We start from the raw sequence: 57,671 nt of genomic DNA on the forward strand, positions 1-57,671 counted from the left end.
CTGGCACAAGTTCCTCTACGACATCGGCGTGGTGCCTACCAAGGAGCCCTATCAGAAGCGCACCTCCCACGGCATGATCCTGGGCGAGGGCGGCGAGAAGATGAGCAAGAGCCGCGGCAACGTCATCAACCCCAACGACGTGGTGGCCCAGTACGGCGCGGACACCATGCGCACCTATATCATGTTCATCGGCGATTTTGAGAAGGCCGCCTCCTGGAGCGACAACGCCGTCAAGGGTTGCAAGCGCTTTTTGGACCGGGTGTGGAACCTGTCGGAGAACCTGACCGACAGCGTGGACTACACCGCCGCCAACGAGAGTGCCATCCACAAGACCATCAAGAAGGTCTCTGACGATATCGAGGCCATGAAGTTCAACACTGCCATCGCCGCTCTCATGGCCCTGGTCAACGACTTCTACCAGAACGGCTGCTCCAAGGGTGACTACAAGACGCTGCTGCTGCTGCTGTCCCCCTTTGCGCCCCATATGGTGGAGGAGCTGTGGGAAAACCTGGGCTTCAACACCAACGGCATGGCCTGCCAGCAGTCCTGGCCGGAGTACGACGCGAGCAAGACCGTGGCTGCCGAAGTACAGATGGCCGTGCAGGTGTGCGGCAAGCTCCGCTCCACCGTCACCGTCCCTGTGGACAGCGACGAGGCCACCGTGGTGGCCGCTGCCCTGGCGGATCCCAAGGTACAGAAGTTTACCGAGGGCAAGAACCTGGTCAAGACCATTCTGGTGCCCAACAAGCTGGTTAACCTCATCGCCAAGTAAGTCAGACGTGGAAAAGAAAATCCACTCTTGACATTTGCGGTATTATCGAATACAATGATTCTGTTAAAGCCATATCTATGTGGCCCTTTGGCGGTGGAATCCCGCCGCTTCGGAGGGAGGGGAAGTCAATGTCGGAAGTCCATGTGAAGGACGGCGAGTCCTTGGAGAACGCGCTCAAGCGCTTTAAGCGCAGCTGCGCCAAGTCGGGCGTTCTGGCCGAGGTTCGGAAGCGCGAGCATTATGAGAGCCCGAGCGTCAAGCGCCGCAAGAAGTCTGAGGCCGCCCGCAAGAATCGCAAGAAGTATTACTAAGACTTACAGGACCCCACGCCGTTTGGCGTGGGGTCCTGTTGCATTCACTCTCTTAGGATATCCTCCAGCAGGTCATCCACCTGGGGATAGGCCAATACGGCCTGGACGATCCCAAGCCGGCGGGCCAGCTGGATCTTTTTGCGGATGGAGCCGGCATCATCGAAGAGGACAAAATGGGCTCCGTTCTGCCGGGACATATAAGTAAAGTAGTGGGCGCACAGCTCACTGGAGAAAAACACAGAAGGAGTGCGTTCCTCCAGGCGGTGGGCCAGTTCCTCACGGCTGAGCGGGATCCCTTGACCCGTAGGAGAGGGCAGGAAAAAATCCACCGCCACCCGCTCCACAGCCAATGCCACTCGTTCTGTGCCATACTGTTCCACCGCTTCTTGAAGCCGCTGCTGAAGGGAGCCGCCTGAGAGAGCCGATGAGATGAGTACCCGGGCAGAGTCGGAAGCGCTGCCATAGGACTCTGTCACATAGAGAGGCCAGTTCCGTTTCCGGGCCGCGGCGCCCAATTCCCGGACGATTTGGAGCAGCAGAGGTGTGGGACGGCCCTCAAAGTCGCAGATGATGCCGTCAAAGCCGCGGGCCATGCACTCCCTCAGTACCTCCTGGCAGAAGGGGGCACACTCGCCCCGGCCGTCAAAGCCGGTATTGTCCATGACCATCAGCCCGCCCCGGACCGATACAGGCATGTTGGCGCGGAAGAGATGAGGCCCGCCGCCCACGCGGTAGGCCACGTGGGCTACGGGAAGACCGAAACGCAGCGCGGCCCGGCTGTCGGCGGGCGGCGCGGTGAGGATGAGATCGGATTTTGATTGCATAGCAGAAGCTACCCCCTTGTCCATGGTGTCAGAAGCGTGTATAATTCTATGCGGACAAGACTGAAAATAGACGAGGTGCAGTTATGGCAGTTTCCGTGCTGGCCCATTGGGCGGGCGGGAGTATTTTTGACATTGAGCCCGCCGCTCTGGCCGGACGAGGGATCCGTCTGCTGCTGGCTGATCTGGATAATACACTGGTACCCTATGGCGTGCCAGAGCCCACTGACGCGGTGCGGGACTGGAGCGCAGCGCTGGCAGAGCACGGGGTGACCCTGTTCGTGCTCTCCAACAACCGCCATCCCGCCAGGCCGGAGCGCTTTGCCCGGGCCTTGGGGGTGCCCTTCATCGGTCACGCGGGCAAGCCAAAGCCGGGGAGTTTTTTCCGGGCTATGGAGCAGATGGGGTGCAAGCCGGATGAGACCGCTATTGTGGGCGACCAGATCTTTACGGATATTTTGGGTGGGCGGAACGCGGGGATATACACCCTGCTGGTGGAGCCAATCCGCCTGGCGGGCAACCCGGGGCGCTACCTGCGCTATGCGGTGGAGTGGCCCTTCCGCGCCCTGACGAAAAGGAGAACACAGACCTTATGAGCGCTATCTTTGGCCCGGCGGGCAACGCCGAGTCCTTTCCCTATAAATCCTCCGTGGACGCCCCCCGCTGGTTGGCGGAGCTGGGGCTGGACTGTTATGAGTACCAGTGCGGCAAGGGCGTCAACGTAGGGGAGCAGACCGCACGCAAGCTGGGGGCAGCTGCGGCTGCGGCAGGGATTTCCCTGTCCCTTCATGCCCCCTATTTCATCAATCTGGCCAATCCGGATCCGTCCAGCCTGCAAAAGACCATCGGCTATGTCCTTGCCGCCTGCCAGGCGGCGGACTGGATGGGGGCAGGGCGGGTGGTCATCCACTCCGGCGCGCTGATGAAGCGCACCCGCCGCCAAGCCCAGGATATCGCCCTTAGCTCCCTGAAAGAAGTGGTGGCCGCCTGCGATGATGCCGGCTTCGGTCATATCGCCCTTTGTCCCGAGACCATGGGCAAAATCAATCAGTTGGGAGATCTGGATGAGGTGCTGGAGCTGTGCACCCTGGATGAACGCCTGACGCCTTGCGTAGACTTTGGTCACCTGTATGCCCGTTCCCTGGGGGAACTGGAGGGGCACGAGGCCTGCGTACGGATGTTGGACCGCATCCGGGAAGTGTTGGGGGAAGAGCGGGCCAGCCGCTTCCATAGTCATTTTTCCAAGATCCAATTCACGCCCAATGGGGGCGAGAAAATGCACTTGACCTTTGACCAGGCCGATTTTGGTCCGGATCCCGCTCCGCTGCTGGCGGAGGTGGCCCGCCGGGGCTGGAGCCCCACTTTCATCTGCGAGAGCGCGGGAACCCAGGCAGAGGACGCACGGGTTATGAAACAGCTTTATCAAAATTCTCTGTAAAGGAAGTAGATTACCATGAATCACCTGAAACAGATCGCGGCCAAGCTGGACGAATACGGCATCGATGCCATGCTGGTCACCAGTGAGCCAGGCGAATTTTACGCTGTTGGCTTCCACGGTGAGGGCATGGTCATTGTGACCAGAAATGAGAGCCGTTATTTTACCGACTCCCGGTACATTGAGGCCGCTGGCAACACGGTTACCGGTGCTCACATCACCATGACCGACCGGACGAAAAACTTCATGGTCCTGGCCGAACAGGCGGTGAAGGAGCTGAACATTGGCAAGCTGGGTATTGAGGATGGGTATATGACAGTAGCCTCTTATAACCAGTATACCAAGCTGCCCTGTGAGCTGGTGCCTGCCCAGAAGCTGCTGAACGATCTGCGCGCCTGCAAGGATGAGGAAGAGATCGCCCTGATGGTGAAGGCCCAGGAGATCACCGACCAGGCCTTTGACGCTATTCTGAAATTTATCAAGCCCGGTATGACCGAGCGGGAGATTGCCGCCAAGCTCCAGTACGAGATGCTGTGCCGCGGTGCAGACAAGATGAGCTTTGATCCCATTGTTGTCTCCGGTCCCAACGGCAGTCTGCCCCACGGCGTACCCGGCGACCGCCGGGTGCAGGAAGGGGAGTTCATTACCATGGACTTCGGCTGCAAGTACGGTGGCTATTGTTCCGACATGACCCGTACCATCGCCGTGGGTGAGCCTACCGAGGAGATGAAGAAGGTTTACCACATCGTACTGGAGGCCCAGCTGGCCGGTATTGCTGCGGCCAAGGCCGGGGTACCCGGGAAAGCCATCGACGCCGCCGCCCGTAAGGTCATTGAGGATGCAGGTTATGGTGCATATTTCGGCCATGGTTATGGACACAGTGTTGGCATCGAGATCCACGAGTCCCCCAATGCCAACCTGCGGGATGAGACCCCCATGCCTGTGGGTGCCGCTGTATCTGCTGAGCCTGGTATTTATTTGCCTGGGAAGTTCGGTGTGCGCATCGAGGATGTGACCATTTTTACCGCTGACGGCTGCATCGACATCACCAAATCCCCCAAAGAGCTCATTATTCTGTAAAAGCCGTGAAAAACCCTTGCAAATGGGGGAATAATGGGGTAAAATAGCTTAGCTAAATTTATTGAATTGAAAAACCTTATTTGGAGGATGAATACCAATGCCTACGATTTCTGCCAGTGATTTCCGCAACGGCGTGACCTTCGAGATGGATGGTCAGGTCATGCAGGTGGTGGAGTTCCAGCACGTGAAGCCCGGCAAGGGCGCCGCATTCGTGCGCACCAAGATGAAGAACGTCATCACCGGCGGCGTGACTGAGACCTCCTTCAACCCCACCGCCAAGTTCGAGCAGGCCTATGTGGAGCGCAAGGACATGGAGTACAGCTACAACGACGGCGATCTGTACTACTTCATGGATCCCGAGACCTATGATCTGGTGCCCATCGGCGCTGAGATGCTGGGTGACAATTTCCGCTTTGTGAAGGAGAACATGGTCTGTAAGATCAACTCCTACAAGGGCAAGATCTTTGCTGTGGAGCCCCCCACCTTTGTGGAGCTGGAGATCACCGAGACGGATCCCGGCTTCCGCGGCGACACCGCCACCAATGTGACCAAGCCCGCCACTCTGGAGACCGGCGCCGAGATCAAGGTGCCCCTGTTCATCAACCCCGGCGACAAGATCAAGATCGACACCCGTACCGGCGAGTATCTGGAGCGCTGCAAGGCCTAAGCGTCTGAGCGCCTGAGCGCAGGTGCACAGCAAACCGCGCAGGTGAAAAATAAGGTATTTTTTGCAGAGCGATAGCAGTGTACCGTGGCGAAGGGTACGAGGATGTATCATGTGATTGGCCCTTCGAGGCCGCCTGTAACGAAAAGGAGAGCGTATTATGACGATTTCTGAGAAAGTCGCGTATTTGAAGGGCCTGGCTGAGGGTCTAGATCTGGATACCCAGAAGTCCAAAGAGGGTAAGCTCATCTCCGTGATGATCGGCATCCTGGAGGAGATCGGCATGTCCATTGAGGATCTGGAGGAGAACACTTCCGCCCTGGGTGAGGAGATCGACGCCATTTCCGACGACCTTTCCGATGTGGAAAAGGCCGTGTTTGAGGATGAGGACGACGATGACGATGACTGCTGCTGCGAGGATGAGGACGACGATTTTTTTGAGATCGATTGCCCCAACTGCGGCGAGACTCTGGTGATTGATGAGTCCATCCTGGAGGAGGGCGTGATTCAGTGCCCCAGCTGCAAGCAGAAGTTTGCGCTGGATCTGTCCGATGACTGCTGCTGCGGTGACGAAGATGAGGATGGCTGCGGCTGCGGCTGTGACTGTGAGGATCACGAGCACTAAGAACAGCTTTGGATGAAACGGGCGCCCGCCGGGCGCCCGTTTTTTGTTTGAAATGACCGGGCACGTCCCTTGCGTGCGCTATCGTGCCGTAGTATAATAAGCTGATTTGATAAGACAAACTTTACTTTTGAAGTTGGATGGGATGTTATGACGACGCAAGTGCAGCAGAAACAGCGCACGCTGGAGGATGTACAGCCGGGTGAGAGCGGCGTTATCCTTCGGGTGGGCAATGAAAACGGACCGGTCAAACGCCGGTTGGTGGATATGGGACTGACCCCCGGTACCGAGGTCACCGTACGAAAAATCGCACCGTTTGGTGACCCGCTGGAGCTAAATTTACGGGGCTATGAGCTCTCTCTGCGCCGGGCGGACGCGGCCCAGATCCAGGTGGCCACTGGAGAGGAAGGCCGCCAGCGCGCCCAGACCCGAAAGCGGCGCATTGGCATGGTGCAGCATCTGCCGGATGAGGAGACCCTGCGGCGGATGGATGCCGACCACGCCCATGAGCAGCAGGTCCACGGTGGTGTGCCTGACTACGCCAGCCACGACACTCGTGAAATGAAGCTAGCCCTGGTGGGCAACCCCAACTGCGGCAAGACGACCCTTTTCAACGCGCTCACCGGTTCCAACCAGTATGTGGGCAACTGGCCCGGCGTGACGGTAGAGAAAAAAGAGGGGCGGGCAGAGGTGGATGGCAAACCGGTGACGGTGGTGGATCTGCCGGGTGTTTACTCGCTGTCCCCTTATTCCATGGAGGAGATCGTAGCCCGGGACTTCATTGTAGGGGAACGGCCCGACGCAATCATCGATATCATTGATGCTACCAACCTGGAGCGCAATCTCTATCTGACCGCTCAGCTTCTGGAGCTGGAGCGGCCCATGGTTATCGCCCTGAATTTTATGGACGAGGTGGAAAAACGGGGGGACAAAATCGACGTGGAGCGTCTGTCTGAGGCGCTGGGTGTACCGGTTATCCCCATTACGGCCCGTTCTGGGGAAAACATTCAAACTCTGCTGGAGGCGGCCCACCGACAGATGCACGTGGGGGTCACGCTGGAGCCGGATGATTTGTACGATGATTTTACCCACCAGATCCACCACAAGGTGGGCGAGCTGATCCATGATCGGGCTTATGAGGCCCATATCCCGGCCCACTGGGCCTCCATCAAGCTCATCGAAGGGGATCAGTTGGTGGAGAAGGCCCTGGGCCTGGACCAGTCGACCCGGGACCGACTGGAGGAGATCTGCCGGGAGTACGAGGGAGCCTATGAATTGGGCGACCGGGAGACTCTTATCGCCGATGCACGCTATCAGTTTATTCAGGGCGTGGTCTCCGCCTGCCTCAAGCGGGGCAAGCCGCTGGGCACGCCCACCCTGTCCGACCGGATTGATGCCATCGTTACCCATAAATTCCTGGCCATCCCCGTGTTCCTGGTGATGATGCTGGCTATGTTTGCCCTTACCTTTGGACCGGGCCAGGTGCTGGCCGACGGGGTGGATTTCCTTATCGGCAGCTGCTTTGCCGAATGGGTCCGGGCAGGACTGGCCGCGGCGGGCACTGCCCCCTGGGTGGAGGCCCTGCTGGTGGACGGCGTAATCGCAGGTGTAGGCGGTGTGCTTACCTTCCTGCCCCAGATTGCGATTTTGTTCCTTTTCCTCTCCTTCCTGGAGGATTCCGGCTACATGGCCCGGGCGGCCTTTATCATGGACCGGCTGCTGCGGCGGTTTGGCTTGAGCGGCAAGGCGTTCATCCCTATGCTGATGGGCTTTGGCTGCACTGTGCCCGCGGTCATGGGTGCCCGTACCATGGAGAATGAGAAGGACCGGCGCATGACTATCATGCTGGTACCCTTCATGTCCTGCTCGGCCCGGCTGCCGGTATATGGCCTACTTACTGCCGCATTTTTCCCCAAATACGGCGGCGTGGTGGTGTTTTCCCTCTATATGTTGGGATTGCTGTTTGCCATCGGCTCCGGCATTCTGCTCAAAAAGCTGGTGTTCAAAGGGGAGCCTGCTGCCTTTGTGCTGGAGCTGCCCCCCTACCGGCTGCCCACACTCAAGAACATGGCTCTGCATGTGTGGGAGAAGGTAAAAGGGTTCCTCGTTAAGGCGGGTACCCTGATCCTGGCCATGAGTGTACTGCTCTGGTTCCTTCAGAGCTTCGGGGTGGAAAACGGTACCTTTGGTATGGTGTCCAATGCGGAGGCGTCTATCCTGGGCGCCATCGGTTCCTTCCTGGCTCCTGTCTTTCTTCCCCTGGGCTTTGGCACCTGGCAGGCGGCGGTGGCTCTGCTGTCCGGCCTCATTGCCAAGGAGATGGTGGTTTCTTCCATGAGCATGTTCTACGGCTTCTCCGTCACTGCCAGCGGCGCGGCCATCGCAGCTGCCCTGGGCGGTACGTTCCAGAGCCCTCTGGCAGCCTACTCCTTCCTGGTGTTCGTACTGCTGTATGTACCCTGTGTAGCGGCGGTTTCCACCATCCGCAAGGAGATGAACTCGGTCAAGTGGACCCTGGCCTCCATCGGCTGGCAGCTGTGCGCGGCATGGCTGGGTTCCTTCCTGGTTTACCAGATCGGCTCGCTGCTGTTGAGGGTGTTTGGAGCATGATAAAATATCTTATTTACATCGGTGTGGCCGCCCTTATCATTTGGGCGATCGTTTACCTCATCTACCGGTTCCACCAGAGCCTGAAGGGCAAGCGGGGCTGCGGCTGCGGCGGCTGCTCCAGCTGCCCTCACACCTGGTGCCGCCACCGGGAGAAGTGATCCTATGACGGGGGAGGGGTTTATATGGAAGAAAAACGTGCAAAATTGCAGCAGTGGATCTCGGAGAGTAAAAACATCGTCTTTTTCGGCGGGGCCGGGGTGTCTACTGAGAGCGGTATCCCCGATTTCCGCAGTGTGGACGGGCTGTACAACCAGCAGTACAAATACCCGCCGGAAACGATCCTAAGTCACAGTTTCTTTGAGCGGGACCCGGAGGAGTTTTACCGGTTCTACCACAATAAGATGCTCTTTCCCGACGCAAAACCCAATGCGGCCCACCGGAAACTGGCAGAGCTGGAGCAGGCGGGCAAACTGAAGGCTGTGGTGACCCAGAATATCGACGGGCTTCATCAGGCGGCGGGCAGCGTTGCCGTCTATGAACTCCACGGTTCGGTCCACCGCAACTACTGCATGAAGTGCCACCAGTTCTATGACCTGGACTTTATGATGAAGAGCGAGGGTGTGCCCCATTGTCCGGTGTGCGGCGGAATGATCAAGCCCGACGTGGTGCTCTATGAGGAGTCTTTGGATCAGCAGACCATTGAAGCTGCCGTGCTGGCCATTTCCCGGGCGGATATGCTCATCATCGGGGGGACCTCCCTGGCGGTCTATCCGGCGGCGGGACTCATCCGCTATTACCAGGGGAATAAGCTGACCCTCATCAACAAAAGTCCAACCCCCTATGACAGCCATGCTGATCTGGTCATCAGCGGTCCCATAGGAGAAGTGCTGGGAGCCGTCCAGATATAACAGAAGGGCGTCCGCGGGACGCCCTTCATATTTTTATTGAAAAACAATAAAAAGTGTGGTATGATGCTCCCAAAGGAGGTGCCGCCATGGAACGGACGGGTGTGCAGAAGCTGGCTGCGGTGCTGAGGGTGCTGGTGAGCATTACATTTGTATGTAATCTGGTGGTATTGCCGCTGGTGCCCCATCTAGTGCGGCCCTATTATGTGGAGGACTGGCTGTATCAGGAACTGCTCTGGGATCTTTCCCTGGTCTGGCAGGATATCCGGGCAGTGGTTCTGATGCTGTTTTTGTGGTTTTGCGGAGTGTGTACCGCAGTCGTTTTGTGGCAGGCCCGGAGGGTGCTGAGTACCATTCTGGAGGGGAAGCCGTTCCAGAAAGCCAACAGCACAAGCCTCCGCCGCTCAGCAGTGTGCAGCTTCCTGATTGCTGCTGCTGCGCTGGTGCGGCTGGTTTGGGGGTTGGCCTACTACGGTACCATCGAGCCGCTGCTGTCCTATAACGCACTGTTTGTGCCGGTCTTTTTTATGGGCGGACTACTCTGTCTGGTTATGTCCGCTCTGTTCCGCCAGGCGGCGGAGCTGAAGGCGGAAAACGATCTCACCATTTAAGGGGGGAGAGACATGCCCATCATCGTAAATCTGGACGTGATGATGGCCAAGCGGAAAATGAGCCTCAATGAGCTTTCCGCCAAGGTGGACATCACTCTGGCCAATCTGTCTATTTTAAAAAATAACCACGCCAAGGCAGTACGCTTCACCACCCTGGAGGCTATCTGCAAGGCTCTGGACTGTCAGCCCGGTGATTTGCTGGAGTATGTTCCGGACAAAGAAGAATGAAAAGTGCGGAGGTCTGATGTCAGGCCTCCGCACTTTTATCAATATAACTTTATTGTAAAACAATAAAAAATAATTGACATTCGATGCCGCCTGTGCTATCTTCAAGAGGAAATGAGAGGAGGCCGGATGGAAATGATAAGTTTCATCCTGTGGCTGGCACTGGGACTTGGACTGTTGTCCTGGGGCTTGGGGGCAGCTGCATTGGGAATGAGGGCACACCGTGTGCATCTGTGCCCGGCCAGCCTAACCTGTTGTTCCGTGACGCTGTGGCTGGCAGTGGTATATGTCTGGTGCCTTACTGCGGCAGGGGACAGCTCCGCGCTGGAGGACACGATGGGAGGCCTGCGTCTGGCGGCGACAACGCTGCTGGTGGTGACCCTGCTGCTCAATGGAGCTGCGCTGCTGCGCGGCAGCAGGAAAGAAAGGAGCTGACAGAGCGTGGAGAAAAAACAGAGCCTGTCGGGGACGGACGGCATGGTCACACCACCGATTTCCGCGGCCCGCCGCAGCTATGAGGTAGACGCAAAGGACCGCCGCCTGTTGCTGGCGGCGGTCCTGCTGGGAATTTTGTGTACCGATGTGCTCTATTACGGCACATTGGGGCTGGGAGTCACGGTGGCTGCCGCAGGCTGGTATGGTCTGCTGTTCTGGTACGGCGGGATGGAGCCGCTGGCCTGCCTTGAACACCGTCTGCTGCTGGCAGCGGCGGGATTGTTGGCGTTGAGTTTTACACTCTTCAGCAATGACTGGCTGCGGCTGTGGAACCTGGTGGCCCTGACCTGTGTGATGGCCCTGCAGACCGCAGGGTGGACACGGCCAAGTAAGCCGGTACACACTCCGCTGGGATTTCTGGAGCGGCTGGAGCAGTTGGGAGATGGCCTGTTCATGCGCTTGGGCGCGGCAGCGCAGACCGCAGCCAGTGTGCGCTGTCTTTCCGGAAAAAAGACATTATGGGCGATTCTCCTGGGGCTGGTGGTGTGCGTGCCGTTGCTGGCGGTGGTTTTTCCGCTGCTGACTGCGGCGGATGCGCTGTTTTCCCACCTGACGGAGGAGATGGTGCGCTGGATCTATCTGCATCTTTCCGGCTGGATGGCGCGGATCCTGTTGGGACTGTGCCTGGCTCCGTTTTTCTTCAGTCTTCTTTATGCCCAGCGCCGGCCAGAACCCCGAAGGGGCAGAACAGAGCAATGCCCTTTTCCCAAAGTAAACAGTGCGCTGCCCATTACCGTTTTGGTGGTGATGGACCTGCTGTATGCCTGCTTCCTGGCAGTACAGTTTGCCGCTCTGTTCGGCGGGGAGGCCTATCTGACCCGCATGGGGATCTGTTATGCCGAGTATGCCCGCAGCGGCTTTTTTCAGTTGGTTTTTGTGGCGCTGCTGAATCTGGCCCTGGTGCTGCTGGCGCTGGGGTGCTGCGGGCGGGAGAACGCAGGATTCCGGGCTGTGCAGATACTGTCCAGTGTACTGGTGGCGGCCAGCGGTGTACTGCTGGTCTCCGCTGTGGGGCGCATGACATTGTATGTACAGGCCTATGGATTGTCGTTCAAACGGGCTCTCACCTATTGGGGAATGGCTATGCTGGCCATTTTTCTGCTGGCGGCCCTGTGGAAGATATGGTGCAGCCGGGCGGTCTTTTTTAAAGTATTGTTTACGGTGAGCCTGGCGGGATGGATCGTCCTTAATTTTGCCAATGTAGATGGGCTGGTAGCCCAATATAATGTGGTACGCGGCCTGGAACCACAGGCGGTACTTTCGGTTTCGGGCGAAACGCTGGCGGCACTGCCTGCGTTGGAGAAACTGGCTGTGAGTTATCCTCAGGATACGGAGCTGGAGCAGGCAATCGAGGGACTGCGCCGGCAGGCGGAGTGGGAGACGTCCCGCTGGGAGACCTGGTCGGTCATGGCCCAGTTAAACAGGTAAAAACAAGCATCGGTCCCCGGCCAATGCCGGGGACCGATGCTTTAAAAGGTTCCTTTGCAGAAATAAGTAAAGTCGCCGCAGGCCAGCAAAGTATCTTCTGCATCCACGACTTCTACATGAACCAGACAGGTGGTACGTCCACGATGGCGTACCTCTGCGCAGGCCGTTACAGTACCGCTTTTCGCTGAGTGGATAAAATTCAAGCCGCCCTGTAGGGTAACGTATCGCCGTCCGTCCGTTCGGCAGGCACAGCCGCCGGCGCAGTCCGCCAATGTGTAGTAGGCGCCTCCATGAAGGGCCCCGTATGGATTGAGGCTGTTTGGGCCCATCTCCAACACAGCTTCACCCAAATCTGGGCCCGGCTGACGAATGGTAATCCCATTATAGCGGGCAAAGGCATTTGCCTTTGCAATGCGTTCAAATTCAGCGTCGTCCAACACAAAAATAGCCCCCTGTCACTGCAGAATGATCTGCTGGCCTTCGATGCGTTCTACTGTGGCCAGCGCTTCAACTCGAATACCCATGCGCCGCAGGACCTTTCCTCCATCCCGCATGGCTTTTTCAATGGCGACACCGACTCCGATCACTTCGCCGCCTGCTTTTGAGACCAACTCCAGCAGACTGAGAATAGCCTGTCCATTGGACAAAATATCGTCTACAATCAGGACTTGATCATCCTCGGTTAAATATTTTTTGGATACGCGCAGTGTGTACGATTTCTCCATGGAAAAGGAATGGGTCTCGGCGGTATAGACCTCTGGATCGATATAGCCAGTCTGAAATTTCTTGGCGTAGATCACAGGTACATCCAATGCTCTGGCCACAAAACAGGCAAGAGCAATACCGGAACTCTCCGCCGTGAGTACCTTAGTAATCCGGCAGCCCTTAAAGCGCTTGGCCAGGGTGTTCCCCATTTTTTCCATCAGGGACATGTCCATGCAGTGGTTGAGAAACATATCCACGTGAATAATATCACCTTCGCCAACCACTGCATCACTGAGGATCCGCCGTTTTAATTCTTCCATGTTGCGTTCCTTTCCTGCCGGCTCTGCCGCCGGGCCATATTCCACCAGAATAAAATTATTATATCTTATTTTGTCTTCCCTCGCAATATTGACAACAGTCCAAAAATAAGGTATTCTAATCAAAGCGGTAATCCAGACGGAGGTTCTGTCTTGATTTGCCCTTCAGTTGCAGCGGTATCGAAGTGGTCATAACGGGGCTGACTCGAAATCAGTTTGCAGGAAACTGCACGAGGGTTCGAATCCCTCCCGCTGCGCCAAGGCTCCAGAAGCAGATGCTTCTGGAGCCTTTTTGTTTACACGTAGAAGATTGGATACATTGAAACGGACTCTGGTGGTGGCGTTAGGGCCAAGCCGGTGCAAAAAAGCTCCAGACATAGGTCTGGAGCTTTTTTCTGCGGACTTCCCAAAAAGATCTGTGTGTTCTGTGCCCCGTGAGAAAGTGCAGAAAGAAAGGAGGGAATGACTGTGTTTCAAACAGCAGCGTTGGAAGCGGGGGCAAGGTCCTGAGTATGCCCCTCCTCCTGTACGACGGTCAGGGTATTTTCCCAGTTGTCAGAGAGTTTGTAGCCGATTTTCAATGTGGAGGAGTAGCCGCTGGCCGTTTCATGCAGAATCAAATCATCGTCGGCCATGCACTGCCGCATGGCGTTGCATACCATGGGCAACCGACTTTTCAGCTTGAGGCTTTTATGAATATCGTTGGCTTTTAGTACAAGAATATCCTCGCCCTTTTCTCTGGCACTGGATTTCAGTTCCTCGATATAATTCCGGATGTCTGCTGTAGTGACCTTGTGAAACGGAGCTGATTTTTCTTCCGCCATACGGTAATTCTGCTTTAGAGTCTCCACTTCTTCTTCCAGAGCCTGGATTCGGGAGAGCATCTCCACGATGATCGTATCATAGTTCATGATATATCTCCTTCCATTTAAACGATGATAAACCGGTATGTAATGTGATCAAACAAAATCTTACGCTGATGCATCTGTGAAGGGAGCCTGAGGGGCTGTGTCACGCGGCATATTCTTCATCTGGCCGCCAGCCCGACCGCCGCTGCCCATACTGCCGGGATTGGATTCCGAACCGTCATTGGTGGTAATGCTGCCGCCGTTATTGCTGTAAGTGCCATCTGTATCCAGTGCGGTGTTGCCGGTACTATTACAAGTGAGGTCCAGCGTGCCTCCATTGATGGTGAGCGCACCGTTGGAGTCAATGCAGTCTCCCTGTGATACGATGGTGAAGGTACCGCCGTTGATGGTAATAAAGCTGTCAGAAGACGTGGAGAAGGAGTCATACCGACCACCACCAAAGCCGGAATTGTCCACACCACCGGCGGCATTGATTCCATCATCGTAGGAGACAATGTCAAAAATCCCATCGTCAATTGTGATGGACAGTCCTTCGATTCCCTCATAGCAGTAGGGGATGGTAAATGTACCTGCCTGGATGGTAAGGGCGTCGTCGCTGTGAATGGCATCGTCTCCACTGCTCAGTGTAAACTCGCCAGCTGTAATGAGGAGCGGTCCACCAGTATGAATCGCGTCATCCGCAGTATCCAGCGAGAAAAGGCCGCCGCTGATGGTGAGTGCGCCCTCTGCCTTGATCCCTTTTTCGCTGGTAGAAGAATCGGTTTCTTCCGTGGCGGCAGTACTTGTTGGAGTGGCGGAAGGATCTTCCATACCGCTGGCAGCCCGCGCTCCGCCTCGCTGGTTTGAAGAAAAGGTATCGCTGGTGGTCATGCTTACGCTGGCGCTGCCGCCGGCAGTGGTCAAATCGAAGCTCCCGCCGTCAATCTGCAGCGTTCCGCTGGCACTTATGGCGTCGCCCTGCGCGTCGACCGTAAAAGTGCCGTCTGCGATGTAAAGGCAGCCAAGGGTGGTATCGTCTTCATTTTCCGCATGCAGAGCATCCTTGCCGGAGGTGATATGGAATGTGCCGCAGGCGATGGCAAGGTTGTCCTTGCCTGTCATGCCGGTACTGGCCGCGGTAATGGTATAGCTGCCGCCAGTGACTACCAAATCGTCCTTAGATACAACCCCGTGCCCGATCGGAGCCTGGATGGTAAGGCTGCCGGAACCATTCAGGGTCAGGTCAGTTTTGGAAAAGATAACAGCGTCAATGTTGTTATCATCAATGGCGACATATTCCCCGCCGTTGCTCAGTGTATTTTCCGTTCCTTCTGCCAAGGTGAGAAATACCTTGTCAGCCTGCAGTGCATAGATGGCGGCGGAGGTACTGCTGGTCAGGTCCACGCCGTTCAGAACCAGCTGCACTTTGTCGGAATCGTCTGCATAAATGACGATCTGACCATCCTCCCAGCTGCCTGAGAGTAGATAGACGCCCTCATCAGAGATCATGACACGCCCATCTTCAACGGTGACCGCATCGGAAGAGCAGGAGGCGGTGTCTCCCTGAAGAACGATGGATATGGCCTGACTTTCTTCATAGCTGCCATCCAGATCCCGGTCGCTGAACCATTCGTTTGTGCTCTGCGTCTGAACGATAGAGGAAGCTGAGGACGCAGACTCTGTCGATGGGGAAGAAGTGCTTTGCTCGGGGGAGGAGGCCTGGGTGCCGCATCCGCTCAGCAGAAGAACGGCACAGAGCGGAAGGCAGAGGCCCGGCCGGCGGAAGTATTTTTTCATACTTTGCTGCAACTCCTTTACAGACCTGCAGACGCCGTCTCCTGATGGCAAAGCGAGATTTCCAGATTCCCGTTACGGCGACGCAGCTCATCGATAAAATGTTTTTCTTGAAGTGGATCCCTTAATGTCAGGTCATAAGTCAGCTTGAACAGGCTGCCCATATTCGTGCTCTTGACCTGCTTGACGGTAAAATGGGAGGCGTATTTTTCCAGCACGGGATCAAAGGCACCGGTATAGTCCAGATCTTCCGGCACCGTGATGTGCAGGGTGCGAAAGCGGGGGGCTCCGGAGTGCTCTCCCAGATGTATAGCATTGTAAAGCATAGTTGCTCCCCCCAGAATAAGGGCAAAAAGCAGCGCGTAGCCTAAATACCCCATTCCAGTGATCAGTCCGGTGCCCATGGCTACAAAAAGAGCGCCGATCTCCCGGGCAGAACCAGGAGCGGAGCGGAAACGGACCAGGCTGAATGCGCCTGCCACGGCCACACCGGTGCCTACATTTCCGTTGACCATCATAATGACCACGCATACCACGGCCGGGAGAAGCGCCAGAGTGATGGAAAAGCTCTTGCTGTAGGTGGTGTGCCACAGCGTCATGGCGCATAAAACCAATCCGATCAGCAGAGATACACCTACGCACAGCAGAAAATTCTGTACGGTGATGGTACTGGTCAGTTCGGTATCAAAGATCCCGCGAAACAACAGATCAAGCATAGTTACGTTCACCTCCGACCGTTCTTGCTTGTATAAGCTGATAAGCAGCTCCGTACTTGGAATAAGATGTCTGATAAATCTCCAGTTCTGAGAGAATATGAGTCAGCCAAAGTGGCATTCCACCGGCAATCTTCAGTTCCATCAGCACCTGGTCTGAATCCAGCAGAGAGGTACCCCATGGAGCAGAGTCCAGTGTGAGAGATTGCTGGCGAAAACGGATGTCACGGTCAAACGTTACCCGCAGATCCGGATCCTCCACTCCGTGATAGGAGTCCCGCTCGTACGAGAGAAATACAGCAGGGGACAACGGACGATAAAAATTTACGGTATAGGCCAGTTCATTTCCGATTTGAGTGTCCGGCCAGAGCGGAACGCCCAGCATGCAGGCCAGAGCCTGATGTTGTGGGAGGGGAAGACGACGCTTATACACCACGGAGCGGTACTTTTTTTTCAATTCCACAAACACCGGATCGGACAGGCTGGCGCGACCATAACTGCGGATACGGATTTTTTCCTTATAGACCGGCTTTTCCAGGCTTCGGCGGATGAGGCGGAAAGATGGGGTGTCCACGTATAGATTTCGAATGGAACTGTGCGCGTATGTATCTTCAACCACATGGGGTCCCATCGCCGTCAGGAGCGCCGCCTGCTGGCAACGTGTGATCAGATATTTCAGCTCGTAGCGCTGAAAAACCATCTGATTGCTCATAACGGTGACCTCCTTACTTGAGTTTGTAAGGTAAGTATACATGCTCAAACATAAATGAACCTAAAAGCAGCATTCTATTTTTGATAAAAGAAAACAGCAGTCGGGACAGACGGTAAGTCTGTCCCGACTGCTGTTTTAACACGAACGATGGGTTAAAGCGTGTCGTTGAATTTGTAGCCGATTCCCCAGATGGTGAGAATATAACGGGGGGCATCCGGATCGGGCTCTACTTTTTTACGGAGTTTCCGGATAAAGGCCATAATATTGCTGTCCGTGGTATAGTACGCCTCGTTCCATACGGCCTGGTAGATCTGTTCTTTGGTAAAAACGGTACCTCGATTTTCGGCCAGAAAGAAAAGGATATCAAACTCTTTGGGGGTGAGCTGAATTTCCTCCCCACCGCGCAGGACCTGGCGGCTCTTTGGGTCAATGACCAGGTCCCCGCAGACGAGTCCTGCGTCCGATGGAGAGGGTGCATCGGAGTCCTGCCGCTCCAGAAGCAGGGAGGCGGTCTGTCCGGAGATCAGCTCTTCTACCGCACGGTGGAACTCCATGGCAGGAGGTGTGGCGGGAGCCTGCTGCCGCAGGTGATCCCGCAGCCAGCAAAGAAAGGGAAGATCCAGTGAGATAAAATTGATTTTGCGCATACCGCCACCTCCTTTACAGCAATTCTCCGTAGGTACGGACATACCAACGCTTGGCCAGCGTTGTCAAAAGCAGATAACCTGCCACGACTCCCGCCAAAAATACAAAATAGACCGGCGGCAGAGGTGCCAGCCCCAGAAGGGGAGCCAGCGGAGTGTAGACCAATGCGGTCAATACCGCAAGTCCAAAAAGTGTCACCAGCCAGACTGCCCGGGCTGGGCTGCTCTGGAAAAAGGGAATATGCCGTGTACGCAGCATATGTACAATGAGGACCTGGCTCCACAGGGATTCCAGAAACCAACCCGTATGAAACAGCAGCGCAAAGTGGAGCTGATCTGCCCCGGACAGTTCCGGGTAGTATCCCCCCAACAGCCCAGGACAGAGCACGAAATACAAAAAGGCGAAGGTGACCAAGTCGAACAGAGAACTGAGTGGGGCAAAAAAACGCATGAACCGGCTCAGATGTTCGCCGGACCAAGTCAAAGGCCGCTGGCAAGTGTCCGGGTCCACCGCGTCCCATGGGAGGGTCATACACAGGGTATCATAGAGCACATTGAGCAGCAGCAGCTGCGCTGCGGTCATAGGGAGGAAGGGGAGCAGTGCGCTGGCTGCCGCGATGGAGAGAATGTTGCCCAGATTGGAGGAGGCGGTGATGCGGATATATTTGGTCATGTTGGCAAAGGCCTTTCGCCCTTCCAAAATGCCTTGCTCCAGTACATTCAGATCCTTTTTCAGCAGTACCACGTCGGCTGCCTCCCGCAGGGCCTCCGCTGCGGTGTCCACTGAGATACCTACATCGGCTGCGGACATGGCGGATAGGTCGTTCATCCCGTCCCCCAAGAAACCTACGGTGTGGCCATTGTCCTGCAGCAAACGAATGATCCTGGATTTCTGGGTAGGGGTAAGCTCGGCAAACAGGGTGCATTGCTCCGCTGCGGCGGACCATTGCTCCGGCGGCAGCTGTTCCAGCTCGGTGCCGGTAAGGGCCATGGCCACATCCAGTCCAAGCCGCCGGCAGACGGACAACGCCACGCTCTTCTGGTCGCCAGTGAGGACCTTTACGCCTACATTGAGTTGCTGCAGGCGGGCCAATGCGCCGGCGGCGGAGGGCTTGGGTGCGTCGAAAAAGACCACATAGCCCAGCAGGGTCAGTTCTGCCTCCGATTCCGGTGTCAGGCAGCTGCCGTCCGGCAGGGGCTTACAGGCAACGGCCAGTACCTTCATCCCGTCTTCCTGCATTTCATCCACAACCAGATGTACACCGCTGGCGTCGGTCGGGTCAATCTCCACCCGTTCACCCTGATGCTCCACAAAGCGGCAGCGGGAATAGACCTGCTCTACATCTCCCTTGGTCAGCAGAAACCGTCTGCCATCGGCATCCTGTATCAATACGCTGACACATTTGCGGGTGTGATCAAAGGGCAGTTCATCCAACTTGTGTACGGTCTGAGCCAGGGTGTGCAGATGTGCACCCTGATCGGGCATCGTGGCACAGGCCAGCAGGGCGCGGTCCAGAGGATTGACTACACCGGTGTGAAAGAGACTGTTGAGATAGGCCGCTTCCAGTACTTGACGGCTCTCATTGCCCAAGACGTCCAGATAATACTCCAGGACCACCTGGTCTCCCGTGAGTGTGCCCGTCTTATCCACGCACAGGACATCCATTCCTCCGAAGCCCTGCATGGCGCTGATGGTCTTGACCAGCGTCTGTTTTTGCTCCATTGCGGCGCTGCCCCGGGCCAGACAGGCGTTGATGACCATTGGGAGCATCTCGGGGGTCAGTCCTACAGCTACCGACACAGCAAAAAGAAGACTGGTCATCCACGCTCCCTTGGTGAGTGCGCACACGGCAAAGACTACCGGTACCAGCACGACCATAAAGCGGATGAGCACCCATGCAATCGAGCGGCTTCCCTGATCAAAGCGGTCTCGCGTCTGCTGGAGCTCCTGGTGGTAATTGCCATATACAGTGTCCTTGCCCACGGCCAGTACCACACCTTCACCTTGACCGCTGAGCACGCTGGTACCCATAAAAGCCAAATTGGACAGTTGATTGAGGGTTGCTGGGGTATCTGGGGGAAGAGGAAGGGCGTTTTTTTCCAGTATGGCGCTCTCACCGGTCAGCAGAGACTGGGAGAGGAACAAATCACTTGCATCGGTGATGCGCAGATCTGCCGGTACCCGGTCCCCGGCGGTAAGTACCACCCGGTCACCAACGACCAGCTCTTCCGGCGGCAGGTGGCGGAGCTGACCGTCCCGGCGCACGGTAACGGTGGCCTGAATGATGCCGGCCAGGGCATCGGAGGCCCGGCCGGCCCGGAGATCCTGCCACAGCCGGAGCAGACCGCTGAGCAGGAGCATGATCAGAATGAGCAATACGGTGCTGACGCTGCGGCCGTAATCGGCCGGCAGGTATACGTCGGTAAAAAAACTGACCAGAGCCAATACAGCCAGGATTCCGCTGAAAGGAGTGGCAAAGGCACGGCACAGACGCTGCAGAGGCGTTGGGTGTCCCGAGGGTCCCAGGTGATTGGCGCCGTAGGAGCGGCGCATCTGGCGGACCTGTCTGTCGGTGAGTCCATCGGCTGTCAAATCAAAATCCCGTTCCAAAGCAGACGGGGGGGAGAAGGCGTATGTCAGCAACCGCTGGTGAAGGGAAACGCGTGTATGCTCCATGGCGTTGACCTCCGTTACGGGGTGACTTTTCGGTCCAGCCAGTCCAGACATTCCCGGTACAGTGCCTGACTCTCTGCCAAAGCGGGGTCCCGGTCGTAGTCATGCTCCAACCCGTATACCGGCAGGAACTGATTGTCCGGGATAAAGAGGCTCATTTTCCGGGAGAAGGAGAAGGGCACGTCCTGATCGGCCGTGCTGGCGGTTAGAAAGGTAGGAGGCAGGCGGCGCAGACCGTCGTCCGAAATGGAAAAGCGCCCCCAGTCCTCCACATCGCGGGTGAGAAAACGGGGCCAGGCACCCTGCTGGCGGGCGTAGACGTAGAGAAAAAAGCGGCTCTCAATGGGGGCCGAGGACACCGGAGGGGCATTCCACAGGTCAGGGATAAGGGAACGGTCGATTTGAGGGAGCATCTGGTAGTGAGGGCTGGGGCTGGTGAAAAAGGGATGACGCAGGTCGTGATAGCCATAAAAGGCCCAAAGGGCCAGCGGCTGTTCCCCGCCGGCCAGGCCCAGACGATGGGCCAGCAGCAGCGCCAGGTAGGCTCCCGCCGACCGGCCGAAGAGCACAAAGGGGCAGTGTCCCAGGCCCAGTTCCCCCTCCCGTGCGGCCAAAAACCATTCCAGAGCCCGGTCGGCACAGGCATGGATCTGGGGAAGAGGACTCTCAGGTGCCAGCAGATAGTCCAGGCAGATCAGATGATATCCCCGTCCGGTGATGGCCTGAATGTAAGGTTGAGGCAGGTCGTCCCGGCGGCCATACAGCAGCCCGCCTCCGTGAAAATAGAGGATGGCGGCTTTTGCCGGGCCGATGGCGGGGTAGAGATCGGCGCCTACGGGCACGCCGCAGCAATCAAACGTAAAGGTGTTCATAGTCCCTCCCAAAAGCGGATTCGGGCGCTCAATGTTCCAAAATACGGTAAGCCAGCAGTCCAAGCTGGAGTTCCAGCAGTTTCCTGGAATTTTTCAAATCCGTATTCAGCAGTCCCTTGATTTTTTCCAGACGATAAATGTAGGTATTGCGGTGGATATACATGCTTTTGGCCGCATCGCTGATGCTGCCGTTATGGAGAAAATACTGCTCCAGCGTTTCTACCAGCTGAGTGCCGCTCTTGGCGTCCTGCCGCAGCAGAGGGCCAACGGCAGCCTGGGAAAAGCGGCGCAGGGCATCCCGGTTGACGTGTTCGCTGAGAAGCTGGTAGGCGGCAAAATCGTCCATAAACACGACCTGCTCCCGGATGGCGGTAGTGCGTGTCATGTGGACCCCGTTTTGGGCGTTTTGCAGGCTGCGGCTCACCTCCGAAAGGACAGGGACGGTCTTGCCTGCCACCACCAGGATCCGGGGAGCGGTGGGATCGGCGTTGAGCAGCTCTACCATCCGATGGGCCATCCGGCGCAGGGCTCGGCTGGCTTTATCTGCCTCCTGCCCCAGATCGGCCAACAGCACCAGCTGTACGCCGCGGGGAATGGGGATCAGACTGACGCCGGTCTCGGCCGCGGCCTGATCGGCGGCAGCGATGATGCGTTCGGTCTCCTGGGGGCGCCTGTCCTGCTCCCGCTGGAGCTGTTCGGGAGGCACTTCCTCCGGCCCCCAGCGTACCACCAGGCAGCGGTAGCGACTTTCAAACTGCAGCCCATGGAGCTTGGCGAGGGAACGCACGGCGTTTTGAGACTCAATATTGCCCGAGAGCAGGTCGTCCAAAAAGTCCTTGCGTACCCGCAGCTTGGTCTGCTCTACTTCTTTGGCGCGGATCCGTTCCAGCGCGGCTACCACCGCTACCTGTTCCAGAGCCACATAGTCCAGTTCCCCCAGACTGCGTACCGATTCCCACACGATAAGATAGCCGTAGATGAAGCTGTGGGCGGCGATGGGGAGAATGCGGCAGGGGACGCTGTGGTGTTCATTGATGGAAAAGATCCGGGTGACCGCTTTTTTATAGTGGCGCAGACCGTCAGGCAGCGTCTGTAAAAACGGTTCGGGGAAGGGAGGCTGCTTGCCGGCGGTGTTGAGGTGCCGGTCCAGAGGCAGCGGGTTGTCCGGCCGGTCCACACAGCACAGCAGATTCCAGCTGCTGTCGGTGACCAGTACAGGATTGCCGATGAGCCGCACCAGGGTCTCCGTCAGCTTGAACAGTCCGTTGGAGGTCAGCGCAGTGCGCATGACTTCCCGGTGAATCTCCAGCGTCTTTTCCAACTGCTGGTCGTTCTGGGCAAACAGCCGCTGGTTCAGAAGTTCGGCGGCTGCAGACAGAGAGTAGCCAAAGGGCAGCGCGATGATGGGAAAGTCCAGCCGGTCAGCCTCCCGCAGCATGCAGGATGGAATGGTATCCAGATACCGCCCCACCTTGATGCACAGCCCTGCGCAATTGATCTGGGCCAGAGCGGGGATGATGCTGCGCTGGAGCGCTTCGTTTTCCCGGAAAAGATAGCCGGTGCTCATCAGAAATTCTCCGGGCATAAGCCAGTCCAGACTGTCCGGATTGTCCATGACGTTAGTGCGGGTGATGACCCGGTCGGCCCCCTGCTGTCCGGCCACCAGCCGGACCCCCTCCAGTCCGCACAGGGACAGAAAATCGGATACTGTGACCTCCATGGTACATGCTCCTTTTATCCATTGCTTCTTTTTTAACATACCCCAACCTGGCTCAGAACACAAGCAAAAGTTTTGGGCACGCAGCCCAAAAAGATACAGCGGCTTTTGGAAGTTCCTACATTGAGCGGGAATAAGTCGAATGCTATTCTAGTGCTATCAACGAAAGACGATGCACGGGAGGGGATCTCTTGATTACCAAAAATCAGGTACGTAAACATCTTTACTTTGACTCCGTGACGCTGATGGTGGCCTCCAGCATGATGCGGGGGCTGGACGGGGTGATCAACGCCGCCGTCATGATGGGTACCGACCACAACCGCGCACTCATGACCCAGGCAGGTCTGCTGGGACCGGACATGGAGCCCTTCGGCGTCAACGACACCGTGGTGGGCATTCTGGCCGAGAGCGAGCAGGCAGCACAGGCGGCCATTGCTTTTTTTGACGACTACATCGGCGGGAAAAAGGCCGCCGCCGAGCAGACAAGCGAGCAGCGGGCCAGAACGTTGGCGGCAGCAAAAACGGCCAGCCCCGGCGTCAACTTTGCTGTGGTTTCAGTCCCCGGCCGGTATGCCCGGGCGGAGGCGGAAAAAGCCATGGAACTAGGAATGCATGTGCTGCTGTTCAGTGACAACGTCTCCCTGGAGGATGAGGTGGAGCTGAAAAAGCAGGCTGTGGAAAAGGGCCTTCTGATGATGGGACCCGACTGCGGCACCACCATCATCAACGGCACCGCACTGGGTTTTGCCAATGTGGTACGCCGGGGGAACATCGGACTGGTGGCCGCTGCGGGTACCGGACTGCAGGAGGTAACGGTGCTCATTGACCAGCTGGGCGGCGGCGTGTCCCAGGCCCTGGGCACCGGTGGCCGGGATCTGAAGGCCGAGGTGGAGGGGCGGATGATGTCCCTGTGCCTGGATGCGCTGGAGCAGGACCCGGAGACCGAGGTCATCGTTATCCTCTCCAAGCCCCCGGCCCAGTCGGTGATGCAGAAGATGCTCCGGCAGCTGGAAGGGGTGAACAAGCCGGTGATCGCTGCCTTCCTGGGAGGCGACCCGGCCCTGCTGGAGGGCAGCCGGGTGGTATGGGCCGGCGATTTGGAGCAGGCTGCCCGGCTGGCGGTGCTGGCCGCCCGGGGAGAGAAGCCCGAGCTGCCCCCGGCGGACGATGGGATGCTGCGGGCCATGGCCGAAGAGGAGTGTGCCAAACTCCGCCCGGAGCAGAAGCACCTGCGTGGGCTCTACTCCGGCGGCACCCTGTGCTATGAGACCATCCTGCTGCTGCGGGAGGCGGGATTGCCCACCTGGTCCAACATCGCGCTGGACAAGGACTATCTCCTGGACGGGGGTGCGCCCAGCCGGGAGGACACCCTGCTGGACATGGGGGACGACTTTTTCACCAACGGACTGCCCCACCCCATGATCGACTTCCGCCAGCGGGTGGAGCGAATGGAACAGGAGGCGGCCGACCCCACGGTGGGGGTGCTGCTGCTGGACTGCGTGTGCGGCTATGGCACCCATGCCGACCCGGCGGGTGAGCTGGCTCCCGCCATCCGGCGGGCCAAGGAGCGGGCGGCCAAGGACGGACGGCACCTGACGGTGATTGTTTCCGTCACGGCTACTGAGGCTGATCCTCAGGTCCGCAGCGCCCAGCTGCGGGCGCTGGAAGCGGCGGGGGCCCTGACCCTGCCCTGCAACGCCCAGGCTGCCCGCCTGGCGGCCCTCGTGCTCAAGCAACTGCGTTCGGTCTGAAAGGAGCAGCGTCATGGCAGAGAAAAAACAGCAGATCAATGAGCTTTTTGCCTCCCAACTTAACGTGGCCAACGTGGGCGTGGAGGTGTTCTATCAGGCGGTAAGAGACCAGAACGTACCCGCCGTACAAGTGGACTGGCGTCCCCCCGCGGGGGGCGATGCCCGGCTGGCCCAGGTGCTGGATCAGCTGCGCCGCCTGCCGCCGGAGCGGATCGAGGCGGCCAACGCGGAGGCCCACCGCCGTATGGACAAGGGCGACCCGGTGTGGGCGGGGATGGTCTACGCCAAGGACGTGCTGCCCGACATGGACCGCTATACCATCGGCCACGCCGGCCCTCCTCTGCGCTGGGAGGAGATGTGCGGCCCTATGAAGGGAGCGGTCATCGGCGCCATCCGCTATGAGGGACTGGCCGATACCGAGGAGGAAGCTGTAGCCCTGGTGGAGTCCGGAAAGATCCGCTTCCGCCCCAATCACTCTGTGGCCTGCGTGGGCCCCATGACGGGGATGATCACCTGGTCCATGCCCCTGTTCAAGGTAGTGAACAAGACCTTCGGCAACGTGGCCTACTGCACGGTCAACGAGGGGCTGGGCAAGGTCATGCGCTTCGGCGCTAACGACGATTCGGTGCTCCGCCGGCTCAAATGGCTGGAGCAGGTGCTGGCCCCCGCGCTGCAGAAGGCGGTGGAGTTGCACGGGCCCTTCAGCCTGAAGGTGCTTATGGCCAAGGCCCTGGCCATGGGGGACGAGATGCACCAGCGCAACATCGCCGCATCCTCTCTCTTCGCGCGGGACGTGCTGCCGGCGCTCATCCGGGCGGTGGAGGACCGGGAGCAGCTGGGGGAGATCGCCGATTTCATCTCGGGCAACGACCAGTTCTTCCTGAACCTGGCCATGGCCTCCTGCAAAGCGGTGTGTGATGCGGCCAAAGACATCCCGGACTGTACTATTGTCACCGCCATGAGCCGCAACGGCACCAATTTCGGCATCAAGGTCTCGGCTCTGGGCGAGCAGTGGTTTGAAGCGCCGGTGCTTATGCCCAAGGGGCTGTTCTTCCCCGGTTACGGCCCGGAGGACGCCAATCCGGATATGGGTGACTCGGCCATCACCGAGACCTACGGCATCGGCGGCTTCACCATGGGTTCGGCTCCGGCGGTGGTGCGCTTTGTGGGGGCCGACTCGGTCCAGGCGGCCATGAACTACACGAAGGATATGTATGAGATTACCCAGGGGGTCAACAGCCAGCTTACCATCCCCAACATGGATTTCAAGGGTGCCCCCATGGGCATTGACATCCGCAAGGTGGTGGAGACGGGCATCACCCCCGTCATCAATACGGGCATGGCCCACAAGAAACCCGGCGTGGGTCAGGTGGGCGCCGGTATCGTCCGGGCCCCTATGGAGTGCTTTACCGGGGCACTGGAGGCGTTTGCCCGGTCCCTGAACATCTGACAGACAGAAAGGAAGGCTGAGTATGGCGGATACACTGGTCATTGCCATCGGCGGCAATGCGATCTTGAAAGAAGGACAGCGGGGGACGGTGGAGGAGCAGTTTGAAAACGTGAACGCCTGCTGCGCCCCTATCGTGGACCTGTATGCCAAGGGCTACCGCATTGTGCTGGTCCACGGCAACGGCCCCCAGGTGGGCAATATCCTGCTGCAGGTGGAGGCAGCGGCCGATACGGTAGCCCCCCAGACCATCGACCTGTGCGGCGCCCAAACCCAGGGACAGCTGGGATACATGCTCCAGCGCTCGGTGCACAATATGTTCCAGCGCAAGCACATCCAGGGGAAAATCACCAGCGTGGTGACCCAGGTGATCGTGGATCCGGCCGACCCTGCTTTCCAGAATCCCACCAAGCCCATCGGACCGTTCTATACCGAGGAGCGGGCCCGGCAGATCCAGGCCGAGCACCCCGAGGCGGTACTCAAGGAGGACTCCGGCCGTGGCTGGCGCCGGGTGGTGGCCTCGCCCAAGCCCCTGCGGATCATCGAGCGGGATTCGGTCCGCTCCCTGCTGGACCAGAACCACATTGTGGTCTCCGGCGGCGGAGGAGGTATCCCTGTGGCCATTGAGGACGGCCACTATGTGGGGGTAGAGGCCGTGGTGGACAAAGACCTGGTGGCCGCCATCATCGCCCGGGATCTGAGCGCGGACAAACTGGTCATCCTTACCGGCGTGGACCAGGTATTTGTGGATTTCGGCAAGCCCACCCAGCGGCCCATTCCCCGCATGACGGTCTCCCAGGCAAAGCAGTACATGGACCAGGGACAGTTCCCGGCGGGCAGCATGAAGCCCAAGATCGAGGCAGCCCTGGGCTACCTGGCCAGCGGCGGAAAAGAAGTGCTCATTACCTCCATCGATAAGCTTTCCCAGGCGCTGGAGGGGACAAGCGGTACCGTCATTTGTAACGATAACTGAGGCGTTTACTGCGCCTGATTTTACAAAATCGGACACGCAGCACAATGAAATGGACTTGTTTTTGTAAGTCTCTACAATGACGGTGGAACGGTGAAGCTTTATAATCAAAGACACGATGACCAATACTTACCGCCGGAAAGGAGAAGCGGAGCATGATCCAGCAAGCAAACCAGGAGGCCCTGACCCGATTGAAACGCGCGTCGCCGCGTCTGGTGGATATCCGCCGGGCGGGGGACGTGTTGGAGGGATTTGACCGCTCTACCATCCTTCACGCCGGCCCACCCATCGACTATCCGCAGATGTGCGCTCCCATGCAGGAAGCGGTTCACGCGGTACTGATCTATGAGGGACTGGCAGAGAACCGGGATGCGGCGGCCAAATTGGCCGCCAGCGGGAAGATCCGCTATCTCACCTGCCACGAGCGGGGTGTGGTGGGACCCATGACCGGCGTTACCTCCTATTCCATGCCGCTGCTGGTGGTGCGCAATGAGACTTACGGTAACCTGGCCTTCAGCACCATCAACGAGGGGGCGGGGGACGTAATCCGCTTCGGCGGCTGCACCGACAACACCATCCGCCGCCTGAAATGGATTGAGACGGTGCTGGCCCCCCGGCTCAAGCAGGCCGTAGACCTGCTGGGCGGGCTGGACCTGAGTGCCATCATGTCCCAGGCCCTGTCCATGGGGGACGAGCTGCACATGCGCAACATTGCTGCCTCCATGGTTCTGCTCCACCGCCTGGCGGCCCCGCTGTCCCAGGTGTGTCCGCCGGAGGAGCTGAGGGAGATCATGACCTTCCTCACCAGCCGCAACGACCAGTTCTTCCTCAATTTCGCCATGGCGGCCAATAAGAGCGCCGCCGACGCCGCCGAGGGCGTGCCCAATTCTACCCTGGTTACCGCCATTGCCCGCAACGGCGTGGAGGTGGGCATCCGGGTCAGCGGAATGCCAGGGCGGTGGTTTACCGCCCCCGCGCCGCTGGTGAAGGGACTGTACTTCTCCGGCTACAGCGAGGAGGATGCCAACCCAGACCTGGGCGACTCGGCCATCATGGAGGTCAACGGCTTCGGTGCCTTCGCCATGGCGGCCTCGCCCGCCATTGTCCGGCTCATCGGAATCCCCGATACTGACGAGGCCAACGAGTTTACCCAGCTCATGCGCGCTATTACCGTGGGTGAGCATCAGAACTATACCATCCCCGGCCAGAACTTTGCCGGACTGCCCCTGGGCATCGACCTGATGAAAGTGGTGGATACGGGCATTGAGCCCGGACTCAATACCGCCATCGTCAGCAAGCAGCCCGGCGTGGGTATGATCGGCGCCGGCCTGTCCCGGGTACCGTTTGCGGCCTTTGCCAAGGCCCTCATCGCCTTTGATGAAATGATCCGGGAGCGGGGCGAATGAACGGCGCGGTCCAGTGGCTGTGTGCGGCGGCTCCCATCATACTGCTGTTCGTGGCCATTGGGGTGCTGCGTATGCCCACCCAGCGGGCCGCCTTTCTGGGGGCGCTGGCCGCAGCTGCGGTGGCCCTGGGTGTTCAGGGGGCATCCCCGGTCCTGCTGGGATATGAGGTGGCCAAAGGGGCGTGGAACTCCATCTCCATCCTCCTGGCCATCTGGCCGGCGGTGTTCCTCTATGAGATGATGGTTCGCTCCGGTGCCTTCCCCGCCATTCGGCGGCTGGTCCTGGACAGCACCCAGGATCAGCTGATGGCCATTCTCCTGTTCAGCTGGCTGTTTTCTAGTTTCCTGCAGGGCATCTCCGGGTTCGGCGTGCCGGTGGCAGTGTGTGCCCCCATCCTCATCTCCCTGGGGGTCAAACCCCTGTGGTCGGTGGTCATTACCCTGTGCGGTCACGCCTGGGCCAATACCTTCGGAACGCTGGGGCTGGCCTGGAACGTGCTGGCCCAGCAGGGTGAGGGAGGGATCACCGTGGGCACGGTGGTGTTCACGGGAGCGCTGCTCTGGGGCTGCGATCTGGCCGGCGGGGTGAGTATCTGCTGGTTTTACGGCGGGCGAAAGGCCCTGCGCCATATGGCCCCCATGCTGCTGCTCCTCTCCGCCATCCAGGGTGGCGGGCAGCTGCTCACCGCCCTGTTCGATCCTACGGTGGCGGCCTTTCTCCCAACCACTGCCGCCCTGCTGGCGGCGGCGGGATGCCTGAAGCTGGGGGCTTATACCAGACCCTGGCGGGTGGAGCACTCCCCCATTCTGGACGAAGAGCCGCCGGCAGCCACAGAAGAAAGCAAGACCGGGCCGGCGCTGGCCGTGCTCCCCTTTGTGATCCTGGCGGCGGCATCGGTGATTGTATTCCTGTTCCCGCCGGTGAACCACCTGCTGGGACAGGTGAGTCTCTCCTTGTCCACGCCGGAGACCGTTACCGCGCTGGGCTACCGAAATCCAGCCCAGCCGGCTTACGGCAGGCTGACCATCTTTACTCACGCTGGTGCGGTGCTGCTGGTGACCGTGGTCCTCTCCTGGTGGGTCTACCGCCGGCGGGGGCGGCTGGAGGCGGGCTCCTTCCGGCCGGTGCTGCGGGCCACAGTACATAAGATGCTCCCCGTCTCGCTGGGGATTGTATGCCTGCTGATCTGCGCCCAGGTCCTCAGGGGCAGCGGGGCTATGGAGGTGGTGGCCCGCGGTGTCACTGGCGTCTTTGGCCCACTCTACGGACTGGCGGCCCCTTTTGTGGGGATCCTGGGGGCGTTTGTTACCTCGTCCAATACCTCGTCCAACATCCTGCTGGGCAGTTTCCAGATGTCTGCCGCTCAGATGCTCTCCATCGCGCCGGGCGTGATTCTCACGGCCCAGACGGTGGGCGGGGCCATCGGTACGGTGCTTGGTCCTTCCACCATCCTTCTTGGGACCACCACCGCCGGATGCGGCGGACAGGAGGGGCGTGTACTGCGGCAGCTGCTGCCTTTCGCGCTGGTACTGGTCAGTCTGACCGGCGGGATCATATTTGCCGCGACCCTCGTGACGCGGCCATAGACGGAGGCCGGTATGTATATTCAAGCCGTCGGACTGCCCGCCCTGCCTACGTGCTGGGAGGGAACGGTCCACAGTGTATTTCAAAACAGCTGCAACATCCAAGCTGCGGACGGTCCGTTGATCACCGTTCACCGCTTTTCCTTCGGTATGCTGCCCCGCTCGCTGTTTGTGCCTGAGCTGGACACCTGGGGGTTGACTCCCGGCGATCCGGTGCAGGCCGACGGGGAAACGGTCCGTCTGGGTCGGCTGCGCCTGAGCTGGGCTGGGCGGGTAGAGACCGTATCCACTGCGGTGCCACGACTGGAAGAGCGCCCGGAGCACTGGCCTAGGGCCTGGCAGATGCTGACTCAGCGGCAGCGCCAGATGGAAGACACCGCCGTGACCCGGCTGCTCTACCGCCGTCTGCGGGAGGCGCTGACCAACCTCTGGACGGCCCTGAAGCAGAATGAAATGGAATGGATTCAGAGTGCATGCGGGTCCTGTGTGGGACTTGGCCAGGGGCTTACTCCTTCGGGAGACGACATGCTGTTGGGCACGATGGCGACTCTGCATATGTACGCCCCGGAGCTGGTTCCACGGCTGGCACAGGGCATCCGGCCCTTCCTGGGGCGGACCAACGACATCAGCCGCAGCTATCTGGAGCTGGTACTGGACGGCTACGCCGCCACGCCGGTCATCCGGGCTGCCGGAAGCCTCGTGGGTGGGGGAACTGGTGCGGTGGAACTGCTACTCAATGTGGGTCACTCCTCGGGCTGTGATATTTTGGAAGGAATACTGACTGCGGTCAGACAAATTGGTATGAGAGAGAAAGGATGGAACTAGCGTATGAAAAAGAGTTTTGCCCAGCGAATGAAGAACATGGGGCCGGCGGCCATCATCACCAGCGCCTTTATCGGTCCGGGCACCATCACCACCTGTACGGTGGCCGGCGTCAGCTTCGGATACGCCCTGTTGTGGGCGGTGGTCTTCTCCGGCATCGCCCTGGTGATCCTGATGGAAATGTCAGCCCGCACCACCCTGGCCACAGGGATGAACCTGGTGGATTCCTCTACTGCAGTGGCCCCTGAAAATCAGGTGTGGAAATGGATCGTACGGGCCGTCTTTTTCCTGACTGTATTGGCCGTTTGTTTTGCGTTCCAGGCGGGCAATGAGATCGGCGCCGCCCGCGGCCTTGCGGATATCGTGAATATGCCCATCCCTGCCGCCGCCCTTATCATCGGCGCCTGCGCCCTGGCCACTACCTGGCTGGGCTCCTATAAGACTCTGGAGACCATCATGCAGATCTTCGTCAGCCTGATGGGCGTGCTCTTCCTCATCACTGCCATCGTTATCCGTCCTGACTGGGGCGCCGTGCTGCGGGGCATCATCCCCAGCCTGCCCGAAGGCAGCACCGTCAGCGCTCTGGCTCTCATCGGCACCACCATGGTGGGCATCAACCTGATCGTACACTCCATCTCCTGCGAAGAGAAGTATCACTCCCTGGACGAGATGGGCGACGCTAAGTTTGACATTGGTGTCAACATCCTCATCGGCGTCGTCATCACCCTGTCCATGCTCATCACCAGCGCTACCGTCCTGTATCAGAGCGGCACCGAGGTGTCCAGCCCCCTGGTGTTCACCCAGTCTCTGGAGCCTGTACTGGGCAGCTGGGCCCGCATCATCGGCGACATCGGCCTGCTGGCTGCCGGCCTGTCCTCCGCCGTGGCGGTATCCTACACCATGCGTTCCATCTACAGCCGCCTGTTCAAGTGGGAGGGCGGCAGCACCAGTATGCCTGCCAAAATTCTGGGTACCATTGTCATCGCCTTCGGCACTGCGTTTGCCATGTTCAGCAAGACGCCCACCCAGATCATCGTGGTGGCTCAGGCGGTCAGCGGCTTCTCTCTGCCCTTCATCGCTATCGTGCTTATGGCAGTGGCCAATAGCAAGAAGCTGATGGGAGACTACCGCAATAAGCTGTTCTCCAACGTTGTGGGCCTGATTGCCGTGGCGGTTACCCTGTTCCTGGGCCTGCGCAACATTTATAATGTCCTGTTCTGATCCACATCCCGCGGGGACGGCAGCCGCCGTCCCCGCATGAAATTGGAGGTTCATTATGCTCAAAGCAAATAAAGTGGCGCTGGAGCGGCTCATGTCTGCCGATCCCGTCCTGGTGGACGTCAAGCCTGCCCATGAGGTGCTGGAGGGGTTGACTCCCACTACCTTCCTCCACGCCGGCCCACCCATCGCCTTCCAGGATATGTGTCCTCCCATGCAGGGGGCGGTGTACTGCGCCCTGCTGAATGAGGGAATCGCCAAGAATATCGACGAGGCCAAACGCATGGCGGCCGACGGTACCATCACCTACAAGCCCTGCCACGAGTTCGGGGCCGTAGGTCCCATGACCGGCCTGACCACCTGGTCCATGCCTCTGTGGGTGGTGGAGGACCGGGCCACCGGTCGGCGCAGTTATGCCAACATCAGTGAGGGCAGCGGTGTGGGTCTGCGCTTCGGCGAATACACCCAGCGCACCCTGGACCGTCTGAAGTGGATGCGGGAGGTGGCCGGACCGGTGTTCTCCCAGCTGCTCCACGAGATCGGCGGCATGGATCTGGCACCCATGATGGCCCAGGGCCTGGCCATGGGGGACGAGCTGCACATGCGCAACCACGCCGGCACCGCCCTGTTTGTCAAAAACTACGCCTGGCTCATTGCCCGCATCGCCGGAGCGGAGGCCGAGAACGTGCTGAAGTTCATCGGCGTGGGCAACGACCAGTTCTTCCTCAATCTGGCCATGGCGGCCAATAAGCTGGCCGCCGACCTGGCCGACGGCGTGCCCGGTTCCACACTGGTCACGGCGATTGCACGCAACGGCGTCAACTTCGGCATTCGCATCAGCGGCCTGCCCGGCCGGTGGTTTACCGCCCCGTCGCCCATGGTGAAGGGCCTGTACTTCCCCGGCTTTACTGAGGCCGACGCCAACCCAGACCTGGGTGACAGTGCCATCATGGAGGTGGGCGGTTTCGGCGGCTGCTCCATGATCACGGCCCCCGCCATCGTGAAATTCCTGGGCGCGGCCAGTGTGGATGTGGCCCGGGAGACCACCGAGGCCATGTATTCCATCACCATGGGGGAGCACCCCCGCTACCAGATCCCAGCGCTGAATTTCCGGGGCACTCCCTGCGGTATCGATATCATGAAGGTAGTGGAGACCGGCATTACTCCTATCCTGAACACCGCCATTGCCTCCAACAAGGCTGGCGTTGGTATGGTGGGAGCCGGCATGTCCACCCTGCCCATTGAGCCTTTTGTGGAAGCGCTGAAGGCGCTGGCCCAGGAACTGGGCATTTAAGAACAGGAGCGTGAAGCATGAAACTGAGGAATGTGGTCAAGAAGAACAGCTATTACGATTCCGCCACGCTGATGCTGCTCTCCAGTAAGGTGGGCGAGCACATCGGTTCCACCAAGAACGTGGCGGTGATGATGGCCAGCGATATGAATAAGGACATTATGCGTGCCTCCGGCCTGCTGGCTGAGGAGGGGGCCGCCGCCAGCCCCAACGACCTGGTCTTTGCCATCCGGGCTGAGGATGATGCGGCCATCGATGCGGCTATGGCCCTGGCCGAAGAGATCCTCAACAGCCGCAACACCAAAATGGAGCAGCGGGAGACCGACGTAGTGAAAACGGTGGAGGATGCCGTGGCCCGGGTGGACGGCGCCAAGTTGGCTGTGGTGTCCCTGCCTGGTAAGTTTGCCGCCCGCGAGGTGAAAAAGCTGCTGAAGGAGGACTGCAACGTCCTGCTGTTCAGCGACAACGTCTCCTGTGAAGAGGAAAACCAGCTCAAGGACCTGGCGCTGGAAAAGGGCCTTTTGATGATGGGCCCCGACTGTGGCACCGCTGTCATCAACGGCGTGGGCCTGGGCTTTGCCAATAAGCTGCGCCGGGGCGGCATCGGCCTGGCTGCGGCCTCGGGTACCGGCCTGCAGGAGGTCATGACTCTCATCAGCAACTTCGGCGGCGGCGTATCCCAGGCACTGGGCACCGGCGGCCGGGACCTGAAGGAGGTCATCGGCGGCAAGATGATGGGGCTGTGTGTCCAGATGCTTCAGCAGGACCCGGGTACCAGCGTGATTGTAGTGATCTCCAAACCTCCCGCACCCTCTGTCATGGACCGTATGGTGGAGCAGCTGAAGAACAGCGATAAGCCCACCGTGGTCTGTTTCCTGGGCGGCAAGGATATGGAGGATACCGGCAACCTGTACTTTGTCCATACTCTGGAGGAAGCAGCTTGTAAGGCATTGGAACTTGCAGGCGTTGGAAGACCCGATGCCCTGCGGGGCGAGCATGCCGCGCTGTCCGATCTGGCGGCGCAGCAGAAGGGCGTCCTCCAGCCCGGGCAGAAATACATCCGCGGCCTCTACTGCGGCGGAACGCTGGCTTATGAGTCCATGCTGCTCATGGGGGAGAAGCTGGGAGATGTGTACTCCAACATTGCACTGAGAAAGGATCTGCTGCTGGACGGCACCGCCCCCTCCGTAGGCCACACTGTGCTGGATCTGGGTGACGATGCCTTTACGGTTGGCAAGCCTCACCCCATGATCGAACCCGCCCTTCGGGGTGAGCGGCTGGTGCAGGAGGCTCTGGATCCGGAAACAGCAGTTATCTTGCTGGATGTGGAGATCGGTTACGGCTCCCACGCCGATCCGGCCTCCGTTGTAGCAGGCGAGATTGCCCAGGCCAAGGCCGAACTGAACTCTGCCGGCCGGAAGGTGGTGTTCCTGGCCTCCATCTGCGGCACTTATGAGGACTTCCAGGACTATGCCGCCCAGAAGGCGCAGCTGGAGGCCCTGGGTGTGGTAGTACTGGAATCCAATGCCCAGGCTGCAGAGCTGGCCATCCGCATCGTATCCTGACAGGGAGGGAATACCATGGAAAACAAGCTGTTTGAAGAAAAAATGTCTGTTATTAACCTGGGACTGCCTGGCTTTTTTGAAAGCGTGAAGGAGCAGGGGGCGGCCTGTGTCCATGTGGACTGGCGTCCCCCGGCAGGTGGAGACGTGCGGCTGATCGAGATCCTGGACCGGCTGAGAGAGCTGGGTTAAATCGTTGTATAAAATGCCCCCTCCAAACCATGATGATGGCTTGGAGGGGGCATTTTATACAAAAATCAGCCCCAAAATTTTGCTGGAATTCTAGTAGACTGGATGTAGAGAACGTGCTATGGTAGACATGTAGAATTATATTTAAAGGAAATCGGCTCTGAGGGAAAGGGCGAATGACCGTATAGGAAAACAGGAGGGATACAGGTGCACCTGCCCCAACGACGGAGTGGTGAGAGCGGACGGGAATACGCTCTGCGCGCCATCCGGGAAAGCATTGTTAATCTGGAATTTTTGCCTGGCAGCAGGATCAGTGAAAGTGCTCTGGCTGCGCAGCTGGGGGTATCCCGCACCCCGGTGGGGGAGGCACTCAACGAGCTGTCTAGGGTACGGATTGTAGAGATTTACCCTCAACGGCAGAGTATCGTCTCATACATTGACTGCGATCTGGTGGAAGAGGCGCGGTTTATCCGGGAAGTATTGGAATGTGCCATCGTGCGCCATATCTGCACACGAAAGTTAGAAAAATCTGACTTTTCCAAACTGACGGAGATTCTTAAATTGCAGCAATTCTATCTGCGCAGCAACGCCCCTCAGCGTCTGCTTGAGCTGGACAATCAGTTTCATGAAATGCTGTTTGATCTGGATCACAAGCCGCAGGCGTATTCCATGATGAAGAATACATCCATTCATTTTGAACGAGTGCGCAGTCTTTCGCTGACTACGATCCGGGACCAGAACATCGTCCAGGACCATGAAGAGATTCTGGATGCGCTCCAGCAGGGCAGGGAGGAACTGGCTGCCGCCTGTATGAAAGCGCATCTGAGACGTTACCGGGTGGATGAAAAGACCATCCAGGCCAAGTACCCGGAATATTTTCGGATGCCGGGAGACCGCCAGAGAGGGGGATAGAACGCGGCGGCATCACTCCATGAAGAAGGAAATTGATAGGAGGGAAAACAGTGGAACAGGAAGGAAAGAGACGTTTGCTGGCGCTGGTGCTGTCTGGCGCACTGCTGGTGAGCAGTACACCGTTGGCCTTGGCGGCAGATCCAACCACATATAAAGATATGCCGGATGACTGGTCGCGGCCGGCCTTGGAAGAGGCAGTGGAGAATGGGCTGCTGCAGGGGAATGGAGGATATCTGGACCCTGCGGGTGTGCTGAGCCGGGCACAGATGGCCACCATTTTGGTGCGGGCCTTTGGTGCGACCCAGAGTGCGGACCTGTCCGCCTACAGCGATGTGGAGGAGCAGGCATGGTATTATGAGGACTTTTCCCGGGCGGTAGCCATGGGGCTGTTCCAGGGCTCAAATGGCAAGCTCTCGCCCGAGGCACCGATCACCCGGCAGGAGGCCTTTGTGGTGCTGGCCCGCGCCTTTGGGCTGAAGGCGAACAGCACCGGGTCCTATTTTGTGTTTTCGGATGCAACGGAGGTTGCCGCCTGGGCAGCGGAGCCTGTGGCGGCCATGGTAGAGGCCGGCTATGTTCAGGGAACGGCCGGTAAGCTCAATCCCACCGACACCATTACCCGTGCGGAATTTGCGCAGGTGATGAGCAATCTGGTATCCGAGTACGATCAGGCGGCTGGAACGGTGGAGGGTAATGTGGTGCTGCGCAGCAGCGGCACCCTGACCGGGACAGTGATCCAGGGGGATCTGATCGTAGCCGAGGGAGCGGGCGAAGTAACCTTGGACGGTGTGCGTGTGCAGGGACGTATCCTGGTACGCGGCGGCACTGCCGTTACGCTGCAGAATGAGACGTCGGCTGCTACGATCCTCCTGAATGGCGCGGGTGCCGGACTGACGGTGGGCCGAGGCTGTACGGTTGAGACCATCACTGTGGCGAAAGAAGTTCAAAATGCTGCCATCCAGGTGGATGGCACGGTGGAGCAGATTACCACAGCGGCCTCCGGTACGGCTGTGACCGGAAACGGCAGCGTAACGTACGTACAGGTGCAGGCAGGTGCGGAGGGCGTGACGGTGTCCACAGAGGAAACCAGGATCACCGTGGCCCAGGACGCCGGCTATGTCAAGACCCCCTCCGGCACGGTGCGGCCTGGTTTTTCGGGCAACTCCACCCAGGAGGAAGAGGAGCCGGAGGAACCGACGCCGGAGGTGGCCACGGACCGGATCTACAATGGCCTGGTAACCGCTCCCATTCTGATGGACGCCTCCTATGCAGCCTCTCAGGAGGACACCTATGCCCAGCGGACCTATACCCAGATCGCCCGTGCGGTGGGGGATCTGCGGCAGGATATTGCTATGGTCACCGGCGCCATCGACGATCAACAGATCCAGCAGCTGTTTGTGGATGACGATGCTGCGCGGGACGCCCGGCTGGCAGCGGCCGAGGCCAGCAAAGTCCCGGCACTGGTTACCGATCCTGCCAAAATGCAGGCTGATTACGCCATCATCGTGGGCGCCATCGATGATAGCCCGCTCATCCAGGGGTTGATGGCCGACGGTAAGCTGGACGAGGCTCAGTCCATCCAGGGGAAATGGGAAGCCTATGTGATCAAAGAGGTGGAGCAGCCTCTGCCCGGAGTGGACAAAGGGCTGGTCATTGCCGGCAGCGATGCCCGGGGCACCATTTACGGCATTTATACCATTTCCGAAGAAATTGGTGTCTCCCCCTTCTACTGGTACAGCGATGTTCCGGTGGAGGTCCAGGAGGAAATTGATGTAGATTACACCACGGCATTGGTGGACGACGGGCCGGACGTCAAGTACCGCGGCATTTTTATCAACGACGAAGAGCACGCCATGGATTGGGCGGCGGCCAAATTCCCCACGGAGAACGGCACGCCTGACGTCAACTATTACCGGCATGTATATGAGATGCTGCTGCGCCTCAAGGCAGACACCCTCTGGCCGGCTATGCATGAGGGGACGCAGTCTTTCAATGTGGCGCTGGATGAGGATGGCATTCCCATCAACGCCAAGGAGGCGGCCAAATACGGCATCATCATGGGCAATTCCCACTGCGAGATCCTGCTGCGCACCAACACCGGGGAGTGGAGCCCCTGGATCAACGCCCATAAGGACGCCTACGGCGGGAACACGGCTTACGATTTTACCACCAACGAGCAGGCGCTGCTGGACTACTGGCGGGAGCGGCTGGAGACCAATAAGGACTTTGAAAGCATCCTGACCATCGGAATTCGCGGCGTACACGACGGCGGATTCCAGTGCGCCAACCTGGATAAGTACCCCGGGGCCAACGACTCGGAGAAGAAAGTGGCCATGATGAAGGACGTCATCACCAAGCAGCGGGAGCTTATTGCCCAGGTCTACGGGGAAGAGAACGTACAGAAGGTCCCCCAGGTGCTCATCCCCTATAAAGAGATGAACGACGTATACAATGCCGGCCTGGACGAATTCATGATGTGGGACGGCTCGGAGGACTTCAATGGCGACGGCGTCATCGACTGGCGGGATGACAACACGGATGTGATGCTCATGTGGGCTGAGGACAACCACAACTACCTCCGTCAGACGCCTTCGGCGGAGGAGGCCGGGCGTGCCGGCGGCGCGGGCATCTACTACCACAGCTCCTACTGGGGCAGCCCCAGAAGCTACTTGTGGACCAATGAGATCCAGCTGTCTGTCATGAGCGAACAGATGCACCGGGCCTTCGACACCGGCGCGGACGACTACTGGATCCTCAACGTGGGCGACATCAAGCCCGGCGAGCTGCCCATGGAACTGTTCATGAAGATTGGCTGGGATCCCGAGCACTGGGACGATACGGTGATCCAGTCGGAGTTCCTCAAAGAGCAGGCCATGCGCGACTATCACGTCTCGGAGGAGACGGCAGAGCAGATCGCGGCGGTGATGGACGACTACTACCGCCTGGTAGGCACCAAAAAACCCTATTTCTTCAACACCGGGGACAAGGATGAGCTCCAGTTCAGTGTGACGGCCAACGGTGACGAGGGTATGCGCTTTTTGGAGCAGTGCAACGCAGTGGTGGATGCCCTGGGGCAGGTCTATGAGGCCCTGCCGGAGGACAACAAAACATCCTTCTACCAACTGGCCTATTACAATGCCATGGCGCTGCGGGACGCGGCCGAGGAACACATCTACTTTGAAAAGAATCAGCTCAGCGCCGCACAGGGTCGCTATGGCAGTGCTGCGGTGTATGCCCAGCTGGGCCAGCAGGCGGGCCAGCGCATTGACGACGGTGTGCTGGAGTTCAACGGCCAGAATCAGGACAAGTGGACCGGTATGATCAAGCTGACCCATCCCGGCGGAAACTATGAGCGGATCGCGGAGAGCAAATACGCCTATGCCGCTGCATCGGACGGAGTGGGCGCCAGCTGTGAGAATGCGACTGAAGCGGGCAGCGGTACGCTGCGTTTCCACTCCATGTCGGCAGAGGATACCCGGTTCTTTGACGTATTCGACCGCAATGACCAGGAGGAGCACTGGGTAGCCGAGGCCGATGCCGACTGGGTCATTCTCTCCCGCACCAGCGGGACCACCAGTACGGAACAGCGGGTGCTGGTCAACGTGGACTGGTCCCGTGTGAAGGAGGACTCCAGCGCGGTGATCCGGGTCTACAACGCCGACGAGACCGGTGCCAAGACCGGGGAGCCGGTGGCGGAGTTTACCGTGGAAGCGGTGGTATCCGATCTGTCCTTCGGTACGGAGAAGGGGTACGTGGAGGCCAACGGCTATGTGGCCATCGAGGCCGAGCACTATACCCAGAACCTTCCGGGAGCGGATGGGAGCTACTGGAAGGATGTGGTGTCCAACGGCCAGCACGGCGACACCATGAAGAGTCTGCCCTCCGGCGACCACCATACCGAGGACTGGGACAATACCGCTCAGCTGCACTACAGTGTGTATTTTGAGCAGGCGGGGAGTTATACCCTGACCCTGAACCGCCTGCCTACCCTCAATGAGGGCAGCGTGAACGGTACGGCCCGGAGCATGAATGTGGCCGTGGGCGTGGCCGGCGCTACCCCCACGGTGCTCAAGGGTGCCCGCTCCGCCAGCGGGAGCGCCTGGCAAAATAACGTACTGCGCCAGTATGAGCCGTTGACGTGCCAGATCGAGGTCCAGGCTGGCTGGAACGATATCGTGGTCTACCGCTCCGATTCTGACTTTGTGTTTGACCGCATGGTCATCGAGACGGTGGAGGGGGCTGTGCCCACCTCCCTGATGGGCCCTGTGGAGAGCCCCAATAACATTGCCGCTGCGCCGGCTGCCCAGGTGGGCGCCCTGCCGGAAGAAGCGCTGGACGGTTACCGCGCTCTGCCCGGGGCAACTCTGACCCATGGCGAGACGGTGGAAGTAGCGGTGGATGGACTGACTGCCGCAGTTTCTGCCAATCCCAAGGTGGCACAGGTGATCAAGGTAGAAAATGGTGTGCTCACCCTGAGCGGACTGCGGGCCGGTGTGACCAGCCTGTCGGTCTCCACTACAGAAGGAGACGGCATCCTCCAGGTCCATGTGCAGCCCCGTCCTGATGCGGGCAGCGGCGTGTATCAGGAGCAGGACGGCTTGGTAGTGGTGGATGCAGCCGATGCCATGGCCGATAACCTGTATGCGGCCCGGACCGACAGCAATGACCAGGTCCATGCCTGGCAGTTGGTGGATGGCGGACTGAAAGTCCTGCCTGATCTGAGCGATGACAGCGGCAAGTGGACCACTGGTTCTCTGGCCGCGCTGGAAGGGAAGGCGCCCAGCCTGAGCTATACCGTGGAGATCCACGATGCGGGAACTTATTACCTCTATCTGAATATGAGCAATCCTGATGTGGATGCGGATTCCTATCATGTAGTGGTGGACGGTGTGTTCCGCTATACCGATAACAGCGTGACGCTGGACGGAGTAGAGCGCTGGCGTACCGCCGGTAAGGCCATCCAGCTCAGCCAGGGCGAGCATACCATTACGATTTTTGCCCGGGAGGACGGCTTTGTTATCAACCAGCTGGTGCTCAGCCAGGACGCCAATGCCTCTTTCGAAGGATTCCAGACCCCCAGCCAGAGTGTTGTGCCTGCGCCCCGGATCGTGCTGGACGCCCTGAACGACCAGAGCATGCACTGCGGGGACAGCAGAGCGGTTGCCGTATCGGTCCGTACCACCAATGGTGCGCCGGTGCATTTGGAAGTCCGTTCGGACAACGAAGCGGCGGTGAGCGTCACGGATGTGACGGAGACGGGCTTTACCCTGCAGGCCGGAGAGAGCGCCGGCGCGGCGGAGATCACCGTGACGGCCACTGCCCAGGACTGTGCTGAGGTAGCCGTCCATTTCCAGGTCACCGTCCGTGACATCTCCAACGCCGGACCCTATCTGGAGAAGGACGGACAGGTGGTCATCAACGCGGCTGATGCACTGGAACAGAGCGGTTTTGCCTGGGCCTCTGCCGCCTCCGACGGCCACGACTGGACTGCCCTTGACGCGGGTGTGCAGGTTACGCCCGACAACGGCGGCAAGTGGACCGACGGCAAGTGGGAGAGCCTGAACGGCAAGGCGCCGGCGCTGAACTTCCGGGTGCGGGTGGAGACTGCGGGAGACTACTACCTGTTTGTCAACATGAGCAATCCGGACGCCAACGGCGACTCCTACCATGTGGCGGTGGACGGGGCGTTTGCCTACACCTGCGACACCAGCGGCCGGTTGGACGGTGCGCTGCTCTGGTACCATGAGGACAGGGCGATCCCCCTGGAGGCGGGCGAGCATACCATTACCATTTTCGCCAGGGAGGACGGCTTTGTGCTCAATCAGCTGGTGCTCACCACCAACGCCGATGCGGCTTTTGAAGGGCTTCAGACGCCCAGTGACCGTGGAGAGCCGGATGAGCCGGAGCAGGGAAACGCCTACCAGATGGAGGATGGTGTGGTAGTCATCAATGCCGTGGATGCCATGGGAAACAGCGCCTATGCTTCCCACAGCGATGTGGACGGTTCCGGCGCGTATCCGGATGTGAACTTTGCCTGGGTGACCGTGGATGAGGCCGGGGAGAGTGAGAGTGGCATTCAGCTTACTCCGGTAGCCAACCCCGATAATAAGTTCGAATGGACCAGCAAGGGGGAGACCCGGACACCCAGCGTGACCTACGCGGTGTACGTGGAGCAGGCCGGGGATTATTACCTGAGCTTTTTCTCCAACTCTCCCAATGTGAACACGGATTCGTTCCATTTCGGTGTCAACGGTGTCTATCAGTTTGCCAGTAAGGAAGTCATTACCGACAGCTGGGACGGTACGGAAAAGGACAACTATGGCTCTGCTGTGGGTGAGCGCTGGTTTACCTGCGACAAGCGAACCGTTCATCTGGATGCCGGGGTGAATACCATTACCATCTGGGGACGGGAATCCGGCTTGCTGCTGCGGCAGCTGATGCTCAGCCAGCAGATTCCGGCAGGACTGGATACCCAGTGGCAGACCCCGAGCGCTGTGATTTCTGCTTGACAGTACCATTTCTTACAGTGGAAGGAGCCTGAGCTCCTTCCACTGTTTTTTATAAGCAAAGAAAGCGGATAGAAGAAAAATAGCGTACCAATTCCCTGAAAAGTGTGTTATGATGAATCTATGACAACCATCCCACGGAGGGACTGCCCATGAAAAAACGAAGCGGTAAGCTGCTGTTGGCATCCGGCTTGCTATTATTGCTGACAGGATGTTTTTCTCAGTCGGTGGATGATCTTTACGCCCAGCCAAAGGCGCCGGAGGATTATCTGAAGCTGGATAACAAGATCAGCCAGGTGCTCAACCAGGGAGGCGAATATGCTGCGCCTTTATCTGGGGAATTGACCCAGAAGGTACAGCTGCAGGATCTGGATGGGGACGGGGTACAGGAGGCGATTGCCTTTTTCCGGGTCAGCTCGGAAAACCACCCGCTGAAGATCTACATCTATAAGGAAGTAGGGGACGATTACGAGGTAGCGGCCGTCATCGAGGGAGCGGGTACGGCCATCAATTCGGTCTACTATGAGAATTTGGACGACAGCCCAAGTAAGGAGATCATCGTCAGCTGGCAGATGAGCGATAAGGTCCACTCCCTGGCGGCCTATTCGATCGACCAGTATCAGGTGTTGGAGCTGATGCGGACCGACTATACGGACTTTCAGGTATACGATCTGGACTCCGATGGGCAAAAGGAGATCCTGGTGCTCCAGGCCGATGCGGAGGATGAGGACAAGCGGGCGGAACTGTATAATATGAACGACGGGATTCTGGATCTGGACTCTGTGGCCCACCTCTCCCACAATGTAACGGGACTGGTGGAAGGCGGGGTACAGACCGGGTATCTGCAGGATCAGATCCCGGCGGTGTTTGTGACCTCCACCTATGGGATGAACGGGCATATCACCGACATCTTTGCATGGAAGGGAAATCGGCTGCAGAATATTACTCTGGATGGCAATGGCGATGAGCCGGACGAAAGTAAGAACACCATCCGATGGTATACCAAGGTTTCTGGCACGGATATCAATGGGGACGGGATCCTGGAGCTGCCCGATCCGTATGAGCTGCCCGATCTGGAGAACACGGGTACGGCGGTCAACTTCTGGGCCATCCGCTGGCGGCAGTATGACATCAACGGGAAGGCCCATGCGGTCTACAGCACCTATTATAACGATCGGGACGGCTGGTATTTTATTCTGCCCGACGAGTGGGAAGGGAAGATCGCCGTTTCCCGCAGCGATCTTTCCGGTGGAGGTGAGCGAGGCGTCATCTTCTCCTATTGGGAAGGGGACGAATCGGTGGAGCCCATTCCATTTTTGGTGATTTATAAATTAACGGGAGACAACCGGGTCATGCGGGCCAACCTGCAGGGACGTTTCCTCCTCCCGCCGGAGAACGGAGATGACAGTGACGCACTCTATGCTGCCCGGCTGATTCCGGACAGCTGGGACTGCGGACTGGACGAGGAGGGCGTGAAAGAGCGCTTTGCGCTCATTGCCAGCAGCTGGAGCGACGGAATATAAGTGTGTAGGAGGAAACGCACATGAAGAAGGTACTCGTACTGGAAGACGAGGCAAATATCCGCAGCTTTGTGGTCATCAATTTGAAACGAGCCGGGTACGAGGCCATTGAAGCCGAGACCGGTGAGCAGGCACTTGCCCAGCTCAAGCGCAATCCGGATATCAAGGTGGCGCTGCTGGATATCATGCTGCCTGATATGGATGGATTTGAGGTCTGCCGCCGCATCCGGGCGGGAGATAACAACATCGGCATCATCATGCTTACCGCCCGTACCCAGGAGATGGACAAGGTCACGGGGCTGATGACCGGAGCAGACGACTATGTGACCAAGCCCTTTTCACCGGCAGAGCTGACAGCACGCATCGACGCCCTCTACCGGCGCACCGGCGGGAGCGAGGTGGTGGACACCGGGGAGATCAGCCAGCCGCCGTTCCTGCTCAATACCCGCAACCGCACACTGGAGAAGAATGGCCAGCGGGTCAAGCTTACCCAGGTGGAATATTCTATCATGAAACTCTTTATGGATAACCCCGGCAAGGCGCTCTCCAGAGAGGAAATCCTGGACTCTGTCTGGGGTCGGGACTATTTTGGCGAGCTGAAGATCGTGGATGTGAACATCCGCCGTCTGCGCATCAAGATCGAGGACGACCCCACCAATCCCACGTTTATTACTACGGTGTGGGGCTATGGTTACAAGTGGGGATTTTGACGGCCTGCGGGCTATAATTGACCCAGGTGGTGAACGCAAGGCATATGAAAAAGATCACAGGCATCCGGAAACGATGGCTGGTAAATTCCATCAGTGTGGTGCTGTTTGTTATTTTGCTGGCGGTATCGGCTTTCTCGGCCGCCATGGGGAGCTATTACTATTCCACCATGAGCGACTCTCTCAAACAGAAGGCCAGAAACGCCGTGGACAGTTTCAGTGTCTACGGCACGGAAAAAACCTATTATGAATATGCTCGCACCGTAGTGGCGGGAGACCAGTCCAGCGACAAGCTGGAGGTAGAATTTCTGGATGCCAGAGGGCAGATCCGTTATTCCAGCTCAGACCTGACTGCCTTTCGCTCCCCCGGTACGCCGGATATTGCTGAGGCGCTCAGCCAGGGGGTAGCCAAGGTGTGGACGGGTTCCGATCCCAGCACCGGAGAACATATTATGGCGGCCTCCTGCCCCCTCATCATCAACGGCAAGGTGGTTGGGGCCATGCGGTATGTCACCTCTCTGCGCAATGTGGACCGGCAGATCGTCATCGTGGTGATCATTGCACTGGGGATCGGCATGGGCATCCTGTGCATGGTGTATTTCTCCAATCTCTATTTTATCCGCTCCATTGTAGACCCGGTGGCCAGCATCACGGATACGGCCAAGCGCATTTCCGCAGGCGCCTACGGAGTACAGATCGAAAAACGGTTTGACGATGAGATCGGCGATCTTACCGATGCGATCAATGACATGTCGCTGAAGATCAACCAAAGCGAAAAAATGAAAAATGAGTTTATTTCCTCGGTTTCCCACGAGCTGCGCACACCTCTAACGGCCATCAACGGCTGGGCGGAGACCATCATGAACGGCGAAGTGCGGGACAGCTCCGACGTGAAGAAAGGAATGGGCATCATCGTCTCCGAAGCCCGCCGGTTGACCAACATGGTGGAGGAGCTGCTGGAATTCTCGCGTATCCAGGACGGCCGCTTTACCCTGTCGGTGGAGCCAATGGATATCAAGGCGGAGCTGGAGGATGCGGTGTACACCTACCGGGAGTTTTTCCGCCGGGAGGGAATTGAACTCAACTACTATGACTGCGAGGAGGAATTCCCACCCATCGCTGGAGACCCGGAGCGGCTGCGGCAGGTGTTCTGCAATCTGCTGGATAACGCGGCCAAGCACGGCGGCTCGGGTAAGCGGATCGATACCTCCATCGCCCGGGAGGAGGACCAGGTAGTCATCATTATCCGGGACTATGGCCCAGGTATCCCGGAGGAGGAGCTTCCCCACGTCAAGTACAAGTTCTACAAAGGCTCCTCCAAGGCCCGCGGGTCGGGTATTGGCCTGGCGGTATGCGACGAGATCGTTACCCGCCATGAGGGCAGCCTGGAGATCGGCAACGCCGAGGGGGGCGGATGCATCGTTACCCTGCGTCTGCCCATACAGGCGCAGGTGTAATGGAATCGAACAAAAGTTCTAAAAATCAAACCCGCACCCCTTGCAATCGGGGTGCGGGTTTGATACAATATAGGACGAATCAAAACCAATAAGCAAGGAGAACATACACAGCATGTCGAAGGAACAAAAACAGGCCTGTGCAACGCCATATAAGACCATGATCGGCGGGCAGGCACTGATAGAAGGTATCATGATGCTGGGCCCCGAGAAAAAAGCGGTGGTGGTCCGTAAGCCGGATGGCACCCTGGCGGAACAGGTGGAGGACCGGGTGCTCATCAAGGATAAGTATCCTGTGCTTGGCCTGCCGTTTATCCGGGGAATTTTTAATTTTGGTTCCTCTCTGGCCAACGGCGTGAGAGCACTGATGTATTCCGCCTCCTTCTTCCCGGAGGATGAGGAAGAGCCGGAAGAGCCCTCTCGGTTTGAGCGCTGGCTGGACGAGCATTTGGGCAGTGAGAAGGCCGCATCCTTCTTTGTGACGGTGGCGGTGGTGCTGGGCATGCTGTTCTCCGTGGCACTGTTTATTCTGCTGCCCACTGCTCTGGCAGGTCTGGTGGGAGTGTTTGTTTCCCTGCCCATGTGGGGGCGCAATCTGCTGGAAGGCGTGGTCCGGGTAGTTATCTTTGCCGGATATCTGATCCTCTGTTCGCATATGAAGGACATTCGGCGCGTCTTTCAATACCATGGAGCGGAGCACAAGACCATTTTCTGTTACGAGCATGGTCTCCCGCTGACGGTAGAGAATGTACGCAAGCAGCCCCGTCATCACCCGCGCTGCGGCACCAGTTTCCTGTTTGTGGTCATTGTGGTGAGCATCCTGCTCTCCAGCGTGGTGTTTACTTATGTGGATGTGACCAATACCTTTGCACGTATGGGACTGCACCTGCTGCTGTTGCCTGTCATTGTAGCCCTAACCTATGAATTCAACCGCCTGGTGGGGCGGTACGATAACTGGTTTACCCGCCTGATGACTGCGCCCGGCATGTGGATGCAGAATTGGACTACGTTTGAGCCGGATGACTCTATGATCGAGGTAGGCATCCGGGCGTTCCAACTGGTGCTGCCGGAGGAAAAGGGCAAGGACCAGTGGTAATGAGAAGAAGAGAAGAGGAGTGCTTCCCCGCATGACGACTACCTACAACAACCTCTACCTGGATGCCAGGAAGCAGCTGCGGACTGCCGGTGTGGAAAGCGCTGCGCTGGAGGCTAGGGAGCTGCTGTGCTGCGCGGCGGGAAAGAGTCGGGAGCAGTTTTACCGGGATATGGCCCTGTATGCCTCTGATCAGGTGGAGCGGACACTGGCAGAGCTGGTGGAGCGCCGCCTGGCGGGCGAGCCGGTGGCCTATATCATCGGTGAGTGGGAGTTTTATGGCCTGCCTATCACCGTATCGCCGGATGTGCTTATCCCCCGTATGGACACCGAAGTATTGGCGGAACGGGCCATTTTGTTGGCCCGTGCGGCGGGGGCAGGGGCCCGGGTGCTGGATCTGTGTGCCGGCAGCGGCTGTGTGGGGCTGGCAGTGGCTGCGAATGTGCCCGACTGCCGGGTAGTGCTGGCCGATCTGAGTGAGGCAGCGCTGAAGATCTGCAAGCAGAACGTACGCCGCAACGATCTCAACGCCCGTGTCACCTGCGTCCAGGCGGACGCCATGGCAGATCCGTTGCCTGCCCTGTGGGATTTTGACGTGATTGCCTGCAATCCTCCCTACATCCCTTCCGATGACATCTCCGGGTTGGATGTATGCGTACGGGACTATGAGCCCCGCTCTGCCCTGGACGGCGGAGCAGATGGGCTGGACTTTTATCGGGCCATCGCTGCCCGTTGGGGCAGCGCCCTGCGGTTGGGCGGTTCCTTGCTGTTCGAGGTGGGGATCGGGCAGGCTCCCGATGTGGAGGACATCCTGGTTCGCAACCGATTTGAACAAATACAGACCACTGCTGACACCCAGGGGATCTGGCGTGTGGTGGAAGGGGTCATGAATGCATAAGAGCGGGGCCCAGGGCACCGCCGGGAAAGGATGAGCGAGAGATATGGCAGATAAGAAAAAGGCGGCGGTAGAGAGCGCGTCGCCCGCTTCCGATAAGAAAAAGGCGCTGGAGACAGCCATGGCCCAGATCGAAAAGGCCTATGGCAAGGGCTCTATCATGCGCTTGGGGGACAATACCGGCATCGTGGTGGAGGCCATTCCCACCGGCTCGCTGTCTCTGGACCTGGCGTTGGGGATCGGCGGTGTGCCCAAGGGGCGTATTGTGGAGATCTATGGCCCGGAATCCTCCGGTAAGACCACTCTGGCCCTGCACATTGTGGCTGAGGCGCAGAAGCGGGGGGGAGAGGTGGCCTTCATCGACGCTGAGCACGCTCTGGACCCCTATTATGCCAGAGCCTTGGGGGTAGACATTGACTCCATGCTCATCTCCCAGCCCGATACCGGCGAGCAGGGGCTGGAGATCTGTGAGGCGCTGGTGCGCTCTGGCGCTATCGATGTGGTAGTGGTAGACTCGGTGGCGGCGCTCACGCCCCGGGCGGAGATCGAGGGCGACATGGGCGACTCCCATGTAGGTTTGCTGGCCCGCCTGATGAGTCAGGCGCTGCGTAAGCTGGCCGGCTCTATTGCAAAGACCAACTGCGTGGTCATCTTTATCAACCAGCTGCGGGAAAAGGTGGGGGTCATGTACGGCAACCCGGAAGTCACTACCGGTGGCCGTGCCCTGAAGTTCTATGCCTCGGTGCGTATCGATGTGCGGCGTATTGAGTCGCTGAAGAACGGCTCCGAGATCATCGGCAACCGCACCCGGGCCAAGGTAGTGAAGAACAAGGTCTCTCCGCCCTTTAAGGAAGCGGAGTTTGACATCATGTATGGTGAGGGCATCTCCAAGGTGGGTGAGATCCTGGATCTGGCGGTCAAGCTGGACTTGGTGCAGAAGTCGGGCTCCTGGTTCGCCATGGGGGAGACTCGCCTGGGCCAGGGTCGGGACGCCGCCAAGCAGTACCTGAAGGATAACCCTCAGGTGTGCGACCAGTTGGAGGCCGACATTCGGAAAAACGCCTATAAGCTGATGAGCAGCCAGGCCCGTGCCGCGGCCAAAGCCGCCGGCCGGGCGGTGGATGTATCTGCCGACGATTTTGAGGATGCGGATCAGTAAGCTGCTCCCCTCCCAGCGGGTGGAGGGCCGGTGGCTGTGTCATATGGAGGACGGTACCATCCTGCGGGTGGGAGAGGGCGAGGTAGCGGCCTTTGGCCTGTATTCCGGCCGGGAGCTGGATGATGCCGCGCTGGACGCACTGAATGCCGCTGCCCGTGTCGGTCAGGTGCGGGAACGGGCGCTGGAGTTGCTGGCGGCCCGTCCGCTGTCCCGAAAGGAACTGGTGGATAAACTCACTGCCCAGCCCAGGAACCGGGAGAAGGAGCCACTGGCCGACCGGGAGATTGCCGAACAGGTGGCCGACCGGCTGGAGGAACTGGGATATCTGGATGACGGAGCCTACGGGCAGCTGGTGGCCCGCCATTATGCCGACAAAGGATACGGCCCGGCCCGCATCAGAGAAGAGCTATACCGCCGGGGCGTGCCCCGGGAGGTATGGGATCAGGCGCTGGAGGAGCTGGAAGGCACAGCAGCAGCCATCGATGCCTTTTTGGAGAAAAAGCTTCGTGGGGCGGATCTCACAGACCCCAGGAGCTATAAACGAGCTGCCGATGCCCTGGCACGCCGGGGGTTCCGGTGGGAGGACATCCGAGACGGCCTGCGCCGCTACGGTGCAGAGACAGGGGAGGAATAACGCATGCAGACCTGCCAGGCCCTTTTGACCCGCCGCAGTATCCGCCGCTATAAGAGTGACCCCATCCCTGAGCAAGAATTGCGGGAGATCCTGGAGGCTGGGCTCGCAGCTCCGTCGGCGATCAATTTGCAGCACTGGTATTTCGTGGCGGTCCAGGACCCGGCGGCTCTGGAGGAGGTCCGCCAGATCATGGGCGGGGTGGTAGAAAAATTTACTCCGGTGCTCCAGGAGCGTTTTGCCCGAAACCCCGAACAGGTGGGCATTACCAACCGCTTTTTGTCCACCCTGGGAGGCGCTCCGGTGTGTATTCTGGTGTTCCTGCTCAAGCCGGACTATCCAGACCGGGACGGGGCCATGCAGAGCGTGTCGGCCGCTATTGAAAATATACTGTTGGCTGCCTGGGACAAGGGAATTGGTTCCTGCTGGCTGTCTGCCCCCCAGCGCATGGGGTTTGGACCGGCCTTTCAGAGCCGCTTCGCTCCCGACAAGGGGGAGTTTGTGGCGGCCATTACCCTGGGCTATCCCGACCAACAGCCCAAGATGCCGCCCCGGCGGGATGGCCGCTACACCATCGTGTAAGGAGAGGGAAGCTGTGAGGGGGAAGAAGCTCTCATTCAACAAGCTCATCCTACTCACGATGGTGGGGCTGGTTCTTGCGATGCTGCTGTGGCGGTTTAGCCCAGGGCCGGAGTGGCTGGCAAAGCGCACGGCGCTGCGCTATGCCGGACAGCATGCGCCGGAGTTCAGCTGCCATATAAGCGCCGTGGATGTGGGACAGATGGATCGTGGCTTCTGGATTGTATCCATGTTTCGGGCGGAAGACGGAACCCAGCAGGGTCCGGCACTCCGTCTGGAGATCCACAGTGCGGTCTTTCCCACTGAGGTGACCGCGGCCGACTGGTGGGCCGTGGAAGAAATGGACTGGCCGGACTATGAACTGCCTGTCCCGGGATAATATACTGAAAATTGGAGCGATAATCATGCCATATAAAGTAGCGTTTGTCTCCCTTGGCTGTGCCAAGAACCTGGTGAATACCGAGCAGATGATGGCCCTGGTAAAAGCCGCCGGACATACCGTCACCGCCGACGCGGAGGGGGCGGATGTGGCGGTGCTCAATACCTGCGGCTTTATCGATTCGGCTAAGAGCGAGGCGATCCAGAATATCCTGGAGCTGGCGGCGCTCAAGCAGGCCGGAAAGCTGGGGAAGCTGCTGGTGGCCGGCTGCCTGTCTCAGCGCTATCAGAACGAACTGATGCAGGAGATGCCCGAGGTGGACGGTGTGCTGGGGACGGGCAGCTATACCGAGATCGTCTCGGCTCTGGAGGAAGTGATCTCGGGCGGCACCCCCCGCCGCTTCGGCGACATCGACCATACGGAGGAGGACGGCGAGCGCCTGGTGTCCACGCCGCCCTATACCGCCTATCTGAAGATCGCCGAGGGCTGCGACAACCGCTGCTCCTATTGCATCATCCCCTATCTGCGGGGCCGCTACCGCAGCCGGACCATGGAGTCCCTGCTGGCTGAAGCACGGCAGCTGGCCGACAGCGGTGTGCAGGAGCTTATCGTCATTGCCCAGGACATTACCCGCTATGGTACCGACCTGTATGGCCGCCGGCGGTTGGGGGACTTGTTGACTGAGCTGTGTAAACTGCCCTTCCACTGGGTGCGGCTGCACTATCTCTATCCCGACGAGGTGGATGACGCGCTCATCGACGTCATTGCCCGGGAGCATAAGATCCTCAACTACATCGATATTCCGCTCCAGCACATCAACGACGGTATCCTAAAGGCCATGAACCGTCGCTCCACCAAGGCGGAGATTATTGCTCTGCTCCAGAAGCTGCGTGAGCGGCTGCCTGGCCTGGTGCTGCGCACCTCCCTCATCTGTGGTTTGCCCGGCGAGGGAGAGGCGGAATTTGAAGAGCTGTGCGACTTCCTGCGGGAGAGCGGTATTGAGCGGGCGGGCATTTTCCAGTTCTCCCCCGAGGAGGGAACGCCTGCCGCCACCATGCCCAATCAGGTGGACCCGGATACGGCTGCCCGCCGGGTGGAGCTGCTGGTGGATCTGCAGTCCCGGGTCATGGACGCTTTCAATGAAAGCCGTCTGGGCGGCACGCTGGAAGTGCTCTGCGAGGGCTTTGATCCGGAGATGGGCTGCTATGTGGGGCGCTCCTATGCCGACTCCCCTGATGTGGACGGCAAGGTGTTCTTCACCGCCGGCGGCCTGGTGAGCGCCGGCAGCTTTGTAAACGTGCACATTACCGGCACCAGCGACGGCGATCTGACCGGCGAGATAGAGGAGTGAAGCAGCGTTGAATACGGCCAATAAACTCACCATGCTGCGGGTGATCCTGATTCCCGTGTTTCTGCTGGTGCTCTATTTGCAGTTTCCCTTTCACATGCTTTTTGCACTGGCCATTTTTATCCTGGCCAGTGTGACCGATTTTATTGATGGATATGTGGCCCGGCATTACAACCAGGTCACCGATTTTGGCAAGTTCATGGACCCGCTGGCCGACAAGGTGCTGGTCATGGCGGCGTTGCTGTGGCTGGTGGAGGTGGGGCGCATCCCCGCCTGGGCGCTGCTTATCGTCATTGTACGGGAGTTTGCCGTGACGGCTCTGCGCCTCATCGCTGTGGAGCGGGGGCGGGTCATTGCCGCGGCCTGGTCGGGAAAGGTCAAGACGGCTTCCACCATGGTGTGCATCTGCCTGATGCTGCTCTTTACCAACCCTGGGTTGGATCTGGTGTGCGTCCTGCTTATCCTGATCACCACGGTCTATTCCGGAGTGGAATATTTCATCAAGAACAAGGATGTCATAGACTGGGCCAATATGTAAAAAACAGCGGGACCATGTTGGTCCCACTGTTTTTTTGGTGTTAGTTCCAGAGCCTGCGCAGAAGGTTGAAAAGGCTGTGAAGCTTTCCAACGGGGAGTTCTCCGTCATCCAATGGAACTCTGGTCCCAAAGGGAGTTTCCCCCTCCACCACATAGCAGGGAGTCCCCAGGTCCTGGATTCTGCGGGCGATGGAGCAGGCATCTGCTTTGCTCTTTCCCGTATAGACGATCATTGGCATGGAAGCGGCTTTGCGCAGGCAGGGGAGAACGAATTCCAGCGAGACGTTGAGATCCGTAGCCAGGAAGGCGGCGGTGTTTTCCAGATCTTCACGTCGACGGGCGCGGCCGTACACCACGACGGAAAAGCAGGCCTCTTCCGCTGGGGTAGAGGGCATCGTACCGCTGGGAGAGGAAATCGGATCCATGTTTTGTCTCCTTTCGTATATTGATGTTATACCCATTATACCACGGGAAAGCACCGGGCACAAACTTGACACAGGGACAGGAACGTGGTAGTATACTGAAGCAGTTGAATAACGTGAAGATCGGAAAGAGTAACCAGCGAGTACCTGACAGAGAGGGCGCGTCACCGGCTGAAAGCGGGCCTGGGGGGTAACTGGTGAAGGTGCGTCCGGGAGCGTGTGGGATGTGGAAGCCCTCCGGCTGGCCCCGTTACCGGCCATCGAGTAAGAAATGAGAGTGGAACCGCGATTGTATCGCCTCTTATGCCCCTTTGGGCGTAAGAGGCGTTTGTTTTTTCCGGGAGGTGTTCGAACTGACGCGTCTAGGTGAGACCCTGCGGGCCTATCAGGCCCGCGATCCAGCGGCCAGGAGCCGGCTGGAGATTTTTCTGTTGTATCCGGGCGTGCATGCGGTGCTGTACCACCGCGTGGCCCATTTTCTGTACCGGCACAGGCTGTTTTTTCTGGCCCGGCTGGTGAGCCAGTGGAGCCGATGCTGGACGGGGATCGAGATCCACCCCGGCGCCAAGATCGGCCGGCGGCTGGTCATTGACCACGGTATGGGCATCGTCATCGGTGAGACTGCCGAGATAGGGGACGACTGCCTGCTTTACCATGGAGTTACCCTTGGAGGTACTGGTAAGGACCATGGCAAGCGCCATCCCACACTGGGGAACAATGTAATGGTCTCAGCCGGCGCCAAGGTGCTGGGTCCCTTCCAGGTGGGGGATAATTCCCGCATCGCGGCCAACGCTGTGGTGCTGCGGGAGATCCCGCCCAACGCCACGGCGGTGGGTGTGCCCGCCCGGGTGGTGCGCATCGGCGGGGAAAAGGTGGACTATGCCGGGCAGGTGGATCAGATTCACGTGACCGACCCGGTACAGAAGGAACTGCAGGCATTGAGCTCCCGGCTGGAATGGCTGGAACAAATGATGGATGAACAGGCAAGGAGTAAGAATCTATGAAAATCTACAATTCCGCGACCCATAAGAAAGAAGAGTTTGTCCCCTACGAGCCCGGTAAAGTATCCATGTATACCTGCGGGCCCACCGTGTATCACTTTGCACACATCGGCAATCTGCGCAGCTATATCATGGAGGATGTGCTGGAGAAATTCCTGCGCTACGACGGCTATGATGTGAAGCGGGTGATGAACATCACCGACGTGGGCCACCTGGCCTCTGACGCGGACACCGGCGAGGACAAGATGGTAAAGGGCGCCAAGCGGGAGCACAAGAGCGTGCTGGAGATCGCCAAGTTCTATACCGACGCTTTCTTCTCCGACTGCAAGAAGCTCAACATCAAATATCCCGATGTGGTACAGCCCGCTACCGGTATGATTGGCGACTATATCAAGGTTATCTCCAAGCTGGTGGATACCGGCTACGCCTATTTTGCCGGCGGCAACGTGTACTTCGATACCTCCAAGCTGGCCAAGTACTACGTGTTTAACGACCACGATGAGGAGGACCTGGCCGTTGGCGTCCGGGAGGGTGTGGAAGAGGACCTGAACAAGCGCAACAAGAACGACTTTGTGCTGTGGTTCACCAAGTCCAAGTTTGAGGACCAGGCCCTCAAGTGGGACTCTCCCTGGGGTGTGGGCTATCCCGGCTGGCATATTGAGTGCTCCTGCATCTCCATGAAGTACAATGGGGAGCACCTGGATATCCACTGCGGCGGCATCGACAACGCCTTCCCTCACCATACCAATGAGATCGCCCAGTCGGAGGCCTATCTGGGCCATCCCTGGTGCAAATACTGGGTGCACATCCACCACCTGAATACCAACAGCGGCAAGATGAGCAAGTCCAGCGGCGAGTTCCTCACCGTCTCCCTGCTGGAGGAGAAGGGCTACGACCCCCTGGTCTACCGGTTCTTCTGCCTGCAGTCCCACTACCGCAAGAGCTTGATTTTCTCCTGGGAGAACCTGGACAACGCCAAGACCGCCTATGAGAAGCTGGTGGGGCGGATTGCCGCGTTGTCCGACGGGCCTGCCCCGGTGGATGAGGAAGCCGTCGCCAAGTATAAGACCGCCTTCATCGAGGCGGTGGGTAACGATCTGAACACCTCGCTGGGTGTCACCGCTGTGTACGATGTGCTCAAGGCGGACGTCAACGACGCCACCAAGCGCGCCCTGATCGGCAGTTTCGACCAGGTGCTGGGACTGGACCTGCTGGAAAAGGCCGCCGCGCTGCGGGAGAAAGCGGCCGCCCCGGTGGAGGGAGCGGAAGAGATTGAGGCCCTCATTGCCCAGCGGCTGGAAGCCAAGAAAGCCAAGGACTGGGCCAAAGCAGACGCCATCCGCGACCAGCTCAAGGCCATGGGCGTGGAGATCAAAGACAGCAAAGAAGGCACCACCTGGACACGGGTGTAACGCGCCGGAACCGATAAAAAGAGCGCCCCATGTGGGGCGCTCTTTTTATGCACAGGAAACGGTAAGCTGATAGTGCTCGATGCCGGGCAACAGCTCCAGCAGATTTTCCACCACCGTACACGCCTGCTCCGAGGCCTTGTCCAGCAGACCGTTTTCAATGGCCCGTTCCTCCAGCAGCGCCTTCTGGTCCCGGGTAAAACCGGTATAATCGCTGATCTGGATGGGATTGAAGATGTTGTGGGTCTCGTCAAAGACCTGGATGCTGTCTTCCGGAATCTCGTGGGAGAGAATCTCGGGTTCAGGCAGGGTGATGGCGATGGTGTCGCCCGTGACGCGGACATCCAGCGCACTCAGGTCCACGCCGGCCTTGATGACCGCATCGTAGGAGAGAATAAAGCGCTTGGTGGTGAAGGGGACCTTCCAGCCGTAGAAATCCAGCTGATTTTCATATTGGCCCATGTTGGTGTAGTAATACTCCACGGTGGCCAACTCCTGGATGCCGTTGAGCTGTTGACTGATGAGGTCGGTGGTGATGGTGGGAGCGCTGTTCCGATGGGTCAGCACTGCTCCCAGGAAAAAGGAGAGCCCCAATGCCAGGATCAGGATCAGCAGCCCCAGCAGCTTGCCCCGCAGGCGCAGCCGGCGGCGGGGCTTGGATTCTGAGTCGATGTTGTTTGCCATAGATTCACCTCATGGTTGTCATTCGTTCAGTGCGGTAAGGGCGGACTGAGCCAGCAGGGCCGCCCCCAGGGGGAGGGCAGAGTCGTCGGTGCGGAACTGCGGGCTGTGCCAGCAGGGATTGGTCTGTCCGGGGAAGCCGGAGCCAAGCCAGTAGAAAAAGGCTGGCACATCCTGAGCCAGAATGGCGAAATCCTCCGACCCCATGTCAGGAGCAGGGGCCACAATCCGGTCGGAAGGTACCAGGGCCAGCGCGGCTTTCCGGGCCAGAGCGGTCATGGCGGGAGAATTGACGGTGGCGGGGACGCCGGGCTGGAAGGAGACCTCCGCGCGGCAGCCGTAAGCAGCCGCAACGCCCAGGGCCAGCTCTTTTAGCCGCCGCTGGGCCTTCTGATGGGCCTGCTCCTGATGAAAGCGGATGCTCCCGGTCATGGTGAGAAGATCGGGGACAAAATTGTCCGGTGTGCCGGCGTGAACCGAAAGTACCGAGCACACCAGACTGTTCAGAGGATCGGTGTCCCGGCTGACCACGGTCTGGAGGGCGTTTACCACCGCGGCCCCGGCCACGATAACGTCGGTGCATTTGTGGGGAGAGCCGCCGTGGCCGGCCACACCGTGGAGCACGATGGTAAAGTGGCTCTTGCCCGCCATGATGGGTCCCTCCATCACGGCGATTTGTCCGGCGGGAAGTTCGGGGCGGTTGTGCAGGGCAAAGAGAGCCTGCGGCCGGGCGGGCAGCTTGTCCCACAGACCATGTGCCACCATGGCCGCCGCACCCTGGGTGATCTCCTCAGCGGGTTGGAAGAGAAAGACCACATTTCCAGCCAGAGGTTCCTCATAGTCGCAGAGCAGACGGGCTGCGCCATAGAGCGCAGCGGTGTGAAAGTCATGTCCGCAGGCGTGCATGACCCCCGGTGTCTGGGAACAGGCCCCCGGGTGGGATGGCTCCTGCTGGGCAATGGCGTCAATGTCGGCCCGCAGGGCCACGGTAGGGCCGGGGCGGGTGCCGCGCAGGACGGCAGTGACGCCGGTCTCCATCCCCAATTCCACCAGCTCCAGGCCCAGGGCGGACAAGGTTTCCCGGAGCAGGGCGGTGGTATGCCGTTCCTCAAAGCTCCGCTCGGGGTGGCAGTGGAGCCGATCTTTCAACTTGCGCAGCTCCGGTTCCAGCGCCAGAGCGCGGTCCAGAACAGTCATGGCGGATGCCTCCTTGCCAAATAAAGT

The 57,671-nt window shown here is 58.9% G+C and carries 53 protein-coding genes and 1 tRNA gene (1 of these 54 only partly in view); 40 read left to right on the plus strand and 14 right to left on the minus strand.

Features of this window, described 5'->3' with window-relative positions; genetic code table 11:
• Both leuS and rpsU read left to right on the plus strand, forming a co-directional pair.
• On the plus strand, window positions 1-772 hold the final stretch of the coding sequence (gene leuS / locus WMO45_RS06435) for a leucine--tRNA ligase (RefSeq protein WP_349139738.1). 1,649 nt of this gene lie to the left of the window's left edge; only the last 772 of its 2,421 coding nucleotides appear in the window; the start codon falls outside the window, past its left edge; it ends in the stop codon at window positions 770-772.
• A gap of 128 nt (window positions 773-900) precedes the next feature.
• Window positions 901-1,083, plus strand: a complete 183-nt coding sequence (rpsU, locus tag WMO45_RS06440) for a 30S ribosomal protein S21 (RefSeq protein WP_009259223.1) — start codon at window positions 901-903, stop codon at window positions 1,081-1,083.
• A 44-nt stretch (window positions 1,084-1,127) separates the two neighbouring features.
• Here rpsU and WMO45_RS06445 read toward each other — a convergent pair whose 3' ends face one another.
• A complete protein-coding gene (locus WMO45_RS06445) occupies window positions 1,128-1,907 on the minus strand; it encodes a glycoside hydrolase family 18 protein (protein ID WP_349139740.1) in 780 nt (259 codons plus the stop codon).
• An 83-nt stretch (window positions 1,908-1,990) separates the two neighbouring features.
• Here WMO45_RS06445 and WMO45_RS06450 point away from each other — a divergent pair, with 83 nt between their 5' ends.
• From WMO45_RS06450 to WMO45_RS06505, 12 genes are all read left to right on the plus strand, one after another.
• Entirely contained in the window at window positions 1,991-2,500 is a 510-nt protein-coding gene (locus WMO45_RS06450; RefSeq protein ID WP_349139741.1) for a YqeG family HAD IIIA-type phosphatase, read from the plus strand.
• Window positions 2,497-3,342, plus strand: coding sequence for a TIM barrel protein (locus tag WMO45_RS06455; protein WP_349139742.1), 846 nt, complete (start codon window positions 2,497-2,499; stop codon window positions 3,340-3,342). The genes WMO45_RS06450 and WMO45_RS06455 overlap by 4 nt, the downstream gene beginning before the upstream one ends.
• A gap of 15 nt (window positions 3,343-3,357) precedes the next feature.
• Window positions 3,358-4,419, plus strand: coding sequence for a M24 family metallopeptidase (locus WMO45_RS06460; protein WP_349139744.1), 1,062 nt, complete (start codon window positions 3,358-3,360; stop codon window positions 4,417-4,419).
• A 97-nt stretch (window positions 4,420-4,516) separates the two neighbouring features.
• Entirely contained in the window at window positions 4,517-5,086 is a 570-nt protein-coding gene (gene efp, locus WMO45_RS06465; protein ID WP_349139745.1) for an elongation factor P, read from the plus strand.
• A gap of 157 nt (window positions 5,087-5,243) precedes the next feature.
• Entirely contained in the window at window positions 5,244-5,708 is a 465-nt protein-coding gene (locus WMO45_RS06470; protein ID WP_349139746.1) for a CD1247 N-terminal domain-containing protein, read from the plus strand.
• Window positions 5,709-5,855: 147 nt separating this feature from the next.
• Window positions 5,856-8,315, plus strand: a complete 2,460-nt coding sequence (gene feoB / locus WMO45_RS06475; RefSeq protein ID WP_349139748.1) for a ferrous iron transport protein B — start codon at window positions 5,856-5,858, stop codon at window positions 8,313-8,315.
• Window positions 8,312-8,473 (plus strand): FeoB-associated Cys-rich membrane protein, encoded by a 162-nt coding sequence (locus WMO45_RS06480; RefSeq protein ID WP_349139749.1) that lies wholly within the window; start codon window positions 8,312-8,314, stop codon window positions 8,471-8,473. Before feoB ends, WMO45_RS06480 begins: the two co-directional genes overlap by 4 nt.
• A 24-nt stretch (window positions 8,474-8,497) precedes the next feature.
• Window positions 8,498-9,223: an NAD-dependent protein deacylase gene (locus WMO45_RS06485; protein ID WP_349139750.1), complete on the plus strand. Its 726-nt coding sequence runs from the start codon at window positions 8,498-8,500 to the stop codon at window positions 9,221-9,223.
• Between the two features lie 86 nt (window positions 9,224-9,309).
• Window positions 9,310-9,831: a DUF2975 domain-containing protein gene (locus WMO45_RS06490; protein WP_349139751.1), complete on the plus strand. Its 522-nt coding sequence runs from the start codon at window positions 9,310-9,312 to the stop codon at window positions 9,829-9,831.
• A 12-nt stretch (window positions 9,832-9,843) separates the two neighbouring features.
• The gene (locus tag WMO45_RS06495) at window positions 9,844-10,059 is read left to right on the plus strand and encodes a helix-turn-helix domain-containing protein (protein ID WP_349139753.1); all 216 of its coding nucleotides are present in this window, start codon (window positions 9,844-9,846) and stop codon (window positions 10,057-10,059) included.
• 132 nt (window positions 10,060-10,191) lie between these two features.
• Complete coding sequence (locus WMO45_RS06500; RefSeq protein WP_349139754.1) at window positions 10,192-10,491, plus strand: hypothetical protein; 300 nt, start codon at window positions 10,192-10,194, stop codon at window positions 10,489-10,491.
• Window positions 10,492-10,497: 6 nt separating this feature from the next.
• Window positions 10,498-11,979, plus strand: coding sequence for a DUF4153 domain-containing protein (locus tag WMO45_RS06505; RefSeq protein ID WP_349139755.1), 1,482 nt, complete (start codon window positions 10,498-10,500; stop codon window positions 11,977-11,979).
• A gap of 41 nt (window positions 11,980-12,020) precedes the next feature.
• Here WMO45_RS06505 and WMO45_RS06510 read toward each other — a convergent pair whose 3' ends face one another.
• Both WMO45_RS06510 and WMO45_RS06515 read right to left on the minus strand, forming a co-directional pair.
• Window positions 12,021-12,419, minus strand: a complete 399-nt coding sequence (locus tag WMO45_RS06510; protein ID WP_349139757.1) for a PaaI family thioesterase — start codon at window positions 12,417-12,419, stop codon at window positions 12,021-12,023.
• 15 nt (window positions 12,420-12,434) lie between these two features.
• Window positions 12,435-13,004, minus strand: coding sequence for a xanthine phosphoribosyltransferase (locus WMO45_RS06515; protein ID WP_349139758.1), 570 nt, complete (start codon window positions 13,002-13,004; stop codon window positions 12,435-12,437).
• A 168-nt stretch (window positions 13,005-13,172) separates the two neighbouring features.
• On the opposite strand from WMO45_RS06515, the gene WMO45_RS06520 reads away from it, so the two are divergent.
• Window positions 13,173-13,261: transfer RNA gene (locus WMO45_RS06520), tRNA-Ser, on the plus strand.
• Window positions 13,262-13,474: 213 nt separating this feature from the next.
• Here the strand turns inward: WMO45_RS06520 and WMO45_RS06525 are convergent.
• The 8 genes from WMO45_RS06525 to WMO45_RS06560 all read right to left on the minus strand — a co-directional run bounded on the left by WMO45_RS06525 (window position 13,475) and on the right by WMO45_RS06560 (window position 22,978).
• Window positions 13,475-13,912: a hypothetical protein gene (locus WMO45_RS06525; RefSeq protein WP_349139759.1), complete on the minus strand. Its 438-nt coding sequence runs from the start codon at window positions 13,910-13,912 to the stop codon at window positions 13,475-13,477.
• A 60-nt stretch (window positions 13,913-13,972) separates the two neighbouring features.
• Complete coding sequence (locus WMO45_RS06530) at window positions 13,973-15,646, minus strand: carbohydrate-binding domain-containing protein (RefSeq protein WP_349139760.1); 1,674 nt, start codon at window positions 15,644-15,646, stop codon at window positions 13,973-13,975.
• A gap of 17 nt (window positions 15,647-15,663) precedes the next feature.
• The gene (locus WMO45_RS06535; RefSeq protein ID WP_349139761.1) at window positions 15,664-16,359 is read right to left on the minus strand and encodes a DUF4956 domain-containing protein; all 696 of its coding nucleotides are present in this window, start codon (window positions 16,357-16,359) and stop codon (window positions 15,664-15,666) included.
• The gene (locus WMO45_RS06540; RefSeq protein WP_349139763.1) at window positions 16,352-17,068 is read right to left on the minus strand and encodes a polyphosphate polymerase domain-containing protein; all 717 of its coding nucleotides are present in this window, start codon (window positions 17,066-17,068) and stop codon (window positions 16,352-16,354) included. Before WMO45_RS06540 ends, WMO45_RS06535 begins: the two co-directional genes overlap by 8 nt.
• A 152-nt stretch (window positions 17,069-17,220) precedes the next feature.
• The gene (locus WMO45_RS06545; RefSeq protein WP_349139764.1) at window positions 17,221-17,715 is read right to left on the minus strand and encodes a winged helix-turn-helix domain-containing protein; all 495 of its coding nucleotides are present in this window, start codon (window positions 17,713-17,715) and stop codon (window positions 17,221-17,223) included.
• A gap of 13 nt (window positions 17,716-17,728) precedes the next feature.
• A complete protein-coding gene (gene mgtA / locus WMO45_RS06550) occupies window positions 17,729-20,389 on the minus strand; it encodes a magnesium-translocating P-type ATPase (protein ID WP_349139765.1) in 2,661 nt (886 codons plus the stop codon).
• A 14-nt stretch (window positions 20,390-20,403) separates the two neighbouring features.
• Window positions 20,404-21,258, minus strand: a complete 855-nt coding sequence (locus WMO45_RS06555; protein WP_349139766.1) for an alpha/beta hydrolase — start codon at window positions 21,256-21,258, stop codon at window positions 20,404-20,406.
• A 28-nt stretch (window positions 21,259-21,286) separates the two neighbouring features.
• A complete protein-coding gene (locus tag WMO45_RS06560; RefSeq protein ID WP_349139767.1) occupies window positions 21,287-22,978 on the minus strand; it encodes a PucR family transcriptional regulator in 1,692 nt (563 codons plus the stop codon).
• Window positions 22,979-23,166: 188 nt separating this feature from the next.
• Between WMO45_RS06560 and fdrA (WMO45_RS06565) the strand changes: the two genes are divergently transcribed.
• From fdrA (WMO45_RS06565) to pgsA, 23 genes are all read left to right on the plus strand, one after another.
• Window positions 23,167-24,726: an acyl-CoA synthetase FdrA gene (gene fdrA, locus WMO45_RS06565; protein WP_349139768.1), complete on the plus strand. Its 1,560-nt coding sequence runs from the start codon at window positions 23,167-23,169 to the stop codon at window positions 24,724-24,726.
• Window positions 24,727-24,739: 13 nt separating this feature from the next.
• The gene (locus tag WMO45_RS06570) at window positions 24,740-26,176 is read left to right on the plus strand and encodes a YlbE family protein (RefSeq protein WP_349139769.1); all 1,437 of its coding nucleotides are present in this window, start codon (window positions 24,740-24,742) and stop codon (window positions 26,174-26,176) included.
• Window positions 26,177-26,198: 22 nt separating this feature from the next.
• A complete protein-coding gene (arcC, locus tag WMO45_RS06575; RefSeq protein ID WP_349139770.1) occupies window positions 26,199-27,146 on the plus strand; it encodes a carbamate kinase in 948 nt (315 codons plus the stop codon).
• Window positions 27,147-27,298: 152 nt separating this feature from the next.
• Window positions 27,299-28,549 carry a YlbE family protein gene (locus tag WMO45_RS06580; RefSeq protein ID WP_349139771.1) on the plus strand — a complete coding sequence of 417 codons (1,251 nt, stop codon included), beginning with the start codon at window positions 27,299-27,301 and terminating at the stop codon, window positions 28,547-28,549.
• Entirely contained in the window at window positions 28,546-30,135 is a 1,590-nt protein-coding gene (locus tag WMO45_RS06585) for an L-lactate permease (protein WP_349139772.1), read from the plus strand. The genes WMO45_RS06580 and WMO45_RS06585 overlap by 4 nt, the downstream gene beginning before the upstream one ends.
• Window positions 30,136-30,147: 12 nt before the next feature.
• Window positions 30,148-30,957 (plus strand): oxamate carbamoyltransferase subunit AllH family protein, encoded by an 810-nt coding sequence (locus WMO45_RS06590; RefSeq protein ID WP_349139773.1) that lies wholly within the window; start codon window positions 30,148-30,150, stop codon window positions 30,955-30,957.
• A gap of 3 nt (window positions 30,958-30,960) precedes the next feature.
• Complete coding sequence (locus WMO45_RS06595) at window positions 30,961-32,175, plus strand: Nramp family divalent metal transporter (RefSeq protein WP_349139774.1); 1,215 nt, start codon at window positions 30,961-30,963, stop codon at window positions 32,173-32,175.
• Between the two features lie 55 nt (window positions 32,176-32,230).
• Entirely contained in the window at window positions 32,231-33,466 is a 1,236-nt protein-coding gene (locus WMO45_RS06600; protein ID WP_349139775.1) for a YlbE family protein, read from the plus strand.
• Between the two features lie 17 nt (window positions 33,467-33,483).
• Entirely contained in the window at window positions 33,484-35,028 is a 1,545-nt protein-coding gene (gene fdrA / locus WMO45_RS06605; RefSeq protein WP_349139776.1) for an acyl-CoA synthetase FdrA, read from the plus strand.
• Between the two features lie 15 nt (window positions 35,029-35,043).
• Window positions 35,044-35,217, plus strand: a complete 174-nt coding sequence (locus WMO45_RS06610) for a hypothetical protein (protein ID WP_349139777.1) — start codon at window positions 35,044-35,046, stop codon at window positions 35,215-35,217.
• Between the two features lie 204 nt (window positions 35,218-35,421).
• Complete coding sequence (locus WMO45_RS06615) at window positions 35,422-36,126, plus strand: GntR family transcriptional regulator (RefSeq protein WP_349139778.1); 705 nt, start codon at window positions 35,422-35,424, stop codon at window positions 36,124-36,126.
• A gap of 50 nt (window positions 36,127-36,176) precedes the next feature.
• Window positions 36,177-42,635: a glycosyl hydrolase 115 family protein gene (locus WMO45_RS06620; protein WP_349139779.1), complete on the plus strand. Its 6,459-nt coding sequence runs from the start codon at window positions 36,177-36,179 to the stop codon at window positions 42,633-42,635.
• A gap of 149 nt (window positions 42,636-42,784) precedes the next feature.
• Window positions 42,785-44,155, plus strand: coding sequence for a hypothetical protein (locus tag WMO45_RS06625; protein WP_349139780.1), 1,371 nt, complete (start codon window positions 42,785-42,787; stop codon window positions 44,153-44,155).
• Window positions 44,156-44,175: 20 nt separating this feature from the next.
• Entirely contained in the window at window positions 44,176-44,862 is a 687-nt protein-coding gene (locus tag WMO45_RS06630) for a response regulator transcription factor (RefSeq protein ID WP_349139781.1), read from the plus strand.
• A 44-nt stretch (window positions 44,863-44,906) separates the two neighbouring features.
• Window positions 44,907-46,316 carry an ATP-binding protein gene (locus WMO45_RS06635; protein ID WP_349139782.1) on the plus strand — a complete coding sequence of 470 codons (1,410 nt, stop codon included), beginning with the start codon at window positions 44,907-44,909 and terminating at the stop codon, window positions 46,314-46,316.
• 112 nt (window positions 46,317-46,428) lie between these two features.
• Window positions 46,429-47,409, plus strand: coding sequence for a DUF1385 domain-containing protein (locus WMO45_RS06640; protein ID WP_349139783.1), 981 nt, complete (start codon window positions 46,429-46,431; stop codon window positions 47,407-47,409).
• Between the two features lie 31 nt (window positions 47,410-47,440).
• Entirely contained in the window at window positions 47,441-48,304 is an 864-nt protein-coding gene (gene prmC, locus WMO45_RS06645; RefSeq protein ID WP_349139784.1) for a peptide chain release factor N(5)-glutamine methyltransferase, read from the plus strand.
• 43 nt (window positions 48,305-48,347) lie between these two features.
• Window positions 48,348-49,460, plus strand: a complete 1,113-nt coding sequence (gene recA, locus WMO45_RS06650; RefSeq protein WP_349139785.1) for a recombinase RecA — start codon at window positions 48,348-48,350, stop codon at window positions 49,458-49,460.
• On the plus strand, window positions 49,447-50,094 hold the full coding sequence (locus WMO45_RS06655) for a regulatory protein RecX (RefSeq protein WP_349139786.1): 648 nt from the start codon (window positions 49,447-49,449) through the stop codon (window positions 50,092-50,094). Before recA ends, WMO45_RS06655 begins: the two co-directional genes overlap by 14 nt.
• 3 nt (window positions 50,095-50,097) lie before the next feature.
• Complete coding sequence (locus tag WMO45_RS06660; RefSeq protein ID WP_349139788.1) at window positions 50,098-50,673, plus strand: nitroreductase family protein; 576 nt, start codon at window positions 50,098-50,100, stop codon at window positions 50,671-50,673.
• A gap of 13 nt (window positions 50,674-50,686) precedes the next feature.
• Entirely contained in the window at window positions 50,687-51,049 is a 363-nt protein-coding gene (locus WMO45_RS06665) for a hypothetical protein (RefSeq protein ID WP_349139790.1), read from the plus strand.
• A gap of 25 nt (window positions 51,050-51,074) precedes the next feature.
• The gene (rimO, locus tag WMO45_RS06670) at window positions 51,075-52,400 is read left to right on the plus strand and encodes a 30S ribosomal protein S12 methylthiotransferase RimO (RefSeq protein ID WP_349139791.1); all 1,326 of its coding nucleotides are present in this window, start codon (window positions 51,075-51,077) and stop codon (window positions 52,398-52,400) included.
• Window positions 52,401-52,407: 7 nt separating this feature from the next.
• A complete protein-coding gene (gene pgsA, locus WMO45_RS06675; protein ID WP_349139793.1) occupies window positions 52,408-52,935 on the plus strand; it encodes a CDP-diacylglycerol--glycerol-3-phosphate 3-phosphatidyltransferase in 528 nt (175 codons plus the stop codon).
• 40 nt (window positions 52,936-52,975) lie between these two features.
• Here pgsA and WMO45_RS06680 read toward each other — a convergent pair whose 3' ends face one another.
• On the minus strand, window positions 52,976-53,359 hold the full coding sequence (locus WMO45_RS06680; RefSeq protein ID WP_349139794.1) for a hypothetical protein: 384 nt from the start codon (window positions 53,357-53,359) through the stop codon (window positions 52,976-52,978).
• Between the two features lie 341 nt (window positions 53,360-53,700).
• Between WMO45_RS06680 and epsC the strand changes: the two genes are divergently transcribed.
• Complete coding sequence (gene epsC, locus WMO45_RS06685; protein ID WP_435387680.1) at window positions 53,701-54,360, plus strand: serine O-acetyltransferase EpsC; 660 nt, start codon at window positions 53,701-53,703, stop codon at window positions 54,358-54,360.
• Window positions 54,357-55,769, plus strand: coding sequence for a cysteine--tRNA ligase (gene cysS / locus WMO45_RS06690; RefSeq protein ID WP_349139795.1), 1,413 nt, complete (start codon window positions 54,357-54,359; stop codon window positions 55,767-55,769). Before epsC ends, cysS begins: the two co-directional genes overlap by 4 nt.
• A 45-nt stretch (window positions 55,770-55,814) precedes the next feature.
• On the opposite strand, the gene WMO45_RS06695 is transcribed toward cysS, so the two are convergent.
• Both WMO45_RS06695 and WMO45_RS06700 read right to left on the minus strand, forming a co-directional pair.
• The gene (locus WMO45_RS06695; RefSeq protein ID WP_349139796.1) at window positions 55,815-56,450 is read right to left on the minus strand and encodes a DUF4230 domain-containing protein; all 636 of its coding nucleotides are present in this window, start codon (window positions 56,448-56,450) and stop codon (window positions 55,815-55,817) included.
• Window positions 56,451-56,468: 18 nt separating this feature from the next.
• Window positions 56,469-57,644, minus strand: coding sequence for a M20 family metallopeptidase (locus WMO45_RS06700; protein ID WP_349139797.1), 1,176 nt, complete (start codon window positions 57,642-57,644; stop codon window positions 56,469-56,471).
• Between the last annotated feature and the right edge of the window lie 27 nt (window positions 57,645-57,671).

This window comes from Flavonifractor hominis (genome assembly GCF_040095835.1).
In the GTDB taxonomy this organism is placed as follows: Bacteria; Bacillota; Clostridia; order Oscillospirales; family Oscillospiraceae; genus Flavonifractor; species Flavonifractor hominis.

Excerpts from the sequence above, each read along its gene's own strand:
- mgtA (WP_349139765.1), bottom strand. The coding sequence starts at position 20,389 with ATGGAGCATACACGCGTTTCCCTTCACCAGCGGTTGCTGACATACGCC.
- WMO45_RS06655 (WP_349139786.1), top strand. The coding sequence starts at position 49,447 with ATGCGGATCAGTAAGCTGCTCCCCTCCCAGCGGGTGGAGGGCCGGTGG.
- WMO45_RS06630 (WP_349139781.1), top strand. The coding sequence starts at position 44,176 with ATGAAGAAGGTACTCGTACTGGAAGACGAGGCAAATATCCGCAGCTTT.
- WMO45_RS06700 (WP_349139797.1), bottom strand. The coding sequence starts at position 57,644 with ATGACTGTTCTGGACCGCGCTCTGGCGCTGGAACCGGAGCTGCGCAAG.
- WMO45_RS06590 (WP_349139773.1), top strand. The coding sequence starts at position 30,148 with ATGTATATTCAAGCCGTCGGACTGCCCGCCCTGCCTACGTGCTGGGAG.
- WMO45_RS06580 (WP_349139771.1), top strand. The coding sequence starts at position 27,299 with ATGATCCAGCAAGCAAACCAGGAGGCCCTGACCCGATTGAAACGCGCG.
- WMO45_RS06695 (WP_349139796.1), bottom strand. The coding sequence starts at position 56,450 with ATGGCAAACAACATCGACTCAGAATCCAAGCCCCGCCGCCGGCTGCGC.
- WMO45_RS06450 (WP_349139741.1), top strand. The coding sequence starts at position 1,991 with ATGGCAGTTTCCGTGCTGGCCCATTGGGCGGGCGGGAGTATTTTTGAC.
- feoB (WP_349139748.1), top strand. The coding sequence starts at position 5,856 with ATGACGACGCAAGTGCAGCAGAAACAGCGCACGCTGGAGGATGTACAG.
- WMO45_RS06495 (WP_349139753.1), top strand. The coding sequence starts at position 9,844 with ATGCCCATCATCGTAAATCTGGACGTGATGATGGCCAAGCGGAAAATG.
- WMO45_RS06555 (WP_349139766.1), bottom strand. The coding sequence starts at position 21,258 with ATGAACACCTTTACGTTTGATTGCTGCGGCGTGCCCGTAGGCGCCGAT.
- WMO45_RS06460 (WP_349139744.1), top strand. The coding sequence starts at position 3,358 with ATGAATCACCTGAAACAGATCGCGGCCAAGCTGGACGAATACGGCATC.
- WMO45_RS06445 (WP_349139740.1), bottom strand. The coding sequence starts at position 1,907 with ATGCAATCAAAATCCGATCTCATCCTCACCGCGCCGCCCGCCGACAGC.
- WMO45_RS06560 (WP_349139767.1), bottom strand. The coding sequence starts at position 22,978 with ATGGAGGTCACAGTATCCGATTTTCTGTCCCTGTGCGGACTGGAGGGG.
- WMO45_RS06530 (WP_349139760.1), bottom strand. The coding sequence starts at position 15,646 with ATGAAAAAATACTTCCGCCGGCCGGGCCTCTGCCTTCCGCTCTGTGCC.
- cysS (WP_349139795.1), top strand. The coding sequence starts at position 54,357 with ATGAAAATCTACAATTCCGCGACCCATAAGAAAGAAGAGTTTGTCCCC.
- WMO45_RS06490 (WP_349139751.1), top strand. The coding sequence starts at position 9,310 with ATGGAACGGACGGGTGTGCAGAAGCTGGCTGCGGTGCTGAGGGTGCTG.
- WMO45_RS06480 (WP_349139749.1), top strand. The coding sequence starts at position 8,312 with ATGATAAAATATCTTATTTACATCGGTGTGGCCGCCCTTATCATTTGG.
- WMO45_RS06535 (WP_349139761.1), bottom strand. The coding sequence starts at position 16,359 with ATGCTTGATCTGTTGTTTCGCGGGATCTTTGATACCGAACTGACCAGT.
- fdrA (WP_349139776.1), top strand. The coding sequence starts at position 33,484 with ATGAAACTGAGGAATGTGGTCAAGAAGAACAGCTATTACGATTCCGCC.
- WMO45_RS06500 (WP_349139754.1), top strand. The coding sequence starts at position 10,192 with ATGATAAGTTTCATCCTGTGGCTGGCACTGGGACTTGGACTGTTGTCC.
- WMO45_RS06635 (WP_349139782.1), top strand. The coding sequence starts at position 44,907 with ATGAAAAAGATCACAGGCATCCGGAAACGATGGCTGGTAAATTCCATC.
- WMO45_RS06660 (WP_349139788.1), top strand. The coding sequence starts at position 50,098 with ATGCAGACCTGCCAGGCCCTTTTGACCCGCCGCAGTATCCGCCGCTAT.
- WMO45_RS06470 (WP_349139746.1), top strand. The coding sequence starts at position 5,244 with ATGACGATTTCTGAGAAAGTCGCGTATTTGAAGGGCCTGGCTGAGGGT.
- rpsU (WP_009259223.1), top strand. The coding sequence starts at position 901 with ATGTCGGAAGTCCATGTGAAGGACGGCGAGTCCTTGGAGAACGCGCTC.
- WMO45_RS06595 (WP_349139774.1), top strand. The coding sequence starts at position 30,961 with ATGAAAAAGAGTTTTGCCCAGCGAATGAAGAACATGGGGCCGGCGGCC.
- WMO45_RS06640 (WP_349139783.1), top strand. The coding sequence starts at position 46,429 with ATGTCGAAGGAACAAAAACAGGCCTGTGCAACGCCATATAAGACCATG.
- WMO45_RS06625 (WP_349139780.1), top strand. The coding sequence starts at position 42,785 with ATGAAAAAACGAAGCGGTAAGCTGCTGTTGGCATCCGGCTTGCTATTA.
- WMO45_RS06485 (WP_349139750.1), top strand. The coding sequence starts at position 8,498 with ATGGAAGAAAAACGTGCAAAATTGCAGCAGTGGATCTCGGAGAGTAAA.
- WMO45_RS06540 (WP_349139763.1), bottom strand. The coding sequence starts at position 17,068 with ATGAGCAATCAGATGGTTTTTCAGCGCTACGAGCTGAAATATCTGATC.
- prmC (WP_349139784.1), top strand. The coding sequence starts at position 47,441 with ATGACGACTACCTACAACAACCTCTACCTGGATGCCAGGAAGCAGCTG.
- WMO45_RS06455 (WP_349139742.1), top strand. The coding sequence starts at position 2,497 with ATGAGCGCTATCTTTGGCCCGGCGGGCAACGCCGAGTCCTTTCCCTAT.
- WMO45_RS06600 (WP_349139775.1), top strand. The coding sequence starts at position 32,231 with ATGCTCAAAGCAAATAAAGTGGCGCTGGAGCGGCTCATGTCTGCCGAT.
- efp (WP_349139745.1), top strand. The coding sequence starts at position 4,517 with ATGCCTACGATTTCTGCCAGTGATTTCCGCAACGGCGTGACCTTCGAG.
- arcC (WP_349139770.1), top strand. The coding sequence starts at position 26,199 with ATGGCGGATACACTGGTCATTGCCATCGGCGGCAATGCGATCTTGAAA.
- WMO45_RS06545 (WP_349139764.1), bottom strand. The coding sequence starts at position 17,715 with ATGCGCAAAATCAATTTTATCTCACTGGATCTTCCCTTTCTTTGCTGG.
- recA (WP_349139785.1), top strand. The coding sequence starts at position 48,348 with ATGGCAGATAAGAAAAAGGCGGCGGTAGAGAGCGCGTCGCCCGCTTCC.
- WMO45_RS06570 (WP_349139769.1), top strand. The coding sequence starts at position 24,740 with ATGGCAGAGAAAAAACAGCAGATCAATGAGCTTTTTGCCTCCCAACTT.
- WMO45_RS06525 (WP_349139759.1), bottom strand. The coding sequence starts at position 13,912 with ATGAACTATGATACGATCATCGTGGAGATGCTCTCCCGAATCCAGGCT.
- WMO45_RS06585 (WP_349139772.1), top strand. The coding sequence starts at position 28,546 with ATGAACGGCGCGGTCCAGTGGCTGTGTGCGGCGGCTCCCATCATACTG.
- rimO (WP_349139791.1), top strand. The coding sequence starts at position 51,075 with ATGCCATATAAAGTAGCGTTTGTCTCCCTTGGCTGTGCCAAGAACCTG.
- WMO45_RS06610 (WP_349139777.1), top strand. The coding sequence starts at position 35,044 with ATGGAAAACAAGCTGTTTGAAGAAAAAATGTCTGTTATTAACCTGGGA.
- WMO45_RS06680 (WP_349139794.1), bottom strand. The coding sequence starts at position 53,359 with ATGGATCCGATTTCCTCTCCCAGCGGTACGATGCCCTCTACCCCAGCG.
- WMO45_RS06515 (WP_349139758.1), bottom strand. The coding sequence starts at position 13,004 with ATGGAAGAATTAAAACGGCGGATCCTCAGTGATGCAGTGGTTGGCGAA.